The sequence below is a fragment of the Moraxella sp. CTOTU48268 genome (genome assembly GCF_032069585.1).
In the GTDB taxonomy this organism is placed as follows: Bacteria; Pseudomonadota; Gammaproteobacteria; order Pseudomonadales; family Moraxellaceae; genus Faucicola; species Faucicola cinerea.
Window position 1 is genome coordinate 1 of record NZ_DAMALV010000002.1, and the last position, 57671, is coordinate 57671.

51 protein-coding genes, 1 tRNA gene and 1 pseudogene (1 of these 53 running past the window's edge) are annotated in these 57671 nt (G+C 40.8%); 24 read left to right on the forward strand and 29 right to left on the reverse strand.

Annotated features, from left to right (window positions below):
* From RT143_RS00815 to RT143_RS00850, 8 genes are all read left to right on the forward strand, one after another.
* Window positions 1-688 (forward strand): tetratricopeptide repeat protein (locus RT143_RS00815; RefSeq protein ID WP_313090466.1); only part of this gene is annotated, 688 nt, incomplete at its 5' end.
* A gap of 1 nt (window position 689) precedes the next feature.
* Window positions 690-1598: a RodZ domain-containing protein gene (locus RT143_RS00820; RefSeq protein ID WP_313090467.1), complete on the forward strand. Its 909-nt coding sequence runs from the start codon at window positions 690-692 to the stop codon at window positions 1596-1598.
* A gap of 64 nt (window positions 1599-1662) precedes the next feature.
* Window positions 1663-2778: a flavodoxin-dependent (E)-4-hydroxy-3-methylbut-2-enyl-diphosphate synthase gene (gene ispG, locus RT143_RS00825; RefSeq protein WP_313090469.1), complete on the forward strand. Its 1116-nt coding sequence runs from the start codon at window positions 1663-1665 to the stop codon at window positions 2776-2778.
* Between the two features lie 47 nt (window positions 2779-2825).
* The gene (gene hisS, locus RT143_RS00830; protein ID WP_313090471.1) at window positions 2826-4124 is read left to right on the forward strand and encodes a histidine--tRNA ligase; all 1299 of its coding nucleotides are present in this window, start codon (window positions 2826-2828) and stop codon (window positions 4122-4124) included.
* A 65-nt stretch (window positions 4125-4189) separates the two neighbouring features.
* Complete coding sequence (locus tag RT143_RS00835; RefSeq protein ID WP_313090473.1) at window positions 4190-5029, forward strand: YfgM family protein; 840 nt, start codon at window positions 4190-4192, stop codon at window positions 5027-5029.
* 84 nt (window positions 5030-5113) lie between these two features.
* On the forward strand, window positions 5114-6355 hold the full coding sequence (bamB, locus tag RT143_RS00840) for an outer membrane protein assembly factor BamB (protein ID WP_313090475.1): 1242 nt from the start codon (window positions 5114-5116) through the stop codon (window positions 6353-6355).
* A 201-nt stretch (window positions 6356-6556) separates the two neighbouring features.
* A complete protein-coding gene (der, locus tag RT143_RS00845; protein ID WP_313090477.1) occupies window positions 6557-7960 on the forward strand; it encodes a ribosome biogenesis GTPase Der in 1404 nt (467 codons plus the stop codon).
* 34 nt (window positions 7961-7994) lie between these two features.
* Window positions 7995-9845 carry a sensor histidine kinase gene (locus tag RT143_RS00850; protein ID WP_313090480.1) on the forward strand — a complete coding sequence of 617 codons (1851 nt, stop codon included), beginning with the start codon at window positions 7995-7997 and terminating at the stop codon, window positions 9843-9845.
* 55 nt (window positions 9846-9900) lie between these two features.
* Here RT143_RS00850 and RT143_RS00855 read toward each other — a convergent pair whose 3' ends face one another.
* The 3 genes from RT143_RS00855 to tsaA form a co-directional block, all read right to left on the reverse strand.
* A complete protein-coding gene (locus RT143_RS00855) occupies window positions 9901-11040 on the reverse strand; it encodes a D-alanyl-D-alanine carboxypeptidase family protein (protein WP_040403236.1) in 1140 nt (379 codons plus the stop codon).
* Window positions 11041-11260: 220 nt separating this feature from the next.
* Window positions 11261-11656, reverse strand: a complete 396-nt coding sequence (locus RT143_RS00860) for an MCR_0457 family protein (RefSeq protein ID WP_188874181.1) — start codon at window positions 11654-11656, stop codon at window positions 11261-11263.
* Between the two features lie 174 nt (window positions 11657-11830).
* Window positions 11831-12562, reverse strand: coding sequence for a tRNA (N6-threonylcarbamoyladenosine(37)-N6)-methyltransferase TrmO (gene tsaA, locus RT143_RS00865; protein WP_313090483.1), 732 nt, complete (start codon window positions 12560-12562; stop codon window positions 11831-11833).
* A gap of 177 nt (window positions 12563-12739) precedes the next feature.
* Here tsaA and RT143_RS00870 point away from each other — a divergent pair, with 177 nt between their 5' ends.
* The gene (locus RT143_RS00870) at window positions 12740-13516 is read left to right on the forward strand and encodes a ferredoxin--NADP reductase (RefSeq protein WP_313090485.1); all 777 of its coding nucleotides are present in this window, start codon (window positions 12740-12742) and stop codon (window positions 13514-13516) included.
* Window positions 13517-13574: 58 nt separating this feature from the next.
* Here the strand turns inward: RT143_RS00870 and RT143_RS00875 are convergent, their stop codons facing one another.
* The 13 genes and pseudogenes from RT143_RS00875 to RT143_RS00935 all read right to left on the reverse strand — a co-directional run bounded on the left by RT143_RS00875 (window position 13575) and on the right by RT143_RS00935 (window position 27427).
* Window positions 13575-15026 carry a capsule assembly Wzi family protein gene (locus tag RT143_RS00875; protein WP_313090488.1) on the reverse strand — a complete coding sequence of 484 codons (1452 nt, stop codon included), beginning with the start codon at window positions 15024-15026 and terminating at the stop codon, window positions 13575-13577.
* Window positions 15027-15152: 126 nt separating this feature from the next.
* Window positions 15153-16292: a glycosyltransferase family 4 protein gene (locus tag RT143_RS00880; protein WP_313090489.1), complete on the reverse strand. Its 1140-nt coding sequence runs from the start codon at window positions 16290-16292 to the stop codon at window positions 15153-15155.
* Window positions 16276-17421, reverse strand: coding sequence for a glycosyltransferase (locus RT143_RS00885; RefSeq protein WP_313090490.1), 1146 nt, complete (start codon window positions 17419-17421; stop codon window positions 16276-16278). Before RT143_RS00885 ends, RT143_RS00880 begins: the two co-directional genes overlap by 17 nt.
* Window positions 17369-18460 (reverse strand): EpsG family protein, encoded by a 1092-nt coding sequence (locus RT143_RS00890; protein WP_313090493.1) that lies wholly within the window; start codon window positions 18458-18460, stop codon window positions 17369-17371. The genes RT143_RS00885 and RT143_RS00890 overlap by 53 nt, the downstream gene beginning before the upstream one ends.
* 140 nt (window positions 18461-18600) lie before the next feature.
* On the reverse strand, window positions 18601-19677 hold the full coding sequence (locus RT143_RS00895; RefSeq protein ID WP_313090495.1) for a glycosyltransferase family 4 protein: 1077 nt from the start codon (window positions 19675-19677) through the stop codon (window positions 18601-18603).
* Between the two features lie 15 nt (window positions 19678-19692).
* Complete coding sequence (locus tag RT143_RS00900; protein ID WP_313090497.1) at window positions 19693-20583, reverse strand: glycosyltransferase family 2 protein; 891 nt, start codon at window positions 20581-20583, stop codon at window positions 19693-19695.
* Window positions 20573-21799, reverse strand: coding sequence for an oligosaccharide flippase family protein (locus RT143_RS00905; RefSeq protein ID WP_313090499.1), 1227 nt, complete (start codon window positions 21797-21799; stop codon window positions 20573-20575). Before RT143_RS00905 ends, RT143_RS00900 begins: the two co-directional genes overlap by 11 nt.
* Window positions 21800-21883: 84 nt before the next feature.
* Window positions 21884-22483 (reverse strand): annotated as a pseudogene (locus RT143_RS00910) (polysaccharide biosynthesis protein); the annotation flags it as partial.
* A 30-nt stretch (window positions 22484-22513) separates the two neighbouring features.
* Complete coding sequence (locus RT143_RS00915; RefSeq protein WP_313090502.1) at window positions 22514-23110, reverse strand: sugar transferase; 597 nt, start codon at window positions 23108-23110, stop codon at window positions 22514-22516.
* A gap of 63 nt (window positions 23111-23173) precedes the next feature.
* Window positions 23174-25345, reverse strand: coding sequence for a polysaccharide biosynthesis tyrosine autokinase (locus RT143_RS00920; RefSeq protein WP_313090504.1), 2172 nt, complete (start codon window positions 25343-25345; stop codon window positions 23174-23176).
* 100 nt (window positions 25346-25445) lie between these two features.
* A complete protein-coding gene (locus RT143_RS00925) occupies window positions 25446-25877 on the reverse strand; it encodes a low molecular weight protein-tyrosine-phosphatase (RefSeq protein ID WP_313090506.1) in 432 nt (143 codons plus the stop codon).
* A 16-nt stretch (window positions 25878-25893) separates the two neighbouring features.
* Window positions 25894-27012, reverse strand: a complete 1119-nt coding sequence (locus tag RT143_RS00930; protein ID WP_313090508.1) for a polysaccharide biosynthesis/export family protein — start codon at window positions 27010-27012, stop codon at window positions 25894-25896.
* Between the two features lie 328 nt (window positions 27013-27340).
* Window positions 27341-27427, reverse strand: a tRNA-Leu gene (locus tag RT143_RS00935).
* 241 nt (window positions 27428-27668) lie between these two features.
* Here RT143_RS00935 and modA point away from each other — a divergent pair.
* Entirely contained in the window at window positions 27669-28610 is a 942-nt protein-coding gene (gene modA, locus RT143_RS00940) for a molybdate ABC transporter substrate-binding protein (protein ID WP_313090510.1), read from the forward strand.
* Window positions 28611-28650: 40 nt separating this feature from the next.
* On the opposite strand, the gene RT143_RS00945 is transcribed toward modA, so the two are convergent.
* The 4 genes from RT143_RS00945 to RT143_RS00960 all read right to left on the reverse strand — a co-directional run bounded on the left by RT143_RS00945 (window position 28651) and on the right by RT143_RS00960 (window position 33111).
* Window positions 28651-29070 carry an HIT family protein gene (locus RT143_RS00945; protein WP_313090513.1) on the reverse strand — a complete coding sequence of 140 codons (420 nt, stop codon included), beginning with the start codon at window positions 29068-29070 and terminating at the stop codon, window positions 28651-28653.
* Window positions 29071-29140: 70 nt separating this feature from the next.
* Window positions 29141-30463, reverse strand: coding sequence for a serine hydrolase domain-containing protein (locus tag RT143_RS00950; protein ID WP_313090515.1), 1323 nt, complete (start codon window positions 30461-30463; stop codon window positions 29141-29143).
* Window positions 30464-30574: 111 nt separating this feature from the next.
* A complete protein-coding gene (locus RT143_RS00955) occupies window positions 30575-31471 on the reverse strand; it encodes a MaoC family dehydratase (RefSeq protein ID WP_312524323.1) in 897 nt (298 codons plus the stop codon).
* 257 nt (window positions 31472-31728) lie between these two features.
* Window positions 31729-33111 (reverse strand): 3-oxoacyl-ACP reductase, encoded by a 1383-nt coding sequence (locus RT143_RS00960; RefSeq protein WP_313090517.1) that lies wholly within the window; start codon window positions 33109-33111, stop codon window positions 31729-31731.
* 329 nt (window positions 33112-33440) lie between these two features.
* Between RT143_RS00960 and RT143_RS00965 the strand changes: the two genes are divergently transcribed.
* Complete coding sequence (locus tag RT143_RS00965; RefSeq protein ID WP_159770690.1) at window positions 33441-34754, forward strand: acetyl-CoA C-acetyltransferase; 1314 nt, start codon at window positions 33441-33443, stop codon at window positions 34752-34754.
* Window positions 34755-34828: 74 nt separating this feature from the next.
* On the opposite strand, the gene RT143_RS00970 is transcribed toward RT143_RS00965, so the two are convergent.
* Entirely contained in the window at window positions 34829-35119 is a 291-nt protein-coding gene (locus RT143_RS00970; protein WP_036595824.1) for a YeaC family protein, read from the reverse strand.
* 237 nt (window positions 35120-35356) lie between these two features.
* Here RT143_RS00970 and RT143_RS00975 point away from each other — a divergent pair, with 237 nt between their 5' ends.
* Window positions 35357-37384 (forward strand): Lnb N-terminal periplasmic domain-containing protein, encoded by a 2028-nt coding sequence (locus tag RT143_RS00975; protein WP_313090521.1) that lies wholly within the window; start codon window positions 35357-35359, stop codon window positions 37382-37384.
* Between the two features lie 36 nt (window positions 37385-37420).
* Here RT143_RS00975 and RT143_RS00980 read toward each other — a convergent pair whose 3' ends face one another.
* The 4 genes from RT143_RS00980 to RT143_RS00995 form a co-directional block, all read right to left on the reverse strand.
* Window positions 37421-38377, reverse strand: a complete 957-nt coding sequence (locus RT143_RS00980) for an AEC family transporter (protein ID WP_313090523.1) — start codon at window positions 38375-38377, stop codon at window positions 37421-37423.
* A gap of 83 nt (window positions 38378-38460) precedes the next feature.
* A complete protein-coding gene (gene mnmG, locus RT143_RS00985) occupies window positions 38461-40347 on the reverse strand; it encodes a tRNA uridine-5-carboxymethylaminomethyl(34) synthesis enzyme MnmG (protein WP_313090526.1) in 1887 nt (628 codons plus the stop codon).
* A gap of 221 nt (window positions 40348-40568) precedes the next feature.
* A complete protein-coding gene (locus RT143_RS00990; protein WP_313090529.1) occupies window positions 40569-40853 on the reverse strand; it encodes a hypothetical protein in 285 nt (94 codons plus the stop codon).
* 179 nt (window positions 40854-41032) lie between these two features.
* Complete coding sequence (locus tag RT143_RS00995; protein ID WP_313090532.1) at window positions 41033-41968, reverse strand: DUF3025 domain-containing protein; 936 nt, start codon at window positions 41966-41968, stop codon at window positions 41033-41035.
* A gap of 299 nt (window positions 41969-42267) precedes the next feature.
* On the opposite strand from RT143_RS00995, the gene RT143_RS01000 reads away from it, so the two are divergent.
* Entirely contained in the window at window positions 42268-43212 is a 945-nt protein-coding gene (locus RT143_RS01000; protein ID WP_313090533.1) for an RDD family protein, read from the forward strand.
* Here RT143_RS01000 and RT143_RS01005 read toward each other — a convergent pair.
* Entirely contained in the window at window positions 43209-43847 is a 639-nt protein-coding gene (locus tag RT143_RS01005) for a methyltransferase domain-containing protein (protein ID WP_313090535.1), read from the reverse strand. The genes RT143_RS01000 and RT143_RS01005 overlap by 4 nt on opposite strands.
* Before the next feature lie 90 nt (window positions 43848-43937).
* On the opposite strand from RT143_RS01005, the gene RT143_RS01010 reads away from it, so the two are divergent.
* From RT143_RS01010 to RT143_RS01020, 3 genes are all read left to right on the forward strand, one after another.
* Complete coding sequence (locus tag RT143_RS01010) at window positions 43938-44150, forward strand: DNA gyrase inhibitor YacG (protein WP_313090537.1); 213 nt, start codon at window positions 43938-43940, stop codon at window positions 44148-44150.
* A gap of 65 nt (window positions 44151-44215) precedes the next feature.
* A complete protein-coding gene (locus tag RT143_RS01015) occupies window positions 44216-45400 on the forward strand; it encodes an aspartate aminotransferase family protein (RefSeq protein ID WP_313090539.1) in 1185 nt (394 codons plus the stop codon).
* 127 nt (window positions 45401-45527) lie between these two features.
* Window positions 45528-46460 (forward strand): manganese-dependent inorganic pyrophosphatase, encoded by a 933-nt coding sequence (locus RT143_RS01020; RefSeq protein ID WP_313090540.1) that lies wholly within the window; start codon window positions 45528-45530, stop codon window positions 46458-46460.
* A 62-nt stretch (window positions 46461-46522) separates the two neighbouring features.
* Here RT143_RS01020 and RT143_RS01025 read toward each other — a convergent pair whose 3' ends face one another.
* The gene (locus RT143_RS01025) at window positions 46523-47494 is read right to left on the reverse strand and encodes a TerC family protein (RefSeq protein ID WP_313090655.1); all 972 of its coding nucleotides are present in this window, start codon (window positions 47492-47494) and stop codon (window positions 46523-46525) included.
* Window positions 47495-47927: 433 nt separating this feature from the next.
* Between RT143_RS01025 and dinB the strand changes: the two genes are divergently transcribed.
* Window positions 47928-48983: a DNA polymerase IV gene (dinB, locus tag RT143_RS01030; protein ID WP_313090543.1), complete on the forward strand. Its 1056-nt coding sequence runs from the start codon at window positions 47928-47930 to the stop codon at window positions 48981-48983.
* 162 nt (window positions 48984-49145) lie between these two features.
* On the opposite strand, the gene acnB is transcribed toward dinB, so the two are convergent.
* Window positions 49146-51746 (reverse strand): bifunctional aconitate hydratase 2/2-methylisocitrate dehydratase, encoded by a 2601-nt coding sequence (acnB, locus tag RT143_RS01035; RefSeq protein ID WP_313090544.1) that lies wholly within the window; start codon window positions 51744-51746, stop codon window positions 49146-49148.
* Window positions 51747-52136: 390 nt separating this feature from the next.
* On the opposite strand from acnB, the gene lipA reads away from it, so the two are divergent.
* From lipA to RT143_RS01060, 5 genes are all read left to right on the forward strand, one after another.
* Complete coding sequence (gene lipA, locus RT143_RS01040; protein WP_313090547.1) at window positions 52137-53210, forward strand: lipoyl synthase; 1074 nt, start codon at window positions 52137-52139, stop codon at window positions 53208-53210.
* Between the two features lie 88 nt (window positions 53211-53298).
* A complete protein-coding gene (locus tag RT143_RS01045) occupies window positions 53299-54186 on the forward strand; it encodes an alpha/beta fold hydrolase (protein ID WP_313090548.1) in 888 nt (295 codons plus the stop codon).
* A gap of 197 nt (window positions 54187-54383) precedes the next feature.
* Complete coding sequence (locus tag RT143_RS01050) at window positions 54384-54818, forward strand: RNA-binding S4 domain-containing protein (RefSeq protein WP_036598052.1); 435 nt, start codon at window positions 54384-54386, stop codon at window positions 54816-54818.
* Window positions 54819-54943: 125 nt separating this feature from the next.
* Window positions 54944-56053, forward strand: coding sequence for a UDP-N-acetylmuramate dehydrogenase (murB, locus tag RT143_RS01055; RefSeq protein WP_313090550.1), 1110 nt, complete (start codon window positions 54944-54946; stop codon window positions 56051-56053).
* Window positions 56028-56705: a YdcF family protein gene (locus RT143_RS01060; RefSeq protein ID WP_313090552.1), complete on the forward strand. Its 678-nt coding sequence runs from the start codon at window positions 56028-56030 to the stop codon at window positions 56703-56705. The genes murB and RT143_RS01060 overlap by 26 nt, the downstream gene beginning before the upstream one ends.
* A 1-nt stretch (window position 56706) precedes the next feature.
* Here RT143_RS01060 and RT143_RS01065 read toward each other — a convergent pair whose 3' ends face one another.
* A complete protein-coding gene (locus RT143_RS01065; RefSeq protein ID WP_313090554.1) occupies window positions 56707-57027 on the reverse strand; it encodes a rhodanese-like domain-containing protein in 321 nt (106 codons plus the stop codon).
* A gap of 299 nt (window positions 57028-57326) precedes the next feature.
* On the opposite strand from RT143_RS01065, the gene ccoS reads away from it, so the two are divergent.
* On the forward strand, window positions 57327-57557 hold the full coding sequence (gene ccoS / locus RT143_RS01070) for a cbb3-type cytochrome oxidase assembly protein CcoS (RefSeq protein WP_007117308.1): 231 nt from the start codon (window positions 57327-57329) through the stop codon (window positions 57555-57557).
* Window positions 57558-57646: 89 nt separating this feature from the next.
* Window positions 57647-57671, forward strand: the 5' end (the start) of a protein-coding gene (locus tag RT143_RS01075; RefSeq protein ID WP_313090557.1) for a sulfite exporter TauE/SafE family protein. 893 nt of this gene lie beyond the right edge of the window; 25 of the gene's 918 nt are visible here — the first part of the coding sequence; it begins with the start codon at window positions 57647-57649; its stop codon lies off the right edge, out of view.

Here is a 57671-nt window from a genome sequence, read left to right on the forward strand (position 1 = left end):
AATTCGCACCGCGATTGCCGCTGAATATATTCGTGGTGGTAAATTAGACGATGCCAAACGGCAGTTAGAGAGTGCATTAAAGTCTTATCCAAAGTCAGCAGAAGCCAATGATATGATGGGTGTGTTGTTGCAGCAAGAAGGCAGCCCGCGCAATATGCAAAAAGCCGAAGCTTATTTTAAAAACGCCATCGCACTCAATCCTGACTTTAGTCAAGCAAACAACAACTATGGCGTCTATCTTGCCCAACTCAGTCGTAACCAAGAAGCAATTGCGCAGTTTCAAATTGCGGGTTCTGCGTTAGGGTATGACGGTCGTGCCAGTGCGTTAGAGAATTTAGGTCGTACAGCGTTAAAGGTCAAAAACAAACCACTGGCGATACAATCATTTATCAAAGCGCTCGATGCCAACCGCCAAAGCATCGTCGCCCGTACAGAGCTCATTGATATTTTATTGGCTGATGGCAAATTTTTGGAGGCGCAGGCGCTGTATAATGATTTGGTTAAAATTATTGGTCAATCCAACCTTGACCCGCGCACTTTATCGCAAGGGATTAGGCTTGCCAAACTTGCGAACAACCCCTTGGAATTGCAAAAATTAGCGCAGCAGCTTTTGGATCGCTATCCCCTTAGCGATGAAGCAAAGCAGATTCGTTCTGGACTTTTAACCCCAACGTCAACTTGGAAATAAGATGGAAAACAGCAATAACACCGACAATCAACAAAACTCTACCCCTGTTCATGACACAACCCAGCTTTTGGGTCAGCGTTTTAAACAAGCCCGTGAGAAAAAAGGCTTATCGATTGACGATGTCGCTGCCAAAACCTTTATTTTAAAAAGTCATCTTCGAGCGCTTGAAGCCAATGATTTTGACGCCTTACCACAACCTACCTTTGCACGCGGTTTTGCCACTACCTATGGGCGTTTTTTGGGTTTGGATAAAAATCTGGTCGCGCAAAGTTTTGATGTCCAGTACCCCGCTACCCTCAAACAAAAATATGCCACGGTCATCAATGCCCCGATGCAGCCGATGGGTACGCTTAATCGTGAAGCGCGTCCCAGTGTGCGTATTAACCCTTTTGTCATTGGTGGAATTTTATTGGTATTGGGGCTTGCGATTTTTATTTTTAATAAAGTTAGCAAAGCACATAATGACTCGGTTGAACAAGCGCCCGCTAGCGCTGTTGCCAGTATGCCAACCCAAGACCAAGTCAGCGGTGCGTCGCTTAACAATGCAGGCTCAGCGATTGTGACAAACACGGTAACTGCCAGCGGGTTACCCGCCACCGGATCTGCCATTACCGGTGTTGCGGTGAGTGCTGATAACGCCAGTGGTACAGCAGCGACAGGACAAGCTGGTGCCAAAGCTTCGATTGACATTTTTGTGAAAGATACCACCAAAATCACCATTGTCGATGCGACAGGCAATACGATTTTAGATGGTGATCAAGCACGCGGTAGTTACCAATTGACAGGTCAAGCGCCGTTTCAAGTCAATATCGACAAAGCCAGCAACGTGAGCTTGGATTTGAACAAACAACCGATTAAATTAAGCAATTATGCCCAAAACGATAAAGCCAATTTTACTTTAAAACCTTAACGACTTATCACTTTAAAAATACGCTAAACCATTCGTTATAACAGTTATAATAATAGGAACGCCTATGTCAGCGCATAACCCCATCAAACGTAAACTCACCAAAAAAATCTACGTCGGTAATGTCGCAGTAGGCGGTGACGCCCCCATTAGTGTGCAAAGTATGACCAATACCGATACCTGCGATGTTGATGCCACTGTGGCACAGATTCAGCGCTGTGTCGATGCCGGTGCTGATCTGATGCGCGTCTCCACCCCTACCATGGAATCCGTTGCCGCCTTTGCCAAAATCAAAAGACAAGTTTCTGTGCCCCTGGTGGCAGACGTTCATTTTGATTATAAAATTGCACTGGCGGTGGCTGATGCGGGTGCAGACTGTTTACGTATCAACCCAGGTAATATCGGCAATGAACAAAAGGTGCGTGAAGTGATTGCCGCCGCCAAACATCATGGCATCAGTATGCGTATTGGCGTAAACGCGGGGTCACTAGAAAAAGATATCCAAAAAAAATATGGTGAACCCACGGATGAAGCTATGCTTGAATCGGCGATGCGCCATATTGATATTTTAGATCGTAATAACTTTGATCAATTTAAAATCTCAGTCAAAGCCAGTAATGTGTTTTTGACCATGGATGCGTATCGGTTGATTTCTGCACAAGTTGACAATCCCTTGCATTTAGGTGTGACAGAAGCGGGGGTGTACCGCACCGGTACCGTTAAGTCTGCGATTGCGTTAGGCGGACTACTGCTAGAAGGCATTGGTGATACCATGCGTATTTCGCTAGCCGCTGAGCCAGAAGAAGAAATTAAAATCGGTTTTGATATACTAAAATCACTCGGTATCCGTAGTAATGGGGTGAATTTTATCGCCTGCCCTAGCTGCTCACGCCAAGAGTTTGATGTGATTCGGGTGATGATGGACTTAGAAAAACGCCTAGAAGATATCCGTGAGCCAATGGATGTGTCGGTGATTGGCTGTAAAGTCAATGGTCCAGGGGAAGCCAAAGAATCAGATATCGGCGTGGTGGGCGCTAGTCCAAATAGCCTAGTATATAAAAATGGGGAAAAATCACATTTGATTGATACCACCAAGCTTGCTGATGAGATTGAAGCCATGGTCCGTCAAAAAGTGGCTGAGCGTGAAGCCCAGCGCGCCAATGAAATTTTACGGGTTAAATAATTTTTGTGTCGTTTATTTTTTAGTTTGCATTGTTTGGGAAATTGACCATGTTAAAATCCATTAAAGGTTTTAATGATATCTTACATATTGAGACAGAATCTACGCGCCCATCGAGCGAATGGCGCCAACTTGAAAGCAGCCTTATCGATGTACTCAATCAATTTGGCTTTGAGCAAATTCGCATCCCAATCGTTGAAGAAACCCAGCTATTTGCCCGTGCGATTGGCGATGCCACTGACATTGTCGAAAAGGAAATGTATAGCTTTTATGACAAATCCAACCCACCCACGGCATTGACGCTACGCCCTGAAGGCACGGCAGGCGCGGTACGTGCCGTGGTGGAGCATAACTTATTGCGGGGTGATAATCCAAAACTTTGGTACATTGGTCCTATGTTTCGCTATGAACAACCGCAAAAAGGCCGTTATCGTCAGTTTCACCAATTAGGGGTTGAGAGTTTTGGCAGTGAATTAGCGGATGCCGATGCTGAGCTCATTATCATGACTTACCAAATGTGGCAAAAATTGGGTATTTTAGACGTGGTGCAACTTGAGATTAATAGCTTGGGTGAGATAGAAGAACGACTGGCGTATCGCCAAGCCTTGGTGGATTTTTTAACCGATAAAAAATCTCAATTGGATGAAGATAGTCAGCGCCGCTTAACCACCAACCCACTACGCATTTTGGATAGTAAAGATAAAAACACCCAACAAATTTTAGAGAATGCCCCAAAGCTTGCTGACTTTTTGGGGGCAGCAAGCCAGCAGCATTTTGAAGCCTTACAACAGTATCTTAAAGCAGTCGGCATCAATTTTGTCATTAATCCAAAACTGGTACGCGGTTTAGATTATTACAATAAAACCGTATTTGAATGGACGACTGACCAGCTAGGTAGCCAAGCCACGGTATGTGCTGGGGGTCGTTATGATGGGCTTATCGGACAAATCAAATCCATTGGCAGTGATAAACCAGCCGCTTCCGAACCGGCAGTAGGTTTTGCCATGGGGCTTGAGCGTTTGCTGTTACTCATGCAAAAGGTACGTCCATTTGAGGCAACGCCTGCCTGTGATGTATTTGTGGTCGCCCATCCTGATGTTTACACCGATGCCATCAAATTTGCCCATGAGCTACGTACGCGACGTTCAAATCTTCGCGTAAAAATGGCGAGTGCCACGAGTTTAAAAGCGCAAATGAAGAAAGCCGACAAATCAGGTGCGCAATTGTCAGTGATCATCGCGCAAGATGAAGTCGCCAATCAGCAAATTACCATCAAAAAAATGGCAACTGGTGACCAAATTACGGTCGCAAGTGACACGCTCTTTAGCGAAAATCCAGATTTTATCTAATCTATCCGATTGAGCCAAATTTGATGGGCAACTTATATCAGTAATTTTTTGAAAGGCTTTATGTAATGGTTAAAGACGTACAACCTAAGCTAGTAAATGATGAACAGCAATCCTTAGGCGCGCTCAAACAATATGGTGGCTATATTGTATCCGCCATTATGTTGGTATTAGCGGGTTATTTTGGCTGGACTTACTGGCAAAAGCATGGCGGCAATATAGATACCGCAGCGGCGAACGATTTTGCCAAAATTCAAAGCGACCAAAACAACATTGAGACCCTAACCACCCAAGCTGCCAGCGATACCAAAGCACAAGCGCAACTGACTACGGCGCAAACCAATTTGGACAAAGACTTGGGCGAATTTGTGGCTAACCATGATAATTCGGTTTATACATGGCAAGCCTTGATGCTGCAAGCCAAACAGCAAACCGATAAAAATGATTTAAAAGCGGCGGCGGCAACGCTACAAAAAGCATCTCAGTTAACGCTCAAAGATGATGGGTTAAAAGCCATTGCCATTTTGCGCCAAGCACAAGTGCTATTGTCAGACAATCAAGCGGATGCGGCACAAAAACGCTTGCAAAGCCCCTTACCCGCTGCCTTTGAAGCCAGTAAACTTGAGATTTTGGGGGACATTGCCAACCAACAAGGCGATAAAAAAGCGGCTGCTACTCATTACCAAAAGGCTTGGCAATTGATTGAACAACGTAATCAGAACAGCCCAAACCCACAAGACCGTGCATTGCTGCGTATCAAAATGGAAAGCCTAGGCCTAAGCGTCAAACAACCTGATTTAACAGGTGGCGTACTCGTCAAACCTACCCAAGCACCTACCCAAGCTGAAAATACTGCCCCTGCTGCTGCAACCGCATCTGCGCCTGCTGTTGCCTCAAGCATAAAATAGGTGCAAATTAGGCAAAAAATCTTAACCTGACAAAAATTTTGAATGACAACATTTTAAACTTCACCGTACGTTACGAGATAAACAATGACTACCATAACAACAACAAAATCGACACCCTTATCGACAAACTTAATGAAACCTGCCGTATTTGCAACCGCCTTGGTGGTAGCGATGACCTTCACAGGTTGTGATAAGTTTAAAAAATCTGACAATGTCCATAAACCTGCCGCACTTGTGAAACTCGCTAGCAGTCAAAATGTGATTTCTCCGCTGTTTAGTCAAGGCAGTAATACAAAAGTTAGCCAACGCTTTGGCAATTTGCGCAACAAAACCACCATCAGCCAACAACCTACCGCCTTTCGCGTGGCGTATGACAACAATGGCTATGTGAATGCGTTAGTAGACGGTAGTGTGCAAGCGTTTGATGGGCAAGGCAAAGCGCTTTGGAGTACCCAACTCAAACAAGGCCTAATGTCAGGGGTGGCGCTAGATGAACAATCTCGCGTAGCCGTGGTCAGTGACAGCAAAGGGGTCATCATTGCGTTAGATAGAATGACTGGCAAAGTTATTTGGAAGACGCCGTTGGACACCGTAACCCTATCCCCTGCCCTCATCAGCCAAAACCGTGTCATCACCCTTGGCAATGATGGTAAAATTAGTGCGCTGTCGCTAGAGTCTGGCGCGCCTATTTGGAATTTTAACACCCAAAATCCAAATTTAAGTGTTCGCGGTAGTGCCACGCCGATTTTGTTCAATCGCAATACTGTGCTGGTTTCGACAGCCGATGGTCGTATCCATGCTTTAAACATCGATAATGGCGTACCCATTTGGTCAAAACGTTTTGGTATCAGCAAAGGCAGTAGCGATATCGAAAAAATTTCTGATGTGGATGCCACCCCCGTACTAGATGGCAATATGTTGTATGTAGTGTCTTATAGCGGTCAGTTAGTCGCTGCTGATATGGCTTCACAGCAGCTAAGTTTTGTCAAAGAGTTGGCGAGCCTAAAATCAGTCGGCACAGATGCTAGCCAAGTTTACGCCACTTCGCTCGATGGCGAATTGGTGGCGATGGATAAAATGACAGGCACGGTTAATTGGCAAACCGATAATTTGTCTTATCGTGGTTTGAGTAACGCGGTGAGTATCGGTAACTATGTGGTGGTTGGTGATGCCATGGGTTATTTGCATGTATATGACCGCACCTCAGGGGCACTGGTTGACAGAAAACAAGCCAAATCCGACGTGGCGGTATTACAGTTTATCAATAACCGTTTGATTGCCCAAAGCGCAAATGGCGCATTTAGTGTTTGGCAAGTAAATCGTTAATTGTTAAACTGTTTACGCATTTAGCAGTTTTGGTAAGTGGATGAGCAGCCCATACTGATAAAAGTGTGAGTTTAAATGACAACCCAGCATTGCAGCGCGATGTTGGGTTTGTTAAGTTATAGAAATAATGAATTTTTCAAGCATGTTTAAAATCTTGCTTGTTGAAAATCTTGCTTTTTGAAAATTTTGGAAATTAAATTTATGAAACCAGTTGTTGCCTTGATTGGCCGTCCGAACGTTGGCAAGTCCACCCTATTTAATCAGTTGACCCGCAGTCGTCAAGCCTTGGTTGCTGATTTGGCAGGTCTTACCCGCGACCGTCAATATGGCGATGCAACCTTTGAAGAAAAATCCTTTATCGTCATCGATACCGGTGGTATTGGCGAAGTGGATGAAGGTGACGGCACCATTGATGATTATATGTCGCACCAATCGCATACCGCTATCCATGAAGCCGATATCATTGTATTTGTGGTTGATAGCCGCGCAGGTATCACAGGTGCCGACGAAGTCATTGCCAAACAGCTTCACACCCTAGGAAAGCCGGTGTTTTTAGCCGCCAATAAAATGGATGGCGTCCATGAAGCGGCGATTCATGAATTTTATGCGTTAGGTTTTGGCGAGCCATTTCCCATGGCAGCCAGTCACGGACGTGGGGTGGGCAATTTATTAGAAGCCGTCACTGCCAATATGCCCACCGATGACCAAGAAGAACAAGCACCTGATGGCTTACGTATCGCCATCATTGGCAGACCCAACGTGGGCAAATCGACGCTTGTCAATCGCTTGCTCGGTGAAGAACGCGTGGTGGTTTTTGATATGCCAGGTACCACGCGCGATAGTATCTATATCCCTTATGAGCGTGACAATAGACATTATGTGTTGATTGATACCGCAGGCGTGCGTCGCCGTGGACGTATTGACGAAAAAGTTGAAAAATTTTCTGTGGTAAAAACCTTGCAAGCCATCAAAGATGCCCACGTGGTCATCGTAGTCATTGATGCGCAAGAAGGCATTACCGATCAGGATTTGAACTTGTTGGGCTACGCCTTAGAAGCAGGTCGCGCGATGGTGCTTGCCATCAATAAATGGGACGGGCTTGACCAAGACCAAAAGAACTTTGTCAAAATTGAAATGGATCGACGTTTTAACTTTATCCCTTATGTAAAAGTCCATTTAATCTCGGCGCTTCACGGAACGGGTGTTGGCAATCTTTACCCATCGATTCACCGTGCCTATGATGCGGCAATGTTTGATATTTCCACCAGTCGCTTGACCCAAATTCTACAAGATGCGGTTACTGCACACCAGCCCCCTATGGTAGGCGGGCGACGCATTAAATTGCGCTTTGCGCATTTGGGCGGTCATAATCCACCGATTATTGTGATTCATGGCAATCAGACCAGCCAAGTGCCAAACAGTTATCGTCGCTACCTAGAAAACGAATTTCGCAAGGTATTTAAGCTTGAAGGCACCCCGATTCGGGTTGAATTTAAACAAAACGCCAATCCTTATGCAGGTCGCACCAATACCATGACGAATGCGCAAAAAGAACGTAAACGTCGAGAAGTGCAAAAATTCAAAAAACGCGGCAAAAAACGTTAAGGTGATGTTAATTGGCGTTTTAAGGGATGAGTGAATGGTACAGAAGAGTTTAGGTTATCAAATTGGGGTAAAGCGTATCGTTGCAATACCCTTTTTATTGGTTTTATTTATTTGCCTTGCGATTTATACCTTAGTCGACTTGACCCAAACTGTGCAATATGAAATCAAACAGGCAAGTAAGATTAATTATCTACTTGCCCAGTCTACTGCAAGCAATCCTAACAGTGTGACAACCGCTAGCATTGACACACTGTTAAGCGAGATGCCGCAGTACGAAAGCATTGTGTTTTTTCCATTTGACCAGCAGCAGCATCCGACCACCCATCCGATTAAAGTCACAGAGGTTTTTTTTGAGCGCTATTACGGATTGAGTGAACCTGTTAAAATTAATTTATTGACATTCAAGCCCCATCAAGACAACACTAAAGTAGAGCAGCTGATTGGTTATAACAATATCACCCTTGACCTACAAGCCATTCGCCAGCAATGGTTTTGGCAACATTTGCCGTTAGTGCTTGTGTTATCATTTATTGCGCTGTTCAATTTGTGGTTTGTGCTGCAAAAGGTGCAAAATTTAACCTATCGCTTACCAAAACTTGAAAATTTAAGCCATCACATTTTGCAAGATGATTTTTTAACGGCAGAGGCGTATAAGCTGCCAAAAAGTAATGAGGCTTGGGTATTTGAAAAAGCCTTGGTGTATTTGCTCAACAAGCACAAGGCGCAAATTGCCCAAATCAACACCCTGCGCCAAGAAAAAAATGACCTTGAAGAAACCCAAATTAAGCAGCTTGAGCACAATTCAAAATTTGAAAATATTTTGATTCATGAGTTCAAATCCTCTGTAAGTCGTATCGAATCGGGTCTACAGCTATTACACAATCAATATATCAGCGCTGAGCAAAAAGATGCCGTTGAAATTATTACTTTGGGTAAAGATGATTTAAATGCTAAGCTGGATCAAATCATCCAAATTAACCGTATCGATAAAGGTCAAACAGGGGTCAGCGCCTACCAATTTAGTCCAACGGGGTTAATCACCCAAATTGTCAATGATTATCAGCCTCTGGCTGCCGAGAAAAATATCACGTTAAAGGCAAAGCCCTATCATGCCGACTATGTCCTAGAAGGCGATGTTCAAAAAATCACCCTAATTATTAATTCATTGCTAGAAAACGCGATTAAATTTACCGATAAAGGCAGCATAACAATCACCTCGCAGTTGCAACATTTACAAACGCAAGTACGATGGACGCTGCAGATTGAAGACACTGGCATAGGCATTGCAAAGGAATATTTAGAGCTAATTTTTGAACCTTTTTTCCAAATTAATCCTGAAGTAAAACATTCCTCATCAACTAATTCTGCAGGATTATTTTTGGTGAAAAAACTGTTAGCACTGATGAAAGGCAGCATCACAGTTACTAGCGAACCTGATGTGGGTAGCAATTTTCAGGTATCCTTATTGCTAAAAGATTGGAAACACAACTATGAACGCAATTTATTGCTAAATAAACATATTGTCGCTTGGTATCACTATGAGGATTTATTCGAAACGGCCAAACGCATGGAAAATGCGGGTGCTAAAGTTGAGACGTTTACCAGTAGCGAACTTCTTGAAGATTATTTGTTATTTCATACGGTGGATGCGTTATTTATCTCGCGAAATATCGATTATCAAGCGATGTTAGACTTCGTCAGCAAATTTCGTGAGCGTGAAAATAAAGCCAGGGTCACCATTATCTGCGTTTATGACACCAAAGCGTTAAATCCGCATACCATTGAATTACTAAAAATAGCTGGGGTGGATTATTTTGTGAAAAAAGAAGTCATAGACGAGCGACTCGATCAATATATCAAAGAGCTGTGCAATATATTGAGTTAAAAAAACCCTTCGTTTCATTTGAAGGGTTTTTTTCTTTGTGATTTTTCTTTGTAATTTAAAATAAACCTTTAAAGAACAATACGATGTGCTGCCACATACGTTTAAAAATTCCTGCTTCTTGAACTTGGGTTTCAGCGACCAATGGGACAGACGCCACAGGTTTGCCATTGAGCATAGCCACCAGTTTACCCACTTCTTGACCTTGCGCTAACGGCGCTTTAACATCGGCTGGCAAATTGACCACAGTGCTGATTTTTTCTTGATCCAGTTTTGGCACTAGTACTTGTAAATTGCCTTTGCTGACGACGTTGACTTTATCGACAGCACCGAAGTTGACTGGCACGCTGCCGTAGCTTTTTTGGGCAGGGGCGGCAATTTTAGTAGCAAAGTTACTAAATCCCCAGTTGAGTAAGTTGCGCGATTGGTCTGCGCGCTCTTGAGCGCTTTTAGTACCCATAATCACTGAAATCAGACGCATATCACCGCGTTTACTCGATGCTACTAGACAGTAGCCTGCTTCGTCGGTATGTCCTGTTTTTAGGCCGTCTACCGTTGGATCAGTGAACAACAGCGCATTGCGGTTGCCCTGGGTGATGCCGTTATAAGTAAATTGTTTTTGGCTATAGATGGGATAATACTTTTTGCTGTTTTTTATAATCGCTTGGGCGAGTTTCGCCAAATCTTCGGCAGATGCTTGATGGCCTTCTTGTGGCATACCGGTCGCATTCATAAAATGGGTATGGGTCATGCCAATTTTTTTGGCTTCTTCATTCATCAAATCTGCAAACGTGGTTTCGCTACCGCCAATGTGCTGTGCCATCGCTTTTGATGCATCATTACCCGATTGGATAATGATACCTTTTAACATATCAATCACAGGGGCGGTTGTATTGACAGGGACATACATACAAGACTCTTCACTTGAGCCTTTACACCAAGCCTCTGGGGTCATGAGAATAGGTTCGTTTTCTTTTAATGCCCCTGATAGCAGCCGCTGCTCAATGATATAACTGGTCATCATCTTGGTCAATGATGCGGGTGGGAATGGCTGCGCGGCATTTTTTTGAGCCAATACCGTGCCCGTATCATAGTCAATTAAGATAAAAGCAGAATTGTCTAGTTCAGGCTGTTGTATGGCGGCATTTGCCTGTACAGTTGTGGCAAAAAAACTGGCGGCGACAAAAGTGCCGACCATCAGACGTTGGGTATATTGCGGTATTGCGATTGCTTTCATCTCACTCACTCTTGGCTCAAATCAAATGCGACCTGTTTACTTGGCCGCTTGGTAAAACAAATTGCCTATATTAGCAAAAAAAATCGTGATTCAACACTGTATTCGGTCTAAAAATCAACGATTTATCATAAATAAAACCCCCTAAATCAGTTAGGGGGTTGATAGCACGGCTTGAGTTAAACTAGTATTTACTGCTGGCAAGTTCTTTACATAATTGAAGATTGTCCGCTTTTGGATAACTAAGTGTCCATTGGCGAGTTTCATTCAAAATTTGCTTGTAATCTTGCTGAGTGGACAAGTACTGCACCGCTAAACGAGGATCGCTGATGGTCGGCATTAATTTTTTTAGCTCGACATTATAAGCGGTGTTAAACCCTGTTTGTTGCGATTTATTCAACATGGGTGGGCAGATTTCTGATAACACTTGTAATACCGCTACTTCTTCTTTGGTGGTCGATAATTCTGACATATCAATTGCGATGGTATCGTTATTTTTATCTTCAGCGATACCACTCACGGTGACGCCCATTAATAGCATGCCTATCATAGCTTGACTGATTTTGCCCAGTTTAATCATACGGTGTCCTAACGTTATTTAAGTAAAATACAGCCCATATCATACTAAATAATTAAAAAAAATATAGCGAATAATTACGCTATATAGTCAGTATTTTGTGAACAATTAAAATTTTTTGAAACAGTTTAGCAATATACAGCTAAGTAAATACTTTCATATCATCCATACCACGGCTTAGTTTAATAGCTCAATCGTTTGAATTTGCAAAACACTATCCGCTATCTGGCAAAAATGAACATCGACATTCTGATAACGCATGACAAATTGGGTATTAAGCTCTTGCTGGCGATACGCAGGTCTAGGGTCTTGGGCAATGAGTTGTTCGATGGTTTGCCAATCTGTTGGCTTGAGCTGACCTTTTACTGCAATATGCGATAAACCTTGCAATAAATCTGGATGCCAATGCACCGACTTGATGACGGGTTTTTGGGCGGCATACCCAGCAATCGCATCATCGATACTATCGCTATAAGGCAAATATGGTTTCATATCAATGACTGGTGTGCCATCTATCATATCAGCGCCGATGATATGCAGCCTCAAGCCGTCCTCACTGTTTTCAATATGCGAAAATTTGACCACTGACAATCCAATATTTGCCGGTCGATACATACTTCGACTGGCAAAGACCCCTATCTTTTGGTTGCCACCAAGTCTAGGTGGGCGGACCGTTGTCTGAAAATTTGACTGATTGGTATTGATTCGATTTTGATGAAATTGCCATATAATCCAAAGATGGCTAAATTGGGCAATACCTTCAAAAGCACTGAGCACATTGTAGGGCGGCAACATGCTGATAGTCGCGTTGATATCGACAAGATTGGGCTGGCGAGGTGTGCCAAACTTTTGCTTAAGCGGGGAGTTCACAATGCCGATAATCGGCAGGGTAATTTGTTGTGGTAACATAATGGGTCGTTAAAATATGATATTTTAAACTATGATTATGCCATTTTTTTACGCCCAAATTCGACTAATTCATCAAAAATTTGCTATCATATCGCCCCAGAATGTCAATATTAACCCGCTATTTTTATTCTTTATCCAGTTTTATTTTTATTTATGACCAATACAAGGTTGGGCGCTATGTCAAAATTTTATGAAGAAACCGTTACCTATGTGCATCATTGGAATGACACATTATTTACCCTAAAAACTACCCGTAATGCAGGTTTACGTTTTAGGAATGGTGAATTTGCCATGATTGGTCTGGAAGTCAATGGAAAACCTTTGATGCGTGCCTACTCTATTGCCAGCACCAACTATGATGAAGAGCTCGAATTTTATTCTATCAAAGTCCAAGATGGTCCTTTGACGTCTATTTTACAGCATATCAAAGTGGGTGATAAATTATTGGTGAGCAAAAAACCCACTGGCACCCTCGTGCTTGATGACCTAAACCCTGGCAAGCATTTGTATATGCTAGCAACGGGTACAGGCTTGGCACCATTTTTGTCACTTGCCCGTGACCCAGAAGTGTATGAGCGTTTTGAGAAAGTTATCGTGGTGCATGGCGTACGTTATGTGAGTGAGCTAGGCTACCGTGAGATGTTTGAAAAATCTTTGTTTGAAGATGAGCTGCTGAGTGAATACGTTAAAGATAAACTTATCTATTACCCCACCGTCACGCGTGAGCCGTTCCGCAATGAAGGGCGTATGACCGATCTAATGAAATCAGGCAAGTTGTTCCAAGACATCGGATTACCACCCATCAATCCAAGCGATGACCGCGCAATGATTTGTGGTAGCCCGTCCATGAATAAAGATGTGGCGGCACTACTCGATGAATTTGGTCTTAAACCCTCGCCACGCATGGGCGGCACAGGCGATTATGTGGTTGAACGCGCGTTTGTCGAACAGTAAAAGTTAAACCGTAAAATCATAAAAAAAGCCCTGCTTGGGCTTTTTTTATAACTCAAAATTAGTAGCTATACTCTAACACCAAATTACCACCCGCATCTTTATCATCGCTGATGCTGTCTTTTTTACCCCAAATACCCATTTTAACCGAGGTTTTGTCATTGTATTTATGTTTCCAATCGGCTTCGACAATATCCAAATCTTGCTTGGTTGGGAAGGCAGCATTAATCACTTGATTAGACTGATTCACTTTGGCGTTGGCGTATTTTAACCCGAGCTGGTTGTTAGCGTTAATATTACCTGATAGCCCCACACTAATGATTTCACCATCCCCACCTATCGGATGACCTAGCGGCAAGCCCTTTTGATAATAACCATCTGTAAAGACATGATGATTATACATTACACCACTTTTATCCAAATCATAATAAGTATTCGCCCATACTGCATGCCAGAGCCAAGGCTGTTGAAACAGTGGAATCGCACCTTTTAACCCTGCCAAATAAGCATGTTTACTCGGTAAACCGCCTGCTTCGTCCTCACCGATAAACTCACCATATAAGCTCATTGGTAGGTTTACGATAGGCCTTAAGTTTAATTGTGCATCAATACCCGCAATTTGGTTTGAAATATCATTTTCGGCATTATCGGGATTGTCATATTTACCAGTCAAGGCTTTTCCAAATGATTTCAGGCTTTCATCTCGCCCATCTCCACCCCACGTAATTGTACGAGATGCGCCGATTTGAAAGGCTTCATGCGGTTGAAAACTTGCCCGCATACCGATGAGCTTTGCATCAGGCACTGCCTGATAATCTTGTAATTGCCCAGCTGTTATTTGGTAATTAAAATTCCCCAGTTTTGATAACACAGGAAAATTAATAGGAGTATTATTGGCGCGCTGCATTAAAAAGCCCGTGACAGGTCTAGCCGCATCACTGCGAATTAAACTGCCATCAACCCCGTTGCCCCACCATACCGGAATACTACCAAAGGCAAGGCGATGATTGCCTAATTTTGTGCCGAGGTAGCTGCCATCAAGATTAGATAACTTGCTAGGCTCATCATCATCGACATTTAAGGTGCCTTGAATTTTGTAATCAATGTTATCACCTGCATGACTATGAGAAAAACTAACACCTAAAGGCGTCACCGTATTGCCTTCGGTATTAAATCCGCTAAACACAGCACGCTCGTCACCATTGATGTTGCTTACTATTTGTAGCTTGGATACATCGTTGGCTTCAAGCTTTTGTTTAACTTTACCCAGTAACAGTTTATCATTGTCTGATTTGGGCTTTGCTTGACTCAAGGCTGTCTCTATGGCTTCTGAACTAATCGGCCATGTTGATATATCAACATTTAAAACGCCGTTGAGTTTTAAAATCTCAAGTGTTTGACGTAGCTCACTATCAATTTGAACTAATTGACCTGCATGTGCAGAAAAGCTACACAATAGCGCAACGCTAATTGCTAAAGGCAGCTTAAGAAATTTTATATTGTTTAACTGCATCACCACTTCCTTTACCCAAAGCTGTTTTCATAATATAGCCAAAATATTTTTTTAGTGATAAAGTCTTGATCATTTCTTTATCTGTTTCGGCTAGTAATTTAGGCGTCAATATATCGTTAATATGAATTATAAATTTAATATCTCTAACAGCCGATCATTAACCTTAGCAGAATCAAATCTCTCTTGTGCTATTTTACAACTTTCATTACCCATTTCAGTAATTTTTTTAGGATTTTCAATAAAATAGATCATTTTTTCGGCTAAAGCTTGGGGATTCCATTTGGGAATAATAAAACCGTTCACACCATCAATTACGGTTTCACGACATCCTGGCACATCAGTCGTTATGACAGCACGCCCAATTGCCATTGCTTCTTGTGTGCTTTTGGGTATGCCTTCTCTGTATGATGGTAATACAAATACATCACTCTCTACGATCCATTCAACAATATTATCTACTCTGCCTGGATGAATAATCAAGTTTGTTTCTACTAACTTCTTAATTTCTATTTCTGTTAGGGAACCTAAATTACTCTTATCAATACCCCCTAAGACAATGAATTTTGTACTAGGATACCGATTTTTTACGATTTTTGCTGCCTGAACAAACTCATGGATTCCTTTTTCTTTGAGTAATCTACCAATGAATAAAAATTTCATATCTTTTTCAGGATATCTTATTGCATATGAGAAATCTTCTAAGTTTATTCCTATACCACCTAAAATATGTATCTTATTTACTCGTATTTTATTATTTTCTAATAAGTCTTTTGGGTCGTCATGGTTTAAAAATATAACGCCATCTGCTAATGGTAATGACAATTTAAATAATGCAATTTGGGATTGTTTAATAAATTTGGTTTTAGTACTTAGCCCTACTGGCTGCTCAGTAAACGTATAACCCAACCCTTCTAACATAGCAAAAATTCTGGGAACTTTTGCCATTTTTGCAGCAAGAGTACCAAAAATAGCAGGTTTAGCAAAATAACTTAAGACTAGGTAAGGATTTATTTTTTTGATTTTTTGGTAGAGAAAAATAGTATTTTTAATTTCATTAAGTGGATTTAATCCTCCCCTACTAAAAACATAAGGGACTGGAGTGGCACCTAATGCCGAAATTTTCTCGAGTTCGCTAGGAATATAATCAGTCGTGAAAGCATAGACTTCATAGCCTTTAGCTACCAATGTGAGAATTAAATCTTTTCTAAAATTATATACACATTCAGCTGTTGTACCAATCAGCAGTATTTTATTGTTTTGCTTCATAAATTTCTAACCATTTTTCAACGCTTTTTTCTAATGAGAAAAGCTCTTCAATGCGTTTTCTAGCTCGTTTATTATTCACTTCGATTTGTTCATCCGTCAAACTAAGCGCCTGTTGCATGGCTTGGGCAAGTGCTTGTGAATCTTGTGGCGGTACTAATATGCCTGTATCGCCCATAATTTCCGCTGTGCCACCACAATCTGTCGCTATAACAAAACATCCACAAGCCATAGCCTCAATAACTACTGTTGGTAACCCCTCATGCTTAGATGATAAGATAAAAAACTTAGAATTATTTAAAAGCTGAGGTATATCTTTTCTATTTCCCAATAGTTCTACATAAGCATTTAAATTTAATTTATTAATCAAATTTTCCAATTCTAAACGTAATACACCATCACCAGCAATCTGAAACTTAACTGGAATTTCCAACTTTTTTTCTAATAGTGCGATTGCATTTAATAAATTTGGATAATCCTTTTGTTCATTAAACCTACCAACCGAGATGCATTTTATAATATTTTGATGTACAGAGATAAAGTTATTTTGAGCCTTATTAATATTAAACTTATTTAGATCAATACCATTATAAACTGTCATTAAATTATCTTTTGTAAATGCACCTTTATCAATTAACGCCTGCGATGCGTCCTCACTGACATTTGTATTTATATCAGATAATAAGTTGGTATATCTGTATGCTAACATCCGTATTTTACCACCTTCATTAGAATTATGGGCAGTACATATAAGTTTAGGAAATTTTTGATTAATACGGTTTAATCTTACAAAAATATTGGCGTGAACCATGTGAGCATGAACTACATCAGGACGGAAGCTTCTTAATATGTTACGGTATTGGCTAGATGCAGGAATAAAAGATTTTATACCATTTAACGCTAAATATATGACTTCAACGTCAGGAGATTTCGGTATCACAAGCCTATCTCCTGTCAAATATGCTATTTTAACTTCATGACCCTTTAAAACCATTTGGTCAGCTAAATCACAGACGACTTTCTCTGCACCGCCTAGCCCTAAACCTGTAATAACATATAAAATTTTCATTTTATTCTCATCATTTTGAACGATACTCCATAAACTCCCATCGTCCATGCCTTGGTTCATCATTGAAAATTGATTTATATGGCATGAAGTCTCCCCCATCCCACACAAACATAACTCTGAAAAATACTAAACTAAAATAGAGCAAAACTGATAACAATATTAGGTCACTATTTTTGCGTCTTGATTCAATTTCATGAACAATAAACATTAATGGACCAATTAAAAAATACCAAGTAAATCTTGCCGCTGTAGCATTAGTAACTGATAGCAATAAGAAAAACATATAAAGCGTTGAGGCATTATATACCATTTGGTATTTATAACTCTCTAAATTATATACTTTAAAACGAATAGATAGCCAAAGAAACAATATGGCGGCTTCTATCAAATAGAAAAAGTTGAATAAAGATCCATTCTCACCATATATACTTGCTTTATTATTTTCTAACGCACTCCCCAAAATTGAGAAAATTTGCGTAGTTGATGAGACAAAAATTAATAAAAACCCTGAAATAAACAAGAAAAATACTGTATTTCTTGAAAAAATAGATCTCTTAAGGAACATTGAAAGTGAAACTAACCCACTGATATGAAACAGACCTGCTATTAATGAAAGTAATCTACCGTTCAACCTCTGATTATTTACATAGTAAAGAAAACCAAACCAAATAAATATAATAGCTAGGCTCTGTCTTAAATATACAAATGAATAAAAATAAAGTTTACAAAATATTAAAAAAAACACTAAATAATAATTAAATCGTTTTTTCTGTTTTTGAGCCACTATTAAGTAGCTAAACATAATAATTGTCGCTAATATTGCAAAATAAAAGTACCTATTTCCACTGAAAAAATGAATCAATCTTCCGAGATTATAGAATCCCCACTCCCATTTGAAAACGTTACCATCATAATCTGAATTTTCATAGACCTCTGCATATATATATACATCATAACCGCCTATCATATCCCTAAAAGCATTTATCAATGTAGCTGATAAAAAACCTAACCAAAAGCAAATAAAAGCAAATTCTCTTTTATGAAAATATTGCAAAAAAACCGCTAAGAGCAGCATAATATATACACAAGAATAAATAATCATACTACTTCCTAAAAAGGAAAAATCTTATTTTTAAATATTTAATTGATTTAGAAGCATTTTAAAAAGCTATATATACTATTTTTAATTAGCAATAGATTTTATGAACACACTTTTTGTATCGCCGCCTTTGATTCATTACCTTAAATTATTTCTATCCATTTATCTACAATATTTCCAATTAAATATTTGGTCGAATACATTTTGCTATTTAAAACGTATTTTTTATAACTCTCATCAGGCACATTGATCATTTCTAATATACAATCGCTCAAATCTGTAATATTCAACGGTTCAGCTAACAGCCCATTATAATGATGATTAATAAGTTCATTTGGACCAACTTCACAGTTAAAACTTACTACAGGCAGGCCAAAAGACATCGCTTCCAAAATAACCATGCCAAAACCTTCAAATCGAGAGCTTAAACAAAAGATAGATGCTGATTGATAATATTCAGCAATATTTTGAGTAGCTGGTATAAATTCAACACTGTCGATAATGTTTAATTGATCCGCCAAAGTTTTGAGTTTACTTTCATCTTCACCATTTCCTACTATCTGTAATTTCCAATCTTCTTTTACTGACACTACCTGTTTCCAAGCCTGCAACAATAAATCAAAACCTTTTGAATAAGTTAATCTTCCTACTGCTAGGACTACCTTACTATCCAAGCTTGGTTGATTATTACAATTCTCATAAGGGGTGGGATTAGGAATGGCAACTATTTTTGCATTAATTTTCTCTAGTCCTTCTTCCCACAACTCCTTATCCCTATTGGTCAAAGTGACGACATAATCACAATATCTTGCTGCTAATTTTCTTCCTAAATCTCTTTGCTTGATTCCAAGATTTGTATTAAATGTAAAATGTTCCCAACAAATATGCTTAGTCCTCAATCCTATTAAGGCAGGAACTGTAAAAACACACAATATACTATCCACGTCTATTAAAACATCAATCTTATTATATTTAACAAAATTACGTATTTTTTTAATAGTAGGAAAAAGTTGTTTTTTGAATGATGGTTTAATATTGTATAAAGAATACGTTTTTACATCTGTATTTAGAGAAAAAAAAGGTTTTTGTCCTTCCCATAGACTTAGAATAAAAATATTATAGCGATTGTCTTCGCATAACTTATTGGCTATTAAGCTAGTAACACGTTCAGTACCGCCTGAATTATTCAGATTTCCTATAAGAAAACAGACATTCTTCATAAATTAACCTTAAAATTACATAAATCTGAATAAATAAGAGATTAAAGCATAGTTTAGATTTGTATCTTCAATTCTCTTAAATATAGGAACACCCAACGAATTGGCACATTGTCCAAATCTTACAATAGATTTAGCCCAAGCCATAGGATTAGATACGAAAACTTCAGTTGGTATTTCTTTAAGCATAATTGCCCTAGAAATATAATGACCTTCTGCATGTTTGGCTATATTACTTCTTCCCAAGCGATTATTTGTAACATCATCGTAAAACATTCTCAAAGGCTCAGGAATATAGGCAAATTTATATTGTGCCGCTGATATAGTAGTGTAAAACCAAATTTCTGGAATAAATTTCGTTTCATTTCTAATTGGATACAAGAAATTTTTTAATAGATTTGTTTTAAAGATATCAATACGTTCTCCAAAATTTTCTGGAGCTTTAAACTCATCAAACCATGAGCAAATTACCACTTTATCAGATAGTTTTTTGCCATGAAAATCATTTTGGATATTTGAAAATGCTAAAAATCTTAAGCCCGCAATAGTAGGATCTTGTAATAAGCTAATGTGGTTCTCAAAAACTTCTTTTACATTATCTTTAGAATATAACGCATCATCTGAATCTAAACCACAAAAATATTTACCGTTAGCTAAGCCTACTGCTTTATTCCATGCTGCCTGTTTACCTGCATTTTCTTGTTTAACATATCTAATTGGAAAACTTGCTTTACTATAAAAACTATTGACCACTTCTTCAGTATTATCCGTTGAGCCATCATCAATAATTAACCATTCAAAGTTTTTGAGGGTTTGGATTTCAAGACTTTCAAACACCCTTGGCAAAGTATGAGCTCGATTATAAGTAGGCGTAAAAATAGTTAGATTTACTTCTTTATTATTTTTCATAAATATATCTTCTAAACAAAATAATTGTAATAACTAACATAATAAAGTAATTGAGATTGTAGGTCAAAATGGCTGATTTTAATTGGAGTATATCGAGACATAGCCAATAGTTCATGCAAGTGAACATCGCCATAACTATCCATTTATAAATTAGTTTATTTCCCAAATTTTTAGCATAAAAATATTGTGTTAATACCGTATCAATACTAAAAAATAACAAACTCGGCAATAATCCAATCGTAATCGGGATAGCACCATCATAACTTTTACCATAAACCAACTGGATAAAGAAAGGTATCAAAAAATATCCAACAATGATACTGAGGATTGAAAGCCCTACCATGAGCATAACAATGCGATTGAGTTTACCAAATCTTTCTGCATCAGACATTTTATTAAAGATATATATCGGTGCAATTGACTGTACCACCATACCAAATAATAAAGTCGCTTGTTCTATTATCTGAACACTGATGCCATATAATGCCAAATAATCAAAACTTAAATAATGCTCAATAAAAAATCTATCAATCCGTTGAAAAAAATACATCATCATTAATGAAGGCCATAATAACAGCCCTCGATAAAACAATATTTTTGATATTTTTTTGGAAAAGTTAAAACGGATTTTGCCTCTATAAATAATATACAATAAAGAAAGCCCTATCGCACTGGTCACGCTTTCTAACACTCGAGACCAAGGTATATAATCAATACTCAATGCCCATTTTAATATAACCGTTGCCACCAACGCCCGTACACCTAGAGCTATGATGCGCACTATCGTAACTGGCAATATATTGACCTTTGATTGAAAATAACTCGTCACTACACCAAAAGGTTCATTTAACAGCAAAACCAGTGCCAAGGCACCTAGAAAGCTCTTTAAGATAACATCAGTAACAAAAAAATTAACATAAATAAATGTACAGAATGACGCAAAAAAACCAAATACCAAACGAATAATAAAGGTATTAAATAACAATGAATCGGTTATTTTTTTGTGTTTGCTCAAGGTGGGAACCAATACTTCAGCACCCACAATTAAGCTTAGAGAGCTAAGCAATAGGACTAAATTTACACTGTATATCCATTTGCCATAATCTGCTTGTGATAATAATCTTGCAATAACCCCTTCTACATAAAATACCAAAATAATTGTAATAATCTTTTCTGCAATTAGCCAGAATATATTAGACATGATTTGTTTATGCATAATTGACAAAAGCCTAAATTGCAACTGAAAGAAGGTATCGTTTAATTCATTAAAACTTAACAACTCTACTTTTTAATCATAGATTTATACCTTAGGCTTATACCCCTCTACATATTTAAAGAACTCCGCCCTAAGCCAATGCGTATCTTTAGTACTATTATTCTGCATTTGAACTGCATCTACTTCGTTTGTTATTTCATCAAAGCTATAAAAATGTTCTTTGGCTTTCATAATAAGTGGGTGTTGAGTTGTTTCAATATTATCCCCATCAATAATCAGCTCTTCATACAGTTTTTCACCGGGGCGTAAACCCGCAATGACAATTTCAATATCACAATTAGGGTTACGTTGGTTTTTGATTTTAAGTCCACTCAACGTAATCATACGTTTGGCCAAGTCCATAATCTTGACTGGCTCACCCATATCCAGCACAAACACCTCGCTGCCATTTGCCATTGCCCCTGCTTGGATAACCAGCTGAGCTACTTCAGGAATCGTCATGAAATACCTTGTCACATCTGGATGCGTCAAGGTGATAGGCCGTCCTGCGGCAATTTGTTTATTAAACAGCGGTACGACAGAACCCGATGACCCTAATACATTACCAAATCTCACCATACTGATAGTGGTTTTTGATTGGTGTGCAGCCATCGCTTGACACGCCAACTCTGCCATGCGTTTGGTCAACTTTAATTAATTTTTTGAATATAGATTCTAGGAATCATTCATAAATCTAGTCGCTCCCACAGTTACCTCAGGATTATTAATTCCTTCACGTTTAAGTAAGACAACTACCGTTTTTAATATGATTTTCAAATCCATAATCATATTATGATTATCTACATAGTCAACATCTAATTTAAACTTCTCCTCCCATGATAAATTATTCCTACCATTGACTTGCGCTAATCCCGTGATACCAGGTCGAACTTCGTGTCGACGCTTTTGCGTTTCAGAATAATGTTCCATAAATTCGTACATTTGTGGACGAGGACCTACAAGGCTCATTTCACCTTTCAAAATATTAAATATCTGAGGCAATTCATCTAAACTAGTTGCTCTCAAAAATTTACCAATTCTAGTAATTCTTTTTTCATCGGGTAGGCATTCACCTTTTTTATCAAACAATTCTTTCATGGTCCTAAATTTAATAATATTAAATGGTTTTCCATGTATTCCAGCTCTTTGTTGAATAAAAAAAATTGGTCTGCCCATAAAAATCCAAATCAACATCGAAACTAAAATATAGATAGGCAATAGGACAATTAAGACTACTATTGCAACAAAAATATCAAATATTCTTTTTATCATAAAAATTACCCTAAATAATATGATCTTATTTCAAAATTGGAATTCAGTTTTTTAATTTAACCGCTAAGAATTTTTTGATTTGTATTCATAACCATAGTGATAATTATAGGCACCAATTATCGATTGTTTCGCATCGTTGAAAATAATTCCTTCTACTTTAACATTCGCACGTTGTAGTTTTTCGACTGCATAATTCACCTGTTTTACGTTTGAAACGTCATATCGTACCACGAATAAGACTGAATCAACCAATTGCCCTATAGATAGTGCATCTGAAGTGCCCATTACAGGTGAAGTGTCGATAATGATATAATCATAAAACTGACGATAAAAATCTAGAAGCGCTTTCATTTTTCCATTTAGGATCAATTCTGAAGCGAGGCTATGGCCTTTGCCCCTAGGTATAAAATGCAGATTTTCATATAGTGTGGTTTGAATCATATAGCTGCTATTAGCTGCATCAATGGTATCATCAACCAAATAATCAACCAGTCCATTGATATTTGGCAAATTAAATCGATCTTGCAGATGACCTAACCTAGCATCCGCGTCAATTAACAGGACACGTTTACCTGTCATCGCCATCGCCACGGCAAGGTTGGCGGCAATAAATGACTTACCGACACCAGGTCCTGCACTTGTTATCAACAACGTATTGCCATTGGATTTTGTTGCATTAAACAATAAATGAGTGCGAATGGATTTAAAGCCCTCACTGACAACCCCTTCAGGTTCGATTTGCTCAACCAAAGGAATTTTAGTTGATTTACTTTTTAATAACCGCGTTAATCGAGGCGAATGAGGAATGACACCAATCACCGGAATATCCGTATTGTTTTCTAATTCTTCTAAATCTTTCACGCCGGCGAACAGCAATGATTTTAAGAATGCTAGTCCGATGCCTAACAGCAAACCTAAAAGAGTCGCAATTAGGACAATTTGCGCTTTTTTTGGTGCAATAGGTTCATAGGTGTTAATGGGTAAATCTATAATGCGTACATTACCCAATTGTCCAGATTTGACAATTTGTAATTGCTCGTAGTTTTTGAGCATATTTAAATAAATTTCATTGCTAATCTTAACATCACTCGATAACTCTAAAAACTGACGTTGCACCTCTGGAATACGCGTGATATTTTGTTCAAGAGCGTCTTCCTTGTCTTTTAGCTCTTGTATTTGCATATTTAATTGCTTTAATACCGGATATTCATCCGTATAACGCTCAGATAATTCTGCTCGTTTTAGTTCAAGTTCGCGCAGGTTGGTTTCAATCTCAGATCTTACTTTGATAGCTAATTCAGCTTCTTTATCAATATCAACTGTCGCATTTTGCTCACGAAAATTATTAAATTTTGCTTCTGCTTCGGCAAGTTTTGATTTGAGTTTAGGCAGTTGCTCTTGCATAAATGCAAGTGTTTTAGTCGTTTCCGCGCTACTTTTATCAAGATTTTGCGTTTCATACATTTTAACGATGCGGGTTAAGGTATGAGTAATTTCATCTTGATTAGCGCCTGTAAGTGAAGCGTCTAAAATGCCCGTTTGTTTACCTTTTTCAGCCACCGCAAGATTTTTTCTAAGGTTTTCTATCGCCTTAGCCGGTGTAAGTTTACTCAAGTTATAAGAATAACCCGGGGCTAATGAGGTCACTTGAATATCAATATTACCTGCACTCGTTTTAAAACGCGATGCCGTTGCAACTTTACCCGTAAACTCTGCGTCATCAGGAGAGATCAATTTAAAATTTTGGCTGTCTATGGCGGTTAAAGTGAAATTTTTATTCTGATAAGCCAAAGGGACATTAAATTCAGCTAACCACAATCCAGCCTTTAAATTACCCACCCCATTGTCTGTATGACTAACTAAAGAATTTTTCTTGATCAGTAATTTGTCTAAGAAACTGTCTTGAAGCTGATTGACAGTTAAATCCAAATGTAATTGATTGATGACAGGCCATAAAATCATGCGAGAATTAATAATTTCTACTTCTGTTTGCGCAGAACCATCTTGAGCGTTTAGAAGATCGGCAACATCCTCACCTAAAGCAGATACACCTGAGGATTTTTTGTCAACTTGGATCAATGAATTTGTTTTATAGATAGGCGTTGCCGATTGGGCATAATAGAGACCGCCTAATAAACCAAGTAACAGCATTGATACAATTAATTTCCAATGATTTAATAAGACCGCGATTAACGCTCTTAAATCAATTTCATCATCATTCACTTTCTGATCCATGCTTACTCACTTGATGCTAAACTACGATAAAATACACTTTAATTGTTACAGAATAAATAAACCTTGCGGATAATTTCGAAAAACCTGTTAGCTTCAGCATTTACGCTAATTTATCCTTCCAGCTTTCTACGGCTTTACTGAGCACTGCTCGACTTTCATAAAATTTTTCAATGGGTAGTTTATAAGGATCGGCTACATTTTCATTTATCCAATGGCCAATCCGATATACTTTTCCACGTTGGCTTGAGTAATTTTGTTTCATCCAATTCTCTTGATCTTTGGACATACACAGTACTAAATCAAAGGTTTGCATCAATTCTTGGGTAAGCTGCTGGGCGCGATGACTACGCATATCAACATTCCATTCATCCATGACTTGAATGGCTTTTTCATCGGCCCCTTCGCCTACTAATGCGCTTAATCCCGCTGATTTAACGGTTAAATTAGGATGTTGTTTCTGTAATAGCGCTTCACCGATAGGGCTGCGGCAGATATTCCCGACGCATACCACTAAAATTTTTTTAAATGACATCGTTAATTTCCATTCGTTAAAAACTGCTAGCCACACTTGTAATTGAAGTTAATGGTAAGATTTGACTAATTACACGATTCCAACGCGTCAGACCTGTTGGATCTACATACACGACATCACCCGGCTGCATTTTAAATCGATTTGCAACCGAAAAATTTGTAATGGAAGTTAAATCAATATGATAGATATTTGACTCGTTTTGGTAACTATTTTCTCTTAGTACGTATACCTTTTTGGCATTTGCAGAGGTAGGCACCATACCGTTGGCTTCCCCAATCGCGCTAATCAAACTTAATCCATTTTCAGGAATTTGGATAGTGCTGGGTTTGGTAAACTCACCCATTACCGTGACTTTATGATTGGTAATATCACCGACCTTGATGGTATCGCCATTTCTCAAATATAGCGAATTTGGGGAATATCCCGCATTTTGCAGCGACTTAAAACCAAAATTATAGACTCTGCCGTCGCGTATCAGTTGAATATTATTGGTATCTGAGGTATTAATAGTACCGCCTGCCATACTGATTGCTGTATACAGATTGACGGGCTGATCCGCGATATCATATTGTCCAGGCGATTTTACCTGGCCATCGACATAGAACTTATGCCCACGATAGGATAGAACTCTTACCTGAGGATCTGGGTGTTTAAGATAGCGAGATAAACGGCTGGCTATTTGGTTGGTGAGTTGTGAAACTGTTAAACCTTCTGCTTTCACTCGCCCTATCATGGGAAACTGCAAAAAACCGCTTTGGTCGACTAGGTAGCCACTTGCATAAATACTATTTCCTGCCGATTGAACACCTTGCGTGATTTCAGGATATCCTGGTAAGAATATTTCAATCACATCGCCTTTTGCAATTGTACTATAGGTTGCAGCGGACTTTGAAACAGGTGGAAAAGAGATAGTTCTCGGCCCTAATAGGTTAGGCACTGGAATATTATTTGCCGATAGTTCGGTCACATTAAACCGCATGCCATTATCTGCTACAAACGACACGGGTTGGTCGGGTGCTGTCGATTCGGGCAATTTACCCACATTCATACCGCTAGTAATTGCTGTTTTAGAGCTGCATCCAGCAAATGAAAGTGCAAAGATGATAGGAGATAATTTTATAAGCTTTGCTAACATGTGACAATCTCGTAGAATAAAAACTCGTAGAGTAAAAAGGCAAAATCTAACAGTATCAGCCAATAGGATGGGTAATTGTAATAAAAGTTTAATGCTACAGGCTTGTAAATTTTGTAAATTTAAGTAACACAACCATCTTAACAAATTAATTGATACGCAAGCTACCAAGAAAAGTGTTAGCACTTCTGCTGGTTAACATTTAATCCATTATAGCATTATAGATTTGCTTGATAAACAATTAGACATAACATCTTAATCATTTATACAGCAATTTTTTATGGGGAAACTTTGATTCAAAAAAAAGCCCCTGTTATCAGGAGCTTTAATTTGGTACCAGTGGTCGGACTCGAACCGACACGCTTTTAAAGGCAACGGATTTTGAATCCGTCGTGTCTACCAATTTCACCACACTGGCATAGATGGCTATAGCTTTTTAGTTTATCTCTAATCGGCTATGTGGGGTGGTATTTTAGCAACTTTATTTTTTTTTGCAACAACTTTTTCAATTATTTTTCCCTCAGAATGAGAAATACGTAAAAAATAATTTTTCAATAAAATCGATACGTTTTTTACACACTTACTTACTACTTTGTATAGTATTCTTGCCCGCCACTTAATCATAATATCGCTAAAACTAGGGTAAAATTTGTTAATTTATGACTTTTAATCAACCTGCCTCGATCTTTTTTAATAGGATGCTATTTATTGTCACAGCATTAATGGCGGGTTGTAATTCTTCAAATAACAATCAAAATTCAACGGCGGCTAATAATCAATCGAGCAAAGAACCTGCCAAAACAATTTCAACCAATGCGCCTGTTGCCTCTTCACCCAAAGCGACTGAAACTCTACGTATTGCCGCTTTTTCCAATCTTCGCATGGTATTGCCTATCTTGGTATCAGATTTTAACCATAATTACCCGAATATAAAGATTCAAATTACTTTTGCGCCTAATACTGCGCTCTATAATACGGTAAATGCCAATCCACAAAACTTTGATATTTATTTATCGGGTAATCAGACTTACCCAAAGCAAATGCTTGCCAGTGTTAAGGGTGTTAAATCATCGCCTTTTACTTATACTCGGGGTCAGTTAGTGCTTTATAGTCATAAATATCCTATGGACATTAGCCCTACTACCACGCTCGATCAGTTGATGCTCGACAATAAACCCTTTAGTTTAGCGATAGCCAATCCAGAGAATTTAGCTTATGGCGTGGCAGCAGAAGCCTGGTTGGTCAATCAAAACCTTTATAATAATATCAAGCCTAAGATGATTTATACCAATACCCTAGATGAAACTTTTGCGTTAACTGAAAGTGGGAAAGCAGATTTTGGATTTGTAAGCCTCTCGCAAGTATTGAATAAACCCAATCACATTGCCCTGCAAAATGTGAATACGCTAAGCAATAACTATTTGATACTGCCTAAAAATAGTTATCCGCCAATTCTGCAAGATGGGATAATTTTGAATCAACCTTCCACCAGTCAAATCTTTGTGGATTATCTAAAATCGGCAAAAGCACAAGATGTTTTAACCGATGCGGGGTTTTTGCCGATTTGTACCTCCACCACTATCTTACCGGCTTGCAAATAGGTGATTGGGTTTTAGCCATTTGCTAATTACAAGCATTTAGTTAATCTGCAATTGCTGATTTTAATTGACTAGCCAATACTGCTAAGCGTTCATGATCGCCTTGTCGATCTTCATGCAAACCAAGATGATAGATACTGCTTGGAATCAAATGAACGTGGTAATGAAATACCGATTGTCCTGCCTCAGCATTATTTAACTGCATCTGCACAATACCTTGGCGATTAAATACCTTGCGCTGCGCTGCCATGACTTTTTGCGCGGTGCTGAAAACTGCCGCTATATAATCGGTTGGCATATCCGACAACTCAACAGCTTCACATTTTGGAATGACTAAAACATGCCCTTCTGCCATCGGCATGATATCCATGAAGGCAAGCGTTTTATCATCTTCATAAACCTTATGGCTAGGAATTTCACCACGAAGAATTTTGGCAAAAATATTTTGATTGTCATACTGCATTGATTACATTCCTTTTCTTATTTAAAACAGACTAAAAAACGAGGCTAAGAAATAAGCCCTAGCAATTAGGCTAAGCAAAAAAATCCAATATCGTTTCATTTAAGATAAATTGTCGATCATCACCCAGCATAGTTACATCATAATTATGTACAAAGCTGACTGCTAATGCGCGACTAGGATCACACCAAGCCATAGACCCATTATACCCCATATGTCCAAATGCATCAGACACATCATGGAACAGACTAAACACGCGATGGTAACCGAGTCGCCATGCCATCACCGCTGGCATGATTTTGTCAAATTGCTCATTGTGAATGGTTGAAAGCGCCTTAAAAACAGCAGAATTGATTAGCGTTTTACCTTGCCAAACACCGCGATTTGCAAGCATTGAATATATAGTAGCCAACGCTAGCGCACTGGCGACACCATTTGCGGCAGGAATTTTCGCCTGTAGCGTGATAGGGTGATAATAATTAAATTGTCTGCTGCCGATGGGTACCAGTGCTGACTTATAATCTTCGATATTGATATTAGCAGGTTGAAAATACAGCGCGTTAATGGCCTGCGTCGTCAAAGGACTGTCTGATTGAGACAATGTTAACCATGCTGGGTAAAAAGGCAATGATTGATAAAATTGTAGCGTTGAGTCAGCATCTTGAGTGAGTAAAGGCTTGGCCTGAGTCTCTTTGGCACGTATTTGACCGGCAACCTGCTCGACTTTGTCTTTGGGCACCCCAAAGTAGACTTGACCGACCAAATTAAGCGGTTGCAATAAATAATATTCTAGGGCTTGCTGCAGCGGTAATTGCGTTACTTTTTCAATCAGCCCACCCAATACCCAGCCTGATACCAAAGCACTATAAGCCGCACTGGATTCGGTTGATTGATTAACAGGCTGCTTCTTATTAGCTGAACTATTACCTGAACTCTGCGTATTAGTTGGACTATTCAACGCCATTTGCTCGACGTTACTGAGCATCAGTTGCCAATCTAGCATGTCTTTGGCATGTTCGGTAATACTGACAATATTAAATAATCCCGATTCGTGCGTCAGCATATCACGCAAAGTGACGCTATCTTTGCCATTTTGGGCAAACGCTGGCCAATAACTCGCAAGGGTTTTATCATATGCTAAAAGGTCTTGACTCACTAAAATATGAATCAAAGTAACCAGTATCCCCTTGCCTGTCGAAAAATTCAGCGACAGGGTGGATGGCTGCCAAGGGGTAACTTGCTGGGTAGTCTTATCAACATTTGCGATACCGTGAGCCAATTGAGTGACCGCTTTACCTTGATGAAAAATGACCAGACTGCAGCCACCTACCTTTTGATTAAGATCAAATTGTGATAACAGTTGTGCTAGGTGTTGATTGAGCGCTTGATAATCCATTAAATCCTTCATTGCTTCAATAGCATCCTAAAAAATCCTGTGCTAAAAAACACCTTGCTAAAAAAATAGCCGCTTAACATTGAACCCTTATTGACCTTCTTTTTATCGCTATTATTTAGCCTGCGCTTGGGTGATTTTCCCAATCAAATTGGCTTTTGGTGTAGCGGGATCATACACACCAAAATCCACCTGCTCATCACGGTTATCAAATTTTGCGATAAACTCCACTTCAGAGGGCAAAAAAATCGGCAATTTAAACGTCACATCACAGGTAAAGCTCTCGGGCAAATCACCCAACGCACCCAAACATTTTGCTTTTGTCCACATACCATGGGCAATGGCTTTTGGAAAACCAAATGCTTTGGCAGATAAAGGATGCAAGTGAATCAGATTAAAATCCCCAGAGATAAATGCGTAGCGACGCCCAATATCTTCGGGAATTTCCCAAAATTCATGCATATCATTACTATCAAGTGTGGGCTTGGCTTCTACTTGCGTCGTCGATGGTTTTTGAGTCGTTTTTTGACGTTTTTGGCGTGATAAATAGGTCGAAGTCCCTTCCCAAACCAGCTCGTCTTTTTCAAAAACTTTAGTCACAAAATCAAATTGCTTACCGCGATCATGGTCGCGCAGGTTAGCAAAGCTCACCGCCATTTTAAAAATTGCGCTATCTTTAATGCGCCGATATTGGGTAACACTGTTTTGTACATGAATCAAGCCGAGCATGGCAAAGGGAAATGGCTCTTTGACCATCATGTTCATCTGTAACGACTGCGACAGCACCGCAAAATACGTCGGCGGCACGTAGCTATTGTTTTCAAAACCACAAATTCTGCGGTAATCGGCTAAATTATCATGGTCGATTTCAAGCGTATTGACGCTATAAGTAGCATTGGGCAACACCGCATTGGCTGATTTGTCTTGGTCGCCAATGGGTAAAAAACTTTTGATAATATTGGCATAGGTGGTATGCGGTTTTGGCAAACGACTAAAATTTTGGTCTGACATACAGACTGTCCTTACTTTTTTACTTTTTAAGCTTGAGCCAAAAAATGGCTATTTGATTAGATAGTATTCGGATATATTCCATTATTTTTTATTACCGTCAGATCTCAAAATCTGAGCGCTTAGTTTATTATAATCGAATGTCACACTCTAATTGTTGATTTTTTGCATAAAGCTTAGTTTAAGTTTGACTTAGAAAAAATAATGAAAAAAAATCAGTAGCGACATGCTCGATACTGATTTTTTCAGCCCGTCAATAATTACGCACCCAACACACTTTGACCACAGACGCGGACAATGTTGCCATTGACGCCGCCCGATGCAGGGCAAGCCAGCCAAGCAATGGTCTCAGCCACATCAATCGGCAAACCGCCTTGGCTCATTGAGTTCATCCTGCGACCTGCTTCTCGAATCGCAAAAGGTATCGCAGCGGTCATTTGGGTTTCGATAAATCCTGGCGCTACCGCGTTGATGGTAATGCCGTTGTTTAACGTAGGGGCAGTCGCTTGTACCGCACCAATCACGCCAGCTTTGCTCATGGCATAATTGGTCTGTCCCAAATTGCCGGCAATACCGCTAATGGATGATACGCATACAATTCTCGCGTTTTCATTGAAACTGTCATGACTGAGTAAATAATCATCGATTTTTTCTTCTGCATTAAGATTGACGTTCATGACGGCATCCCACATGTTATCATCCATTTTTGCCAATGTCTTATCACGCGTTATGCCTGCATTATGTACAATACCATCTAAGCCGCCACGTTTGGCTGCCGCTGCGGCTATTTTTTCACCGGCATCGTCGGCTGTGATATCTAATGTTAAAGTAGAGCCGCCTATCTCACCTGCTACTTTTTGCAAGTCCGATTGCTGGGCTGCCACATCGACACAGATGACATGTGCGCCATCACGCGATAATACCTTTGCGATGGCTTCGCCAATACCTCGGCTCGCGCCAGTCACAACCAGTGTTTTATCTTTTAAAGGTTTTTGCCAATCAACCGTGACTGGGTTGCCTTCACCCACTCTCACCACTTGTCCTGACACATAAGCAGAACGCGGTGAGGCAAAGAAACGAAGCGTAGATTCAAGGTTTTGCGCCGCATTTGGGTCTACATAGATTAGCTGGCTTGTGATACCGCGCTTAAACTCTTTACCAACGGATTTGACAAACCCTTCTAAAGCACGCTGGGCTGCTGCCTGTGCGATACTGGTGCATTTTTCAGGTGGCAAGCCAATGACGATGACGCGACCTGAGCGGTCAATCGAACGCGCAATCGGATGAAAGAAGTTGTAAACTTGTTTCAGCTCATGGGTTGTGTTGATACCTGAAGCATCAAAAACAGCTACTTTAAAATACTGATTCGCGCCGAACTGCTCGGCGTCAATCGTCGCATTTTGTAAAGCATCACGCGCTGACTCATTGGGGTCTAGATAGACATCGGCTTGCACATTGGCCAATACTTTGGCGATGTCATTTGCTAGAATGGCGTTTTCACTGACCCCAAAAATGACACTGCCTGTCACGGGTGCTTGACCGTCTTTGTAACGCTCAAGATTAATTGGCATCGGTAAACCCAAATTTTGGGCAATCTTACGTCCCAATGGATTTTGCACAAATTCTGAATAATGGTCTGACATAATGACTCCTTTGAATAGTTTGTTTTGCTTAGGCTATTAGATAAGGCTCAATTAAATACTAATTTCAACACTGAGTAAAACACTAATTTAAAAATAATCCCTGTCTAAATTCTATACCAATCGAGCAATATTGAATAGCCATATCAAATAAAATTTTATTGATTTTACTTATTTATATAAATTATCGTTATATATATACCTTTAGGCGATATTTTTGTCTAAGTTTTATGGTAACATCACTGCAACTTAAAAAGTTTAGTTATTTTTAAAAAGTTATTTGGTTTAAGCTTATCTCATTTATTTAATTGATTGCTCAAAAGGACTTTTCTATGGACAATTTTCAACACCCAACTCACCAGCCTGCTGGCAAAAAGGTCGCTATTTTAGGTGGCAACCGTATTCCGTTCGCCCGCTCAAATGGTCAATATACTAATGTCAGCAACTCTGAAATGTTGACAGCTGCGCTTAACGGCTTGGTGGAACGCTATAACTTACAAGATAAACGCTTGGGTGAAGTAGTAGCGGGCGCGGTCATTAAATTAAGCCGTGATATCAATCTCACCCGTGAATGTGTGTTAAGCACGGCGTTAAGTCCGCAAACACCTGCTTATGATGTGTCACAGGCGTGTGGTACTGGACTACAAGCGGCTTTCGCGGTGAGCAATAAAATCGCCTTGGGGCTGATTGATTCAGGGATTGCAGGCGGTGTTGACACCACTTCTGATGCCCCTTTAGGTATTGGTGATGGGCTGCGTAAAGCGCTGTTAAAACTTAATAATGCAAAAACCAATAAAGATCGCTTGCAAGCATTATTAAGCATTAATCCAAAAGACTTGATTGATGCACCGCAAAATGGTGAACCTCGTACCAAATTATCAATGGGTGAGCACCAAGCCATCACTGCCCTTGAATGGGCGATCACCCGTGAAGCACAAGATGAGTTTACCTTTAATAGCCATAAAAACTTGGCACGTGCGTACGATGAGGGTTTTTTTGATGATTTAATCACGCCATTTAAGGGTTTAACACGCGACAATAATCTACGTCCTGATATTTCGTTAGAAAAATTGGCGTCATTAAAACCCGTATTTGGTAAGAAAAATGCCAATCCAACTATGACAGCTGGTAACTCAACACCGCTGACCGATGGCGCATCTTGTGTGTTATTAGGCACAGATGAGTGGGCTGCAGCGAATGGATTAAAACCGCTTGCTTATCTCACCTACCAAGAAACCGCTGCGGTTGATTTTACAGGTAAAAAAGGCGTTAAAGAAGGCTTATTAATGGCACCTGCGTATGCTGTCCCACGTATGTTGGAACGTGCAGGATTAACGCTGCAAGACTTTGATTATTATGAAATTCATGAAGCATTTGCCTCACAGGTATTGTCTACACTTGCTGCGTGGGAAGACGAAAGTTTTTGCAAAGAACGCTTAGGTCTTGATAAGCCACTTGGCGCGATTGACCGCAGTAAACTTAACGTAAATGGCTCATCACTTGCTGCAGGGCATCCGTTTGCCGCAACCGGTGGTCGCATTCTTGCCAGCACTGCTAAACTACTGGATCAAAAGGGATCGGGTCGTGCGCTGATTTCTATCTGTGCGGCGGGCGGACAAGGTGTGGTCGCCATTTTAGAAAAATAATCAACTAGCTAATAAGAAGTACTTAAAAAAATAGTGTAAAAAAGGCGAGATAATGCACTCGCCTTTTTTATCGCCTAACTAAATTTAATCGGTTTTTCGCCATCTTCATCTTGCGGTTTATTTGGGTAGTGATGATCATGACCGATATCACAGTCTTCTGCCGCTTTTTTGGGTCGATGAATATAGCCAGTGCGCTCTTCGACGCCCAAAAATTCATGCTCCCACACCATCACCGCTTGCATACAAGTTTGACGCTGTTCTTCCGTCAACTTTCTACCATCTTCCCATTTACCAAGCGAAATCGCTTGACGAAATTTTTCAACAATTTCAGGCGTTAACGCTGATAATATCGCTTGTTTATCCATGACTGAATTGTCCTTATACCCTTCAATAAATCAGAATAGTTTAAAAAAATTTTGCTAAATAATTAAAAAATTATAGCAAAGTAAGCGGATAAAATCTATTTGGCAAGTTGTCTTATAGCCGGCTAGCTGCCTACAATGGCGTAATTACAAATTGGGCAATGTTAATTTGCACACAGATATTATATGCTTTGCTTATCAAAAGTTGTGAAAATTTACCTTATAAAATAGAGCAATGCTATGAACTCTCTCAAATACGGCTATCATCAACACGCTGTAACCCGTGTTTTTAATCAAAAGAAAATAGCTTTTAATCAAAAGCAGTTGGCTAAAACAGTCTTTGTATTAAGCCTAATATCCGCTCAACATTATGCGTTAGCAGCGCCTGTGTCACATGTATCGCCTGTGCCCGCTCAGCAATTCTCGTCACATACAGCCCTATCTACACTGCCGTCTATTACCGCTACCCAAACATTGCAAACGGCATTGACATCAGCCCATGAGCAAAACTTAGCTGCCCAAAAAGCGTGGCTGCGGTTGTTGTATTATCCTGAAAAAATCACCACAAAACAGCCCTTTGAAAGTCGGGTCAACAATCGTTTTAATCCACAAGCGAGCCAACGACAATTTTTTGCCAGCGCGCAAGGTGCCAAAAACCCTCAATCAGAACTTGATGAAATGCTTACACAGTTATTTCACCCAAGCGAAAAAAATAATGCCTCTGTCCAATGTCGCTTTCCCGCTCGCACACAGTGGCTCATTGAAAACTTAGCCATCGATACCTCAATCCTACCCAACCAACATTGTGATGCGCTCGATTCATGGCTACAAAAAATCAACCCCCAATCAGTCTCATTAATTTTTGCCAGTGAGTATTTAGATAGTCCACCATCTGCGTTTGCCCATAGTTTTTTGCGATTTGATAATGCCGACCTTAGCAATCAGTACTATTTGAACTTCACCCCGAAAGTCACCGACGGTGAGCATTTTTTAAAATTTGCTTACAAATCCAGTATCGGTGGCAATGCAGGCGAATTTACCATGACCAATTATCAGCAAGGTATCAAAGAATATTTGCAAGATAATGGGCGCAACGTATGGCAATATCAGCTCAATCTCACCGATAAACAAGTTAAACAACTTGCCTATCGAACTTGGGAAATTAAAGACCAAAATTTGCCCTATTATCTGTTATCCGATAATTGCGCCTCTGAAATTTTGGTGTTACTAAATTCTATTTTTCCCGATAAAAATTTTTTAGTGACTGACTCCCCAATGGTTTCCCCCGCCCAAGTGGTACGCATGTTAAACCAAGAAAATTTGATTCGCTCTACCAATTTTAGTCCTTCAACACCGACTATTGTGCAAGCGCAATTAAATGCCCGCAACACGGCAAATCATCCCAAGGCTTTTAACAATCCCCATCAAGATATAGCGTCAAGTCCTCAAATATTGCCCAGCCGCGACAATCCTGAACTGGCTAATCCTTTAAGTCGATTTGATATCGGAGTTAGTCAGCAGTCGTTTGACAGGGTCAGTGGACGACCTAAGTTAGACAGTAACCAGGCTATCACTTTAAATTACCGCATGGTGTATCGTGATGCGTTGGATAAAATTGATGGCTATCCCATAGGCTCACAACTGACGGCATTGAATATGGGTCTTAGCATCCATGACAACGCCGACCATCAAGATACCGTGCAACTTGAGCAGCTAGGATTATTTGATGTGCGTTCATTGCATCCGATTAATAGCGCAAAAAAAGGTATTTCATGGGGTGGCAATATTGGCTTACAGCGAGTCTTTGATGGTATCAAGGCTATTAACAAAGATGACCAGAGCGCTACAGACAATCATTTGGTCGCAAATATCAGCGGTGAATTTGGTAAAAGCGTGGCGATCGGTAGCGCCGCCCCAGACACAGGCGATATGCCCGCCAATATTTGCTATGGCTTGGGTACTATTGCAGCGCAGTTTGGTAAAGGCTTATATCATGGTTATCGTGCTGGGTTTGGCGTCAATATTGGGTGCAATACAGAATTGCGTCCAAATTGGCGCGCGATATCGGAATTAACACTGCCATTTTGGTTAAGTGGCGATAGCGATAACGAAAACTATTGGCAGCCCAAACTCAGTATTGGTAGTCAATATGATATCAATCAAACCAATGCGATTCGGGTCACCGCTAGCCGTGAATGGTTGCCGAAGTCCGACAGTATCGATAACGTTGATGAAGTTGCGCTAAAATGGCTACACTATTTTGAATAATCTATTTTAAATAATTTACGCCTAGCCAATTTTGTGCTACGCCAAGCCAAAATGGCGTAACAACGCCATGCCAATAGCTAGACTAAACATAGAAAACACGGTGGTAAATCCTAAAATATTGGCCGCTAATATTTCATTGCCGCCCATGCTGCGAGCCATCACATAACTGGCAGCAGCAACAGGCGATGTCACCATAATAAACATCACGCCCATTTGTATCGGTGATAATTGCATCAAGCCACCCACCACGACCGCGGTGATAGGCGCCACGATAATTCGACCGATACTAGCTTGCATAGACACCCCTGTCATATTGAGCATCGACTTGATATCGAGTGTCGCGCCTGCACAAATCAAAGCCAACGGTAACGCTACCGCCGCCAATAACTCGCCTGTTTTGATGATAAATTCAGGCGGCATCGGCAGCTGCAATAACTGATAAGCAAACGCCGATACCAACGCAATAATTAACGGATTTTGCCCGATTTTTTTGGTCATGGTGATGGCTTTTTTAACCACGCCTTGGCTGTTGTTGTCGTTTCTGCTTAGGCTAATCACAGACAACACATTATACACAATGGTTAACAGACCCATATAAACCGCACCGATACTCACGCCCTGGCTACCATAGGCGTTGGTCACAGTCGCCAGCCCCATAATCGCCATGTTACTGCGAAAGACACCTTGCACAAACACACCTTTATCACGGCTATCTTTGACAAAAAAATAGGCAAATAGCTCACCAAGAAAAAACAGCCCAAAAGTGACCATCAATCCCGATTTAATCAAATCGATCTGCTCCGCAAAATGAATGTCACTTTTTAGAATACTAAAAAACAGCAAACATGGCAGACAATAATTAAAGACCATATCAGAGGCGATTTCAACAAACGACTGGTTGATGGTTTGTTTTTTTTGCATCATCACCCCCAATAACATCAGCAAGATATTGGGCAAGGTAATTTTTAGCGCAAAGAGAAAGGCAGTTAGCATAATAATTTTTTTGAGTAGAAAATAAAAAAGTCCCAAGTATGGCACATACCAATACCATGGGACTTATGTAGCATGGTCTAAAGTTAAGAGCTTAGCACTTCACGCGCTTTTTTGCTTTTTTTAATCATCATTGCCAAAAGCTGTACCGCAGCTGGCGTGACGCCGCTAATGCGACTGGCTTGGGCAAGCGTCGTTGGGCGCACTTTTTCAAGTTTTTGCACGATTTCATTGGAAAGCCCAGAGATATCATGATAAGTAAAATCCTCTGGAATCAGCGTGTGTTCAAGTTTTTTCATCTGACCAATTTCAACTTGCTGACGATCGATATAACCGGCGTATTTGACACCAATTTCAATTTGCTCACCCACTTCGGCAGACACGGGCGATTCGGTCAATTCGCTAATATCATCAAATGACACGTTTGGACGTTTTAACAAATCAAGCGCGTTATTCTCTTTGGTCAATACTTCGCCGGTTTTATCGATAAACGATTGACCCAGCGTATTAGTGGGCGTTGCCCAAAGCGAGCGTAAACGTGCGGTTTCTTGTTCAATCGCTGTCATTTTATCGCTATACACTTGCCAACGTTCATCGTCCACCAGTCCTAAGTCACGCCCAATTTCTGTCAAGCGTTGATCGGCATTGTCTTCACGCAGCAGTAGACGGTATTCGGCACGACTGGTAAACATACGGTACGGCTCTTTGGTTCCATTGGTGATGAGATCATCTACCAATACACCGATATAGGCTTGGTCGCGGCGCGGTGTCCAAGCATCCAGTCCTTGGGTGCGACGGGCGGCATTTAAGCCAGCTAAGATACCCTGCGCAGCGGCTTCTTCATACCCTGTCGTTCCATTGATTTGACCGGCAAAAAATAGGTTATCAATCGATTTGGTCTCAAGGCTTGGTTTAAGATTTTGGGGGTCAAAATAATCGTATTCAATCGCGTAGCCAGGACGCAAGATGTGCGCATTTTCCAGTCCTTTCATGGAGCGGACTAAAGCCAACTGAATATCAAATGGTAAACTTGTTGAAATCCCATTGGGATAAAGCTCATGGGTGGTCAACCCTTCAGGCTCAATAAAAATCTGATGGCTGTCTTTATCAGCAAACCGATGAATTTTATCTTCAATCGATGGGCAATAACGGGGACCGATGCCTTCAATCACGCCTGAATACATGGGTGAGCGATCCAGCCCGCTGCGGATAATGTCATGAGTGCGTTCATTGGTATGGGTAATATAGCAGTTGATTTGGCGCGGATGCATGGACACATCGCCCAAATACGACATGACAGGCAGTGGTGTATCCCCTGGCTGCACGGTCATGACACTAAAATCTACCGTACGCGCATCAATGCGTGGTGGCGTGCCAGTTTTAAGGCGTCCAACCGGCAGCTTGAGTTCACGCAATCTATCTGCCAAACGGATAGAAGGTGGATCGCCTGCACGTCCACCTTTGTGGTTTTCTAGTCCAATATGAATAGTACCACCTAAAAAAGTGCCAGAGGTCAACACCACTGCGCCGCAAGCAAATTCAATCCCTGATTGGGTAACCACGGCTACCGCTTTGCCGTTTTCAACCAAAATATCATCCGCCGCTTGTTGGAAAATATCCAAGTTTGGCTGATTCTCTAAAGTATGGCGAATCGCCGCTTTATATAAAATACGATCCGCTTGCGCACGTGTAGCACGGACAGCGGCACCTTTACGGCTATTTAACACACGAAACTGAATCCCTGCTTTGTCGGTTGCAAGCGCCATAGCGCCGCCCAACGCATCGACTTCACGCACCAAATGTGACTTGCCAATCCCGCCAATCGCAGGATTACAGCTCATCTGTCCCAAGGTTTCAATATTATGCGTCAATAACAGCGTCTGTTGACCCATGCGTGCAGCAGCTAGCGCCGCTTCTGTGCCAGCATGACCGCCACCAATCACAATTACGTCGTAGATTTTAGGGTATTTCATCGTGTCACCCATCATTCGCTTGTCAATAAAAACTGACAATTATACCATGCTTAGACGGCTATCGATTATTTTTTTATCAATGCCAATCATTGAGCGTTTAAGGCGATAAGTTTGCTTCAACAATCACTAACCACATGACGAAAAAATCTAACTTATAAAAAAATCCAAGTCATTCGGCTTGGATTTTGATTGATTCGCGGATGCATAGTCATTGTGAATCGTTATTGTGAATCGATTTGGCTATCGTGGATGATTAGTAATTCGTCTTTTAAACTTGTGACTTTAAGTTCGTTGGCATCATTAAACACTTGAATGTTAGCGCCTTTGCTATCTTTATAATCTTTATGACGCCGAAAGTTGTGCTCAATTTCAAAACGAACCACCGTCTCAAGCAATGATTGTAATTCTGCTAAGGTATAGTGTTCCCACTGAATTTCAAGATGTGGGGCTAATTTACCTGTAATCATACGAACTTTATTATCAATTTTGACGACTTTGGTGGTCATGCTGATGCTCCAATATTTTTATTAGTCATTATGAGTTTCATCAATAAATGCGACTGAATGAACTAGAGATTGCTTTAATGCTAACGGATTAACCGGCTTTTATCAAGCAACATTCATAGACTGGGTAATCACCCCAACCACTCTAGCCACTGCTATAAATTGTCTGTTCACTGGTGTAATCAGTCATGTAATGGAAAAATAGGCGCGCTGAACGCTCTTGGACGCCTAAAAACAGCCTCATCTTGATAAAATGCGGGTATCACATTGTCAGCACTATAGCCAGGGATACCCATCACAGGTAAGGGTTGAAAGCTTTTGGATGATAGCTTAACTGCATTATCCGCCAAATTCGGCATTGCCATTTGGTGAAATAGCTTAGCAATTGCCGTATCAAGCTGGTTTCTCTGACTGTCTATAGATTGCTCAAACCAACTCTCATCTACTAAAATCAGCAAGGTATGACTGGTGATATTTTTTCTTGGCTTAACCAATTTTTCAAGCATGGCATGACCAAATGGAAAAAAGGCAATGGTACGATGTTGACCCAACCAATTTGTTCTATGAGTGACTAAAACCGCGTGCCATTTAAAGGCTTGTAACTGTTCAAGCAATAGCCTATCTGAACTCACTACAATGCCGCCATTTTCATCAAATACGGTTAACGCATTACGCAGCGCTGTTCTGGCGTTATGAATACCATGTTGCAAAATATCTTTGGCATGAAGTTCGTTAAATACCGCTTTGGACTGCGGAAAATTCAGCCAAATTAAACCGTTCAGCAAATCATGGTGATTGTCACGGGTTGGAATTTTAGCTGTGTTGGCAATAAAACTCTCATAAGCCTCACCCTCAGGCAAACAGGCTTGTTCAACAAAGCGAATCGGTAATTTTTCAAAATTGCCTATACGGCTGGCGTTTACATCCTCAAATCTATCCAGACAAGCATTCAAATTTTCAACAATATTGATAGCAGGGGCATGACTATGTGTTGCATGACTGTGTGTTGCATGACTGTGTTTTGCGTCAAGCTTGGGAAAATTAGCAAAATAAGTCAAATAGTGATACCAAGGTTGATTAAAATCAATGTGGGTAGTGGTTGGATAAATCGCTGACATAAATACAATCTGACAATATAAGAATAAGAAAAATAATCGTAGGCTAAACCAAAAATATTAGCACACTTTTGGTTAACCCTATGATAGATAATTACCACCTACCAATCATTACCAGCAAGCATAGCTAATGGTTTAGATACTGTTGACCTCAATCCATAAGGATATCGCAATTTTTTGAATAGCATGCCTTGTACAACATCTCTTGTATAATAAGCGATTTTTAGCACGATGTTGCAAAACATCATATAATAAGATACAGTCATTCAAATTTTACCACCCTGTAGAAGTAGAGTTATTACATGCATATTTTTCTAGCTCGCAATAATGTGCAAGCCGGCCCTTATACCCTTGAACAACTCAATCAAATGCTTGCGACAGGTCAAGTGTTACTCACTGATTTGATGTGGCATCAAGGAATGGATAACTGGAACACAGTCAATGCGATGACAGATGGGCAATTTTTTTACCGTCCAACGATGAATGAAAGCTTGCCAGTCGATACCCACCAACGTGAGCACCCCGCTTCTGATGAAGCCGATTATATTATTAACAACACGCCTAATCCTATATCGCCTTCAGAAGATTCTGAGAATGTTTGGGATCGGTATTCGGCGAATAACCCGCACAAATCCCCTAACCCTACCAAGGTCACATTGACCAAGAAACTTGGCTCGAACCAAGACATTGCTCATGCCAAAAAACAGTTAGACCTTGCCAGCATCGGTAGTCGTATCGCAGCAAAATTGGTAGATACCCTGCTTATGGTATTGGCGTCGTCGCCACTGTTCATCTCCCTATATAACAGCCCAAATTTTGATAAGTTACTCAAATGGGCAGAAGCCGGACAAACCCGATTGACATCTGCCCAGCAGATGGAACTCATGTCAGCATTACCTGAGCATATATTGTTGTTGACCAATATTTTGGTATGGGGCTTAATGATTGCGCAAGTGCTATTATTGATGCGCCGTGGTCAGACTATCGGTAAGATGATAATGGGCATCCGTATTTTGGATCGCCAATCCAATGCCATTCCTGGATTTTTTAACTTAATCATTATGCGTGGGTTATTTACCACATTGGCTTATTCTTTATCGATTTTTGGTTTGGTTGTGTTAGTTATTGATTTGGTCATGATGCTCACCAGCAAAGAGCGATTAAGCCTACATGATAAAATCGCCAAAACTTATGTGGTACGTGCCGATGACACCCAAACCACGCCCCTAGCGTTAAAACCTGATTAGAATGAATTAAAATCATCAAACCGTGTGGTATAACCATGCGGTTTTTTTATGCTCAGTTGCCAACAGGCCTCGCCACGCGCTAGGTATTTCACCTCAAAATGCGTGCGTTCACTATGATTGGGTACTTGGGTTTTCTCCACCGGTACTTGCCAAACTGTCTGTGCTTTAAGCTCGGCTTCATCAATATAACTTTCAATATTACTGGCAAGTATAAGCTCACCATCTGGTTTTAACCGAGACAGTAACCACTCAAAAAACGGCATGTTGAGCCAGCGTTGGTTGGGATTATGCGGCTCTGGATTGGGATAAAGAATAAAAACCCCTGATAAACTTTGGGCGGGTACACCATGGGTAACCCAAGCAATGGCATCAGCATGAATAGTGGTTAAATTAGACAACTTCGCTTGATTCGCCATTTTTTGCATGGCTTGATATTTTTCTGCGGTGCGTTCAATCGCGATGAGATGCGCATTGGCATTATCGCTGGCAAAACTCAAGGCATGCTTGCCTTTCCCTGCACCGATTTCAAGAAAAATGGCGGGTTGCTGCCAAAATGTTGCGGCAAGTGGCTGAAAATCTCTGGGATGACGGATACGATCGGGTTGAAACGGTCTGGTAAATTGATGACTTAGCATGAACAGTCGCTTGATTCGCCCAAAAAAAAGGATTTATAGTATACTATGGCAAATACTCCGATACACCATTTTTAAGAATACCTTTTGTTTATGTCTAAAACCGAGCCCACCCCATCAAATGCACTTGTCAAAACTTACCCCTGTCCCCGCTGCGGCAAACCCACCGTTTGGGCAGATAACCCCACTAAGCCATTTTGCAGTGCGCGCTGTAAGCTCATTGACTTAGGGGCATGGGCGAATGAGGACTATAAAGTCGGTGCAGAAGACACCCCGTTTAGTGACGAATTAGACGCTTTTAAATAACGTAGATTTGATTGGTTAGTGATTGCGCTAGCTATGATTTGCTAACTATAATTAAAGGAATCCCCATGAGCTCTTATTTACTTCCCACCTATAAACGCCAACCCATTAGCTTTGTTAAAGGTCAAGGTAGTTACCTTTATACCGCTGACGGAACGCCGTATTTGGATGCGTTAACAGGGATTGCTGTCTGTGGACTGGGGCACTGTCATCCGCGTATCACTGCCGCGATTGCCGATCAAGCCGCAACGCTTGTACATACCAGCAATCTTTTTGGTATTGATTGGCAAGAGCGCGCGGGTGAAAAGTTATGCCAAGTCGCAGGCATGGATAAAGTATTTTTTGCCAATAGCGGCGCCGAAGCCAACGAAGCGGCATTAAAAATGGCGCGACTGTTTGCATCAAATCGTGGGCAAACCCAAGCCAAAGTGATTGTGATGGAAAAATCGTTTCATGGACGCACCCTACTGACCGTATCCGCCACCGCAAATCCAATGGCTAGAGCAGGATTTTTTACCTTAGATGATGATTTTATTCGCGTGCCTTTTGGGGATATTGAAGCCATTAGCCAAGCGATTGCCGATAACGACAATGTTTGCGCTGTGATGCTTGAGCCTATCCAAGGTGAAAGTGGCGTCAATACCGCTGCAAATGGCTTTGATTTTTTAACCCAAGTTCGCAAAGTTTGCGATGACCATGACTTATTAATGATTTTAGATGAGGTGCAAACAGGCAATGGTCGTACGGGGCGATATTTCGCTTATCAATATTCATCCATCAAACCTGATATTTTGACCACAGCAAAAGGGTTGGGGAATGGTTTTCCTGTGGGTGCGTGCATGACCAGCGCAAAAGCCAATGATATTTTTAGCTATGGCTCACACGGCTCAACGTATGGTGGTACACCACTTGCTTGCCGTGTGGTTAGTGAAGTGATTGATGTCATTGATGATGAAAATATGATGGCAACTACCCTGAGCAATAGCGCAGCATTGATTGAGCAAATCACTAGCGAGCTGGGTAGCCAAGGGGTTACTGTACGCGGAAAAGGCATGATGCTAGGGGTGGTGATGCCACAGGATCGCGGCCTTGCATTTGATAGCTTGGTCGATAAAGCGCGTGACAATCATCATTTAATCATCAATGTGGCAGGCGGTAATGCCATTCGTTTATTGCCACCGCTCAACATGAGCGCCGATGAAACCGCCCAAATCGGCGAGCGCCTCATTCACCTTATCCAATCAGCCATATAGTTTTTTTGCACTTAATGGTAAAGTTAGCCGATTAGTCAATATCGGCTTTTTCATCGCAAACTTGCCAGTCAACCGTTTGATTTTGACAAGGTGATATAATAGCTGTGTTTTATATTGGGGTAATTTTATGACAACCATTGCTGTTTTTGGGCACAAAAAACCAGATACCGATGCTATCGTATCCGCCATCGTCATGACCTATTGGCTCAATCAACAAGGTATAGATGCCAAAAGTTACCGCTTAGATGATATCAATCAAGAAACCAAATTTTTAATTGAACTTGCTAAAGTCCGATTACCAGAATTACTCACTCATCTTGAACCTGACCAACTCGCTGCTTTAGTCGATCATAACGAAAGCCAGCAATCGATTGCCAATCTAGCAGACGCCCATATTTGTTACCTTGTCGACCATCATAAACTTGGTGATTTGACCACTGCCGAACCTGCCTATATTCGATTTGAACCTGTCGGCTCTACCAGCACCATTTTATACCATATGTTTATGGAAAAGAATTTGCTGATTTCTCAGCAAATGGCGACATTGATGGCAGGTGCAATCATTTCTGATACGCTTAATCTGACAGGTCCTACCACTACAGACAGTGACAAGCAAGCGTTACAAGCAGTCATCCACCTTGCAGGGATTCACGATACAAACAGCTTTGCCAATCAATTATTCGATGCAAAAAGCAATATCAGCGACTTAACGGATGATGCGTTAGTCACTACCGATTATAAACAGTTTATTTTCTCAAATAAAAAATGGGCAATCGCTAGTATCGAAACTGTTAAACCTGATGTGGTGTTGTCGCGCATTGAGGGCATCCAACAAGCCAGTGAGCTAATCCGCCAAAGAGATGGCTTGGATTATATGTTAGTTATTATTGTTGATATTTTAAAACAGCAATCTTGGGCGGTTGGTAGCAACGATGCACAAAATGAAATCATTGAGCAAGCATTTAATACCAGACTCAATGATAAATTGCTTGATTTGGGTAACTTGGTCAGCCGAAAAAAACAATTTGTGCCTACTTTAGAAGCATTTTATGCCCAATAGTCAGTTTTTAATTTACAAAAAAGGGCTAAATTGTTAGCCCTTTTTTTATTCAAAAATATTTTTTATGCTTCAACTTTACCCAAATTCGGAAACTTTATCGATAAAATCGCTGTCACTGTTAGCACGGCGGCAATAAAGCCTAACGAGATAGCCATCGGCACATGGAATACATCAAGTAGCAGCATTTTCGCGCCAATAAACACCAAGATGACACTAAGCGCATAAGGCAATAAATGGAATTTATCCGCCAAACCCGATAACAAGAAAAACATCGCCCGCAGACCCAAAATAGCCAACAAGTTTGCCGTCAAAACAATAAACGGGTCGGTAGTGACCGCAAAAATTGCAGGAATCGAATCCACCGCAAAAATCACATCCGACAATTCAACCAAGATAAGCACCACCGCTAATGGGGTAAAATACTTAACGCCATTTTTCACCAACACAAATCGCTCTTGACCTGACGCATCATGGCTGTCATCGCTGATTTTCAGATGTTTTTGTAAAAACTTATATAAGCCTGACTGCTTCGGGTCTTCTTGCTCATCGTGGTTTTGCCACATTTTTACACCCGTGTAGAGCAAAAAGGCACCGAAAATATATAAAATCCAGCTAAACTCCGTGACAAGCCAAGCCCCTGCAAAAATCATCACCGTACGCATGACAATCGCACCAATCACCCCGTACAGTAAAATCTTCCGTTGCATCGCAGGTGACACCGCAAACGCCGCAAAAATCATCAGCCATACAAAGACGTTATCAATGGCGAGCGATTTTTCCAGTAAATATCCTGTAAAAAACTCCCCTACTTTTTGAGTGGCGATAGCATTGCCAAAATTTTGTGATAGATACCACCATAGACCGCCTGCAAACAACACAGACACGCCCACCCAAATGGCACTCCATATACCCGCTTGTTTCATCGAAATCGCTTCGCCATTTTTTGGGGTTTTAAAGGTAAAAAAATCAACCAATAACAGTATCGCTACGATAGCAAAGAATACGGCATATAGCGTGGGACTGCCTATGCTCATGGGTTCTGTCATTTGATTTACTGCTGCAAGTAACATTATCGCTCCTTAGTATGTATTTACAAACTATGGCTGGCAATAAGTCAAAGGATTTTGGGAAATGCTAAGCACAAAAAAACCTTGACTCACACCGACCAAATATGTGGTTGTGTTAAGTCAAGGTCTGGCTTACTATTTGATAATTAGCTCAATATATGGCTAAAAATAGCTGATTTACCGGTAAGCGGCTACTTACGTAATGACGATAAATCACAAACTGCTGAAGTGAGAAGTTACTCCCCTTGATAGCGATAATGTAGCAGATAAACGACGACTTATCAATAGAATTTATCAATCAGTAAGTTTTGAATTTATTGTTTATGTTAGCTAGCGTCTTTATGTTTAACAAGTTAATTAAATACTTTCCCCATACAGTTAGGATGGTAAACTAACAACCATGCGTAAAATTATTCATATCGATATGGATGCGTTCTTTGCCAGTGTTGAGCAACGGGATAATCCTGAGTTACAAGGTAAACCATTGGTGGTTGGCGGTGATCCCAATGGGCGTGGCGTCGTCGCAGCAGCAAGTTATGAGATACGCAAGTTTGGTGTACATTCTGCCATGTCATGCTATCGAGCCCGTCAACTATGCCCACAAGCAATTTTTGTCAAACCACGCTTTGAGGTGTATCGTGAAGTCAGTGAGCAAATTCGTGCCATCATGCACCAATATACGCCACTGGTCGAACCTTTATCACTGGATGAGGCGTATCTGGATGTGACCGATAGCCCGTATGAAAAAAATTCTGCGACACTAATCGCCAATCGCATTCGCCAACAGATTTTGCGGCAAACGCAACTGACTGCTTCAGCCGGGGTGTCTTACAACAAAATGCTTGCTAAAATCGCGTCAGATTTAAATAAACCCAACGGTATCGCGGTGATTACACCTGAGCAGGGATTGGACTTTATTGCCAATTTACCGGTAAAAAAATTTCATGGGATTGGCAAAGCCACCGTCAAAATGTTGCATGACATGGGTATATTTACAGGATTGGATTTACGCAATACTCCAGCGGACGTATTAAAACAACGCTTTGGCAAACGGGGTGATTTCTTTCACCAGATTGCCCACGGTATTGATAATCGAGAGGTTAAAGCTGAGCGCAACCATAAATCTGTCGGTTCTGAGACAACGTTTTTACAAAATACCATGGATGATACAGTCATTGTGGCTGCCCTATATCGCGAAAATAGCCAAGCGTTTAAAGATTTACAAAAAAAGCAGCGTTACGCTCGCACCATCACCATTAAAATCAAATACAGCGATTTTAGTGTGATTACCCGCTCTCATAGTATTTCCTCCCACTTTGAGCAGGAATCTGATGCCCATTATTGGATTCAATGGCTATACGAGCATACCCCAAAACTTTTACCCGTACGTTTGGTTGGGGTGACTTATTCAAATTTGCTGCAAGCTGAAGCCTCACCACAGATGCCATTACTCTAAACCACTATAAGCCAAATTTTGCCAAGATATTTTTTAGCTAAACGTTCAAAAAATTTTATGTAAATACTAACAACAGCAAAACCCTGCTATATTGCAGGGTCTTACTTTATTGTTATCCTATTTAATTAAAATTAGATGAGTCTAACTTTAATCTAACGATTGTTAGGTAAGCTGTGCTACGTTAATTTTATTTGCTTCTTCAGTATATTCGCTCATACGGTCGAAGTTTAAGTATTTGTAGATATCGGCTGACATGCTGTTGAGCTTACCAGCATATTGTTGATATTCTTCGTTGGTAGGTAGTTTACCAAGTACCGCAGCCACCGACGCCAACTCGGCAGAAGCCAAGTACACGTTGGCACCTTGACCTAAACGGTTCGGGAAGTTACGGGTCGAAGTTGATACAGCCGTTGATTTTGGTGCGATACGCGCTTGGTTACCCATACACAGTGAACAACCTGGCATTTCAGTCCGTGCGCCCGCTTGTGCATAGACATTGTATAGACCTTCATCCATCAATTGGCGTGCATCCATTTTAGTGGGTGGTGCAATCCATAGACGTGTGCTTAAGCTACCCGCAGGTACTTCTTTGAGCAACGCGCCCGCTGCACGGAAGTGACCGATGTTGGTCATACATGAACCGATGAATACTTCATCAATCTTGTCGCCGGCAACGTCAGCCAAAGTTTTGGCGTCATCTGGGTCGTTTGGACAGCAAAGAATCGGTTCTTTGATGGCGCTCATATCGATAGTAATGTCAGCGGCATATTCTGCATCTGCATCAGCGCGTAATAACGTTGGGTTGGCAAGCCAGCTTTCCATACCTTTGATACGGCGTGCAATGGTACGGGCATCGCCATAACCTTCAGAAATCATCCATTTGAGTAGGGTGATGTTTGACGTTAGGTATTCTTTTACTGACTCTTCAGACAAGGTAATAGTACAACCTGCGGCTGAACGTTCGGCAGAGGCATCTGACAATTCGAATGCTTGTTCAACGGTTAAGTCTTCTAAACCTTCGATTTCTAGGATACGGCCGTTAAATACGTTTTTCTTACCGGCTTTCTCAACGGTCAATAAACCTTCTTTGATAGCTTGGTAAGGAATCGCATGTACCAAGTCACGCAAGGTGATACCAGGCTGCATTTCACCGACAAAACGTACACGAACTGATTCTGGCATATCTAATGGCATTACACCGGTCGCTGCAGCAAACGCCACTAGACCTGAACCTGCTGGGAATGAAATACCCATTGGGAAGCGGGTATGTGAGTCACCACCTGTACCAACAGTATCAGGCAATAGCATACGGTTTAACCAAGAGTGAATAATACCATCACCTGGACGTAATGATACACCGCCGCGGTTCATGATGAAGTCAGGGAGTGTGTGCTGAGTTTCTACATCGATTGGTTTTGGATACGCTGCCGTATGACAGAATGATTGCATGACCAAATCTGCAGAGAAGCCTAAACAAGCCAAGTCTTTTAATTCGTCACGGGTCATAGGACCTGTGGTATCTTGCGAACCTACGGTGGTCATTTTTGGCTCACAGTAGGCACCCGGACGAATACCTTCAACGCCACAAGCTTTACCGACCATTTTTTGCGCTAAAGTATAGCCTTTACCAGTGTCTGCAGGTTGTTCTGGTTTTGCAAAAATGTCAGACGCGCCCAAACCTAGATATTCACGGGCTTTGTTGGTCAAGCCACGACCTACAATCAATGGAATACGACCACCGGCACGCACTTCATCGAGGAGCGTTGGTGATTTTAATTCAAAAGTTGCAAGCACTTCGTCAGAATCATGTTTGGTGATTTTGCCGTCATGTGGGTAGATATCAAATACATCACCCATGTTAAGTTTGCTAACATCCACTTCGATAGGTAATGAGCCCGCATCTTCCATGGTGTTGAAGAAAATCGGTGCGATTTTACCACCCAATACCAGACCGCCGGCACGTTTGTTTGGCACGCCTTGGATATCATCACCCATTAACCATAACACTGAGTTGGTCGCTGATTTACGGCTTGAACCTGTACCGACCACATCACCCACATATGCCAATGGAATACCGTCTTTTTTCATCTCTTCGATTTGTTTCATCGGACCAATCACGCCGTCTTGGTCTGGCACAATGCCTTCACGCGCATTTTTTAGCATGGCTAATGCGTGCAGCGGGATGTCTGGACGTGACCATGCATCTTGTGCAGGTGACAAATCATCGGTATTGGTTTCACCGGTGACTTTGAAGGTTTTGTAAGTGGCTTTCTTTGGCACTTCTGGACGGCTGGTGAACCATTCGGCGTTTGCCCAAGATTGTAACACTTCTTTGGCCACTTCATTACCCGCTTCCGCTTTTTCAGTGACATCATTAAAGGCATCAAATACCAGTAAGGTTTTTTTCAGCGCGTCGCCCGCAGCTTTCGCCAATTCTTTATCATCTAATGCTTGAATTAATGGTTCAACGTTGTAACCACCTTGCATATGACCCAGTAACTCAATCGCTTTTAGTTTTGAAATCAGGGGAGAAGTGGTTTCACCTTTAACGATGGCCGCTAGAAATGCCGCTTTAACATACGCTGCTTGGTCAACCCCAGGTGGAATACGGTTTTCTAATAAGTCTACAAGTGTTTCTTCTTCACCCGTTGGTGGATTTTTTAATAGTTCAACCAAATCAGCCGTTTGCTGTTCGTTAAGTGGCTGTGGCACAATACCCTGTGCCGCACGATTTTCGACGTGTTTACGATAGTTCTCTAGCATGAATCGTCCTCATAGTCATGTAAGATTATTGTGTTAACCATGCGTCTGCAAGCCCTCTTCACAACACAGTTGAATTTTGAAATGGCTACTAGCCAGCATGGCTTTGGCTAAAAAATTTAACCCTTCTAATATACTTGAAATGTGATGAAATGTTAATGAGAAAATACGTTTTTGTTAACATAGCCATTATTTTTTAAAAAAATAGCCCAATAATTTTTAATAAATGCGTTTTAGCCAATTGTCGCTTTTTTTACTGTGATGAAAAATAACTTTGGCTCTGTACTTTAAACAACAAAGCTTATCCCAAAATAGTTTAAATTCGTCAGCATAGATTTCTGTTATAATAACCCCCTAAAATCTGCTAAATGAATTCAAGGATTAATCATAGCAATGACCGACACTGTACAAACTTTTGCCCCTTCAACGCCGCACACCGATAGACCCATCGTTCGTGACAAACCCAAACGTCCTGAAGTGGGTGAAAAACTACGTGGCCATGATAAAGTTGCCCGTATTCCGATTAAAATCATTCCAACGGTAGAAACCCCAAAAAAACCTGACTGGATTCGCGTCAAACTGTCATCGCCGAGTGAAGTGGCGCGCATTAAGTCAACCTTACGTGAACAAAAGCTGTATACGGTGTGTGAAGAAGCGGCTTGCCCTAACCTTCCCCAATGTTTTGGTGATGGCACCGCGACCTTTATGATTATGGGAGATATTTGTACCCGTCGCTGCCCATTTTGCGATGTGGCGCATGGTCGCCCCAATGCGCTCGATGAGCTTGAGCCGATTCACACCGCTGAGACCATTGCCGGTCTAGGATTAAAATATGCGGTGATTACCTCAGTTGACCGAGATGATTTGCGTGATGGCGGCGCTCAGCATTTTGCCAATGTCATTAAAGAATCTCGTCAGTTAAGCCCTAATTGCTTGATTGAGATTTTAGTCCCTGACTTTCGTGGTCGTGAACAAGTGGCACTTGATATTTTGAGTGACACAGCGCCTGACGTATTTAACCACAATATCGAAACCGTGCCACGTTTGTATAAAGCGTTTCGCCCGGGGTCGGATTATCAGCATTCATTACAGCTGTTAAAAGATTACAAAGCGCGTCGCCCTGATATCGTCACCAAATGTGGTTTTATGGTGGGTCTTGGCGAGACCGAAGAAGAGGTTTATGCCTTGCTTGATGATTTAAAGGCGCATGATGTTGATTTAATTACCATCGGTCAATATTTGCAGCCAAGCAAATCGCACGCCCCAGTTGATAGATTTGTGCATCCTGATGAATTCGACCGTTATACTGCACATGGTAAAAAATTGGGCTTTGCAAATATTTGGGCAGGTCCGATGGTGCGCTCAAGCTATTTTGCCGATCGTCAATACTATGGTGAGCCTTGCCCGCGCCCTACCCGTGGTGCCAATCCATTATCAGAAGCGGATATGAAAAAATCAGGCTGTTGATTTGTAAATTTGTGCGTTGATTTAAAGCCGTCATTAGACGGCTTTTTTATGCTACCCTAATTATAAAATAACTCACAGGAAATTTGCGATGAATAACAACTACACATTCTATTTGCCTAAGGTGACGCCCGTTGTTACGTTACTAATCGTGCATGGCATGGCAGAACACCAAGGGCGCTACCAACCTTTTGCGCAATTTTTGGCAAATCATGCTATTGCGGTGTTAACGTTTGACCATTTAGGTCATGGACAGCAAGCCTATGACAATGGTTGCTTAGGCTATATGGGTAACCCCAATCCTGCTGAGTTGATGATTGATAATGTGATGGCGCATGCAGAGTTAATCGCTGAAAAATATCCTGATATCCCCCATTTTATCTTGGGTCACAGTATGGGGTCATTTATCGTTCGCTGTATTTTGCAGCGCTATGGTGAGCGATTTGCGGGCGCAGTAATTATGGGTACCTCCGATTTTAATCCTTTGGCAAACTTGTTTGTGCCTGTAACCAAAAACCTTAATCACTTTACCACGCGCCGCACCAATCCGGTATTGGATAAAATTTTAAACCAATTTAATAACCTACCCTTTAGAAAAGAACCCGATTTACAAGGGTTTAATTGGTTGAATTCAGATCCCAAGCAAGTAAAAGCCTACCTTGATGATAAGCTTTGCGGCTTTCAGTTTACCAACAATGGCTATTTTGCGCTTATGTCGTTGATGCAAACAGGCACCAATAAGCATTGGTATCAACAAGTACCCCGACAGTTACCGCTACTATTTGTCAGCGGAAAGGAGGACCCCGTTGGGCAAATGGGAAAAGGCATTCCGCGTATTGTCAAACGTTTGCAAAAAAATAATTTTGCCTCGGTGAGCGTGCAGCAATATGCAACGATGCGTCACGAAATTTTGCTAGAGTCTAATCACCAACAAGTGTATGACGATATTTTGACTTGGCTCACTCACCATATCAATTAGCCTAAAAAACCCTGAGTCTTACTAATGAGTGTGACTGTTCAGTGTTTAAGCAGTGTTTTATAACTGTCATGATGAATAGACTATTAGCCTTGTTTTGACACGCCCGTTGCTTGTTAGAAATATCGATGTGATGTATTGAAAGATTTGAAAAAACAACCATTTAATCTAAAGTTATTCATGGAGTTAAGTTATAGGAAATGTCATTGAGTACAACTGATAAAATTAAAGTGCGTTTAGATAAATGGCTATGGGCAGCAAGGTTTTATAAAACTCGCACCCTAGCCAAGGAAGCGATTGAATCGGGACGGGTCCACCATTTTGGCAATCGCGTCAAGGTCAGTAAAGAAATAGCGGTGGGTGATGAATTGACGATTCGCCAAGGGTCAGCCAATCATTACACCCAAAAGACGGTCAAGGTGCTGGCGCTGTCTGAAGTGCGCGGCAATGCCACAGCCGCCAGTGTGCTTTATCAAGAGACCGATGCCAGTATCAGCCAACGAGAATTTTTCACCGAACAGAAAAAACTTGCTAATCTTGCCCGCCCCGATCATCGCCCAAATAAAAAACAGCGTCGTCAGCTGAGCCGTTTTAGGGATATTAACCATTTTGGCAGTGATGAAGAAGGTTTTTAATTGCTTGTCATGGGGTCATAAAAATCCCGATTTTCCCTGTCATATTTCGTTATAATAAGCACTTTATCATTGCACTAGTCATTGCACTGGCGATGAGCAACTCTGCCGATTATTAACGATATTTTATGACCAATTTTTTTGAACCTAACCCTGTGCAGGCTAATGCTAGCTATGTGGATATTAGCGCATACAATACTATGGCATTAGCCTGCCAAGCCAAACAATTCATTCGCCTAACTGACCTGTCTGATATTGAGCCGACTTTTAAGCAACTGGCAGCCCATCAACAAGCGTTTGTTGTGCTATCCAATGGCAGTAATATCATTTTGCCCGAAGTGTTGGACGCGGTTGTCGTGTCACCCAGTCTTAAAGGTAAAACTATCCTGTCTGAAGATAGCCAAACGATAACCTTTGAGGTGATGGCTGGCGAGGATTGGCATACGCTAGTGGTAGACACAGTCCATCAAGGTTGGTATGGACTGGAAAATTTGGCGTTAATCCCAAGCTGGGTCGGTGGTAGTCCCGTGCAAAACATCGGCGCATACGGGGTACAAGCTGAAGATGTGATAGACAGTGTAAAAGCGTTTCATATACCGAGTTTAACATGGCATCATCTAAGCAACGCTGATTGCCAGTTCAGCTACCGTGACAGCCTGTTTAAACAGCAAGCGGGACAGTGGCTTATTACTAGCGTGATTTTTACCCTCAGTAAAATCGCCAAACCCAATACCCAGTATGGGGATGTGGCAAAAGTTGCACAGCACTACGCGAGCCAAGCAGGTCGCGATGAAGTCACACCCGTGGATACTATGAATGCCATCATCGACATTCGTCAAAGTAAACTGCCCGATACCAATGACTTGCCCAATTGTGGCAGCTTTTTTAAAAACCCCATCGTTGCCAAATCTCAAGTTGACCAGTTACTGCAGAGCTACCCCAATCTGGTGCATTATCCTGTCAAAGATGCTCAAGGCAATTTGACTGATTACTGTAAAGTTGCAGCGGGCTGGCTTATTGACCAATCAGGGCTTAAAGGTAAAGGCATTGCACCGATTTTAACGCATGTAAAACAAGCCCTAGTATTGACTAACCATGCGCCAAAAGTTGCGACGCAACGTGATGTTGCTAAAAGTATGCAATTTATACAAGACACTGTACTTAAGAAATTTGGGATAAAATTGGAAGCTGAACCGGTTTGGATTGAATCTGATGGTAGCATTCGCCAAGCTCATTAATTACCTTGAGCGATTTTTTTCAACCATCAAACGGATTTTGACTATTGTTGTATTGGCGGGGTGTTTAATCACACTCAGTTTTTTTACACCCCTATTTTCTACCATCGTATTGTTTATCTTAGATTGCTATCGCCTGCCAGAATCGGCGGTAAGTGTCAATCCTGCAACGGCGATTGTGGTATTAGGTGGCGGATTAACTAATAATCAGCAAAATGAAATTGTGATTAACCAATTTACCGAAAGTCGATTGATTAAAGCCAGCCAAGTGTATCAGCAGACTGGCTTACCCATCATCGTCAGTGGTAAGGAGGCGCCATGGATGGCAAAATGGCTACAAAAAAAAGGCATTATGTGGGTCGTGGCAGAAAAAAACAGCTTTAACACCTGTCAAAATGCAAAATATACCGCAGAAATGGTCAATGTTAAACAGGTAATTTTGGTAACCGATGCGTATCACATGAACCGCTCAAGACGGCAGTTTGCCATCAATGGCGTGGCTACTATTCCAAGTATCGCCCCATTACCAAAGGCAAATGATTGGCAGCATTTTGATCAGAACCTGCAGCATTCAAGACGTGCCTTATATGAATTGTTAGCATTCGCTCGCGATCTTGTAAAACCCCAATACGATTGCCAACCAACCAATAAATAACTTATTTTTGAATCTCTACATTGGTGTAGCCAGCTGATTGCAAAGCAGATTTGGCTTGTTGGGCACGACCGCCACCACGGCTATACACTTTAATGGTATCTGATTTTGCAATACCTTGCGCCATTATTTTGGTCAGTAATTCACTGTGTGGAATATTAATAGCACCTGCGGGATGATTCACAGAATACTCTTCTGGGGTACGTACATCAATGACCACTGTCGCAGCGTTTGCTGTTGGCATCAATAATGCGCCCACCATAACAGCCGCGCCTAAGGCAAGCAATTGTTTCTTTGAAAGCTTAAAGATTTTAGGCATCAACATCATAATTTCCTTGTAGAATTTTGAGTTTTAAAACCAAGTTAAACCTCAATGTTTAACCCACTATGATTATAGCATTCATTGTTCGCACTCAAATCACTGAGTTGCTTTGATTTGCAACCCATGTGTTTGTTTTGTAAGCATACATTCGGCTACTGGATGACTCTTTGATTACTCATGAATTACTCATGAATTACTCAAGCCACGCTGCGACATTTTGCCGCATTTATTTATGGCAAAATAAGCGTATAATAGTTTTTTTAACTTAATTCGTTTGTTACGCCAAGTAATGGGGATGCACGATGCAAAGCATGTATTTTTTGATTCCTATTAGTCTAGTGCTATTTGTATTGGGTATTTTTGCAATTTATTACGCCATCAAATCACGCCAATTTGACGATTTGGACAATGAATCTCAGCGGGTCATTTTGGATGACAGACAATTTCGCCGCGAACAATTGGGGCAAAATCCCGCCAAGCCTTCATCTTCTCACCCCCCAAAAATACAAGACCCTACTGACGAGCAAAAATAACGCGTTAGTGTTATCTTTCTTCCTGCTGATTTCTTTCTATTGATTTATTTACGTTTTTCAAAAATTTTTAGACTTTTTTGGAGCATTTTATGACATGGGCATTATTTTTGGCAG

What these genes read in the sequence shown, in the direction of transcription:
- RT143_RS00820 (WP_313090467.1), top strand. Translation starts at nt 690, where the DNA reads ATGGAAAACAGCAATAACACCGACAATCAACAAAACTCTACCCCTGTT.
- ispG (WP_313090469.1), top strand. Translation starts at nt 1,663, where the DNA reads ATGTCAGCGCATAACCCCATCAAACGTAAACTCACCAAAAAAATCTAC.
- hisS (WP_313090471.1), top strand. Translation starts at nt 2,826, where the DNA reads ATGTTAAAATCCATTAAAGGTTTTAATGATATCTTACATATTGAGACA.
- RT143_RS00835 (WP_313090473.1), top strand. Translation starts at nt 4,190, where the DNA reads ATGGTTAAAGACGTACAACCTAAGCTAGTAAATGATGAACAGCAATCC.
- bamB (WP_313090475.1), top strand. Translation starts at nt 5,114, where the DNA reads ATGACTACCATAACAACAACAAAATCGACACCCTTATCGACAAACTTA.
- der (WP_313090477.1), top strand. Translation starts at nt 6,557, where the DNA reads ATGAAACCAGTTGTTGCCTTGATTGGCCGTCCGAACGTTGGCAAGTCC.
- RT143_RS00850 (WP_313090480.1), top strand. Translation starts at nt 7,995, where the DNA reads ATGGTACAGAAGAGTTTAGGTTATCAAATTGGGGTAAAGCGTATCGTT.
- RT143_RS00855 (WP_040403236.1), bottom strand. Translation starts at nt 11,040, where the DNA reads ATGGTCGGCACTTTTGTCGCCGCCAGTTTTTTTGCCACAACTGTACAG.
- RT143_RS00860 (WP_188874181.1), bottom strand. Translation starts at nt 11,656, where the DNA reads ATGATTAAACTGGGCAAAATCAGTCAAGCTATGATAGGCATGCTATTA.
- tsaA (WP_313090483.1), bottom strand. Translation starts at nt 12,562, where the DNA reads ATGTTACCACAACAAATTACCCTGCCGATTATCGGCATTGTGAACTCC.
- RT143_RS00870 (WP_313090485.1), top strand. Translation starts at nt 12,740, where the DNA reads ATGTCAAAATTTTATGAAGAAACCGTTACCTATGTGCATCATTGGAAT.
- RT143_RS00875 (WP_313090488.1), bottom strand. Translation starts at nt 15,026, where the DNA reads ATGCAGTTAAACAATATAAAATTTCTTAAGCTGCCTTTAGCAATTAGC.
- RT143_RS00880 (WP_313090489.1), bottom strand. Translation starts at nt 16,292, where the DNA reads ATGAAGCAAAACAATAAAATACTGCTGATTGGTACAACAGCTGAATGT.
- RT143_RS00885 (WP_313090490.1), bottom strand. Translation starts at nt 17,421, where the DNA reads ATGATGAACCAAGGCATGGACGATGGGAGTTTATGGAGTATCGTTCAA.
- RT143_RS00890 (WP_313090493.1), bottom strand. Translation starts at nt 18,460, where the DNA reads ATGATTATTTATTCTTGTGTATATATTATGCTGCTCTTAGCGGTTTTT.
- RT143_RS00895 (WP_313090495.1), bottom strand. Translation starts at nt 19,677, where the DNA reads ATGAAGAATGTCTGTTTTCTTATAGGAAATCTGAATAATTCAGGCGGT.
- RT143_RS00900 (WP_313090497.1), bottom strand. Translation starts at nt 20,583, where the DNA reads ATGAAAAATAATAAAGAAGTAAATCTAACTATTTTTACGCCTACTTAT.
- RT143_RS00905 (WP_313090499.1), bottom strand. Translation starts at nt 21,799, where the DNA reads ATGCATAAACAAATCATGTCTAATATATTCTGGCTAATTGCAGAAAAG.
- RT143_RS00915 (WP_313090502.1), bottom strand. Translation starts at nt 23,110, where the DNA reads ATGATAAAAAGAATATTTGATATTTTTGTTGCAATAGTAGTCTTAATT.
- RT143_RS00920 (WP_313090504.1), bottom strand. Translation starts at nt 25,345, where the DNA reads ATGGATCAGAAAGTGAATGATGATGAAATTGATTTAAGAGCGTTAATC.
- RT143_RS00925 (WP_313090506.1), bottom strand. Translation starts at nt 25,877, where the DNA reads ATGTCATTTAAAAAAATTTTAGTGGTATGCGTCGGGAATATCTGCCGC.
- RT143_RS00930 (WP_313090508.1), bottom strand. Translation starts at nt 27,012, where the DNA reads ATGTTAGCAAAGCTTATAAAATTATCTCCTATCATCTTTGCACTTTCA.
- modA (WP_313090510.1), top strand. Translation starts at nt 27,669, where the DNA reads ATGACTTTTAATCAACCTGCCTCGATCTTTTTTAATAGGATGCTATTT.
- RT143_RS00945 (WP_313090513.1), bottom strand. Translation starts at nt 29,070, where the DNA reads ATGCAGTATGACAATCAAAATATTTTTGCCAAAATTCTTCGTGGTGAA.
- RT143_RS00950 (WP_313090515.1), bottom strand. Translation starts at nt 30,463, where the DNA reads ATGGATTATCAAGCGCTCAATCAACACCTAGCACAACTGTTATCACAA.
- RT143_RS00955 (WP_312524323.1), bottom strand. Translation starts at nt 31,471, where the DNA reads ATGTCAGACCAAAATTTTAGTCGTTTGCCAAAACCGCATACCACCTAT.
- RT143_RS00960 (WP_313090517.1), bottom strand. Translation starts at nt 33,111, where the DNA reads ATGTCAGACCATTATTCAGAATTTGTGCAAAATCCATTGGGACGTAAG.
- RT143_RS00965 (WP_159770690.1), top strand. Translation starts at nt 33,441, where the DNA reads ATGGACAATTTTCAACACCCAACTCACCAGCCTGCTGGCAAAAAGGTC.
- RT143_RS00970 (WP_036595824.1), bottom strand. Translation starts at nt 35,119, where the DNA reads ATGGATAAACAAGCGATATTATCAGCGTTAACGCCTGAAATTGTTGAA.
- RT143_RS00975 (WP_313090521.1), top strand. Translation starts at nt 35,357, where the DNA reads ATGAACTCTCTCAAATACGGCTATCATCAACACGCTGTAACCCGTGTT.
- RT143_RS00980 (WP_313090523.1), bottom strand. Translation starts at nt 38,377, where the DNA reads ATGCTAACTGCCTTTCTCTTTGCGCTAAAAATTACCTTGCCCAATATC.
- mnmG (WP_313090526.1), bottom strand. Translation starts at nt 40,347, where the DNA reads ATGAAATACCCTAAAATCTACGACGTAATTGTGATTGGTGGCGGTCAT.
- RT143_RS00990 (WP_313090529.1), bottom strand. Translation starts at nt 40,853, where the DNA reads ATGACCACCAAAGTCGTCAAAATTGATAATAAAGTTCGTATGATTACA.
- RT143_RS00995 (WP_313090532.1), bottom strand. Translation starts at nt 41,968, where the DNA reads ATGTCAGCGATTTATCCAACCACTACCCACATTGATTTTAATCAACCT.
- RT143_RS01000 (WP_313090533.1), top strand. Translation starts at nt 42,268, where the DNA reads ATGCATATTTTTCTAGCTCGCAATAATGTGCAAGCCGGCCCTTATACC.
- RT143_RS01005 (WP_313090535.1), bottom strand. Translation starts at nt 43,847, where the DNA reads ATGCTAAGTCATCAATTTACCAGACCGTTTCAACCCGATCGTATCCGT.
- RT143_RS01010 (WP_313090537.1), top strand. Translation starts at nt 43,938, where the DNA reads ATGTCTAAAACCGAGCCCACCCCATCAAATGCACTTGTCAAAACTTAC.
- RT143_RS01015 (WP_313090539.1), top strand. Translation starts at nt 44,216, where the DNA reads ATGAGCTCTTATTTACTTCCCACCTATAAACGCCAACCCATTAGCTTT.
- RT143_RS01020 (WP_313090540.1), top strand. Translation starts at nt 45,528, where the DNA reads ATGACAACCATTGCTGTTTTTGGGCACAAAAAACCAGATACCGATGCT.
- RT143_RS01025 (WP_313090655.1), bottom strand. Translation starts at nt 47,494, where the DNA reads ATGAGCATAGGCAGTCCCACGCTATATGCCGTATTCTTTGCTATCGTA.
- dinB (WP_313090543.1), top strand. Translation starts at nt 47,928, where the DNA reads ATGCGTAAAATTATTCATATCGATATGGATGCGTTCTTTGCCAGTGTT.
- acnB (WP_313090544.1), bottom strand. Translation starts at nt 51,746, where the DNA reads ATGCTAGAGAACTATCGTAAACACGTCGAAAATCGTGCGGCACAGGGT.
- lipA (WP_313090547.1), top strand. Translation starts at nt 52,137, where the DNA reads ATGACCGACACTGTACAAACTTTTGCCCCTTCAACGCCGCACACCGAT.
- RT143_RS01045 (WP_313090548.1), top strand. Translation starts at nt 53,299, where the DNA reads ATGAATAACAACTACACATTCTATTTGCCTAAGGTGACGCCCGTTGTT.
- RT143_RS01050 (WP_036598052.1), top strand. Translation starts at nt 54,384, where the DNA reads ATGTCATTGAGTACAACTGATAAAATTAAAGTGCGTTTAGATAAATGG.
- murB (WP_313090550.1), top strand. Translation starts at nt 54,944, where the DNA reads ATGACCAATTTTTTTGAACCTAACCCTGTGCAGGCTAATGCTAGCTAT.
- RT143_RS01060 (WP_313090552.1), top strand. Translation starts at nt 56,028, where the DNA reads ATGGTAGCATTCGCCAAGCTCATTAATTACCTTGAGCGATTTTTTTCA.
- RT143_RS01065 (WP_313090554.1), bottom strand. Translation starts at nt 57,027, where the DNA reads ATGTTGATGCCTAAAATCTTTAAGCTTTCAAAGAAACAATTGCTTGCC.
- ccoS (WP_007117308.1), top strand. Translation starts at nt 57,327, where the DNA reads ATGCAAAGCATGTATTTTTTGATTCCTATTAGTCTAGTGCTATTTGTA.